We start from the raw sequence: 57671 nt of genomic DNA on the forward strand, positions 1-57671 counted from the left end.
CCATGCTGAATGAGGGACCTATTCCCAAGCGTATGGATTTTTTATGGCATGCCGATGAGATTATGGATATGAGCCAGCAACCGCCAGAACGGAAATACAACCGGATCATTTGTGTAGATTGTGCGGATTACCGTCGTGTTGGTTTGACAGAGCAGTTTTTTACGGAAGATGCCATTATCCTGAATATTGATCATCATCCAACGAATGATGCGTATGGTACAGTTAATGTGATTAAGTCGGATGCTGCGGCAACAGCAGAAATTCTTTTTGACCTACTGAAAAAGTTTGCAGTAACCTGGGATGTCGAAATAGCTACGGCTTTATATACAGGGTTGCTAACGGATACAGGAGGTTTCCGTTACTCCAACACTTCACCGAAAGTGATGTCTACTGTGTCACAGCTACTTGCTTACGGTGTAGATGGTCCATCTTTATCCGAGAAATTGCTCGAGGAAATGACTTTTCCACAAATGAAGGTGCTGACAAAAGCATTGCAAACGCTCACGATGTCGGAGGATGGAAAAGTTGCTTGGGTCGTAGTATCACCTGACGACATGACGGAATGTGGCGCTGTAAATGAGGACTTGGAAGGCATTGTGAATTATCCAAGAAATATTCGTGGAGTTGAGGTAGGCATTTTCTTTAAGGTTATTAATGATCAAGCGGTCAAGGCCAGCTTGAGGTCGGCAGGGAATGTTGATGTAGCTGCGCTGGCTCAATCATTTGGGGGCGGTGGACATGTACGTGCAGCTGGCTGCCGGCTAGAGGGTAAGTTGGGAGATATCATTGAGACAGTTGTAGGGCGGGTGAAGTCTGAGCTATGAACCCGATAAAGAAGGAACAGGCAACTTGGGAAGGCGTTCTACCTGTCTATAAACCTGCTGGATTTACCTCTCATGATGTGGTGGCCAAGGCTCGCCGTTTATTAGGTATGAAGCGAATCGGACACACTGGAACGCTTGATCCGCAAGTAACCGGTGTTTTGCCCTTGTGTCTGGGACGTGCCACCCGTGTGGTGGAATACATGCAAGAGCGGCCCAAGGAATATCGGGCTACACTGCGATTAGGAATTGCCACGGATACCGAAGACCTGACTGGGAAAATCACGGAAGAGAGTGAATGTCCAGTAGAGGTGACGGAAGTGGAAGTCAAAGCGGTTTTGAAACGTTTTGTTGGTACGATTTCCCAAGTGCCTCCAATGTACTCCGCGCTAAAAGTGGATGGCAAACGTCTATATGAACTGGCTCGAGAAGGCAAAACCGTGGAACGCAAAAGTCGTGAAGTGAGCATTTACGAGTTGGAAATGACGGGATTCGCGGAGACGGGGGCGTATGTGGATATTTCTTTTCGTGCCTTATGCTCCAAAGGTACTTATATCCGTACACTATGTGTTGATATTGGCCGTGAATTAGGATATCCTTCAACGATGGTTAAGCTGGAGCGAACCATGTCTGCGGGAATTCCTGCGGAACGTTGTCTGACTTTCGAAGAGATAGAGCGTTTCGTAGCGGATGGTAGTCTTGGAGAGCGACTTATTACAACTGATCAGGCGATTGACTATATGCCTGAGCATATAGTGGCTGAAGCCAAGGTAACTGCGGCTCTGCAAGGCCAACGTCTGTCGCTGAATATGATTTCACCACCTGTGACGGACCACCAGCCCTTCCGTTTGTATAAAGAGGATAAAACGTTTTTAGGCATATATGGTCGGGATGAATCAGACGCGATCGCTCCCATTAAAGTTTTTTTACCTTGAATTGTGCTATAATTTTGACGAAGTTAGTCAAATGATGTGAAATGCAGGTGAATTAATAATGATTACCGTATCGTTATCTTATCCATTGAGTGATGAGCTTTTGCAGCAATGGGGACGTCCACAGGTCACGGCGATCGGTCAGTTTGATGGTCTTCATCTGGGACACGCAAGCGTGATACGTAAGGCCGTTGCGCTGGCTCGTGAACAGCAAGTGCCGGTATCTGTCATGACATTTCATCCTCACCCAAAGGAAGTCATGAAAAAAGGCGATTATGAAGGTTATTTAACACCGCTTGCGGACAAGCAGACTATTCTGGCTGATATGGGTGTGGACGTACTTTATATTTTGAGTTTTAACGAAGAATTTTCTAAGGTCAGCCCTGAGGCGTTTATAAGCGATGTGCTGCTTCCATTGCAAATTCGAACAGCGGTAGTAGGCTTTGATTTTCGGTTTGGCCACCGGGGAGCCGGGCATGAGGATACCCTCCGTAAGCTGGGAGGAGAGCTGATGTCTGTACACACCGTATCACCGTTCGAGCTGGATGGGGACAAGGTGAGCAGTTCTGGCATTCGCCGTGCTTTACAGAACGGGGATATAGCACATGCCTCTCGCTGGTTGGGACGTCCTTATCGTATCCAAGGTACTGTAATGGATGGAGAGAAGCGCGGACGTACGATCGGTTTTCCGACCGCTAATCTCAAACTGGATGATACCTACGTGATTCCGATCAAGGGTGTATACGCTGTACGGGCGCTTGTAGGCGATCGTTGGATAAATGGTGTAATGAATGTAGGGGTTAAGCCTACTTTTCATGAAGGTGTGCTGAATCCGTCGTTTGAGGTACACCTATTTGATTTTAATCAGCAAATTTATGGAGAGTCTGTGCTTGTCGAGCTTCACCATTACATCCGCCCTGAACGCAAATTTTCTTCGGTGGATGAGCTGATCAGCCAAATTGGCAATGACGCACAAACGGCTAAAAAGCTGTTAGGCTAATTTATTTACATAAGACAGGCGCTGTGTTATACTGACTTATGTTGTGTAAACAACGATGAACCTTAGCTTGGTTGTCCGCTTTCACCGGCGGCTACGAGGCTAATGGCGATTATAATGAAGGAGGTGAACAGGATGGCATTGACTCAAGAGCGTAAACAGCAATTGATCGAGGAGTACAAAACTCATGAATCCGATACAGGATCACCAGAGGTACAAATCGCTATCCTTACTGAAAACATCGTCAACTTGCAAAGTCACTTTCGTTCGCACAAGAAAGACCATCACTCCCGCCGCGGGTTGTTGAAAATGGTCGGTCAGCGTCGTAAACTTTTGGCTTACCTGAAGAAGACTGATGTTAAACGTTACAGTGCGTTGATCGAGCGTCTCGGACTGCGTCGTTAATTTTCAGACATGTAATGAGAAAAGAAGCCTGGTTGTTCACCGCTTGTCCCTGCTAAGGCGACGGCGGACAGCAGCCGGGTTCTTTTTTGAAATGAGGAATCTTTTTTTGAATTACATATCCTGATTTGTCTGCTAGCTTCTTATGAATAAGCCCTGCGCAGGAAATACTGGATATGTATAGAACTTTTACAATGAAATGAAATGGAGGGATACCATGGAGCAACGCGTAGAAATGCAGCTCGGCGGAAGAAAGCTGGTGCTGGAAACAGGACGTCTTGCGAAACAAGCCAATGCGGCAGTTAAAGTGAGCTACGGAGAAACAGTTGTGCTTTGTACCGTGACCGCTTCCCGTGAACCGAAAGATTTGGACTTTTTTCCCTTGACCGTAAACTATGAGGAAAGATTGTATGCTGTAGGGAAAATTCCTGGCGGATTTATTAAACGTGAAGGACGTCCGAGTCAAAAAGCGATTTTGTCCAGCCGTTTGACAGACCGTCCAATTCGCCCATTGTTCCCGGAAGGTTTCCGGAATGATGTACAGGTGTTGAACCTGGTTATGAGTGTCGATCAGGATTGCGAACCTGAAATTGCAGCAATGATCGGAACCTCGGCAGCACTTAGCATTTCGGATGTACCTTTTAATGGGCCAATCGGTGGAGTCGCTGTAGGACGTGTAGACGGGCAATTTGTGATTAACCCGGATATTGCACAGCAGAATGCAAGCGATCTGTACCTGGTTGTAGCCGGAACGAAAGATGCTATCATGATGGTAGAAGCCGAGGGCAATGAGATTCCAGAGGAAGTTATGCTGGAAGCTATTATGTTCGGTCATGATGAGATTAAGAACATTGTGGCAGTCATTGAACAATTGGTGCAAGTAGCAGGTAAAGAGAAAATGCAGGTTAAACTGCATGCTGTTGATGAAAAAGTGAACAGTGAAGTACGTGCTTATGCAGCTGAACGTTTAATGGAAGCTGTTAAAATTGCAGAAAAACACGCCCGTCAAGAGGCGATTGATGCAGTCAACGAAGAGACAGTTGCTCATTTTGAATCACAATACATAGAGACACCTGAGCTTTTGAGCGACGTGAGCGAAGTTCTCTATGATATCGTCAAGGAAGAAGTACGTCGTCTGATCACGCATGATAAAGTGCGTCCTGATGGTCGTAAGCTTGACGAAATTCGTCCGATTGAAAGCGACACTAGTATTTTGCCGCGTACTCATGGTTCGGGCTTATTTACACGCGGTCAAACGCAAGCGCTTAGCATTTGTACACTTGGTGCATTGGGTGATGTACAAATTTTGGACGGTATTGATTTGGAAGAAACAAAACGCTTCATGCATCATTACAATTTCCCGCCATTCAGCGTAGGTGAGGCTCGTCCTTTGCGTGCGCCAGGCCGTCGTGAAATCGGACATGGTGCTCTTGGTGAACGTGCACTTTCCAAAGTGATTCCTTCCGAAACTGAATTTCCATACACCATCCGTTTGGTTTCCGAGGTACTGGAATCGAATGGTTCGACTTCACAAGCTAGTATTTGTGCAAGTACACTGGCTATGATGGATGCAGGTGTACCGATTAAAGCTCCGGTTGCAGGTGTAGCGATGGGATTGATCAAGGATGGAGACCATGTTTCCGTATTGACTGATATCCAAGGGATGGAAGACCACCTGGGCGATATGGACTTTAAAGTTGCTGGTACCGCGGAAGGCGTAACTGCCATTCAAATGGATATTAAAATTAACGGTATTGACCGCCAGATTTTACAGGATGCGCTCAAGCAAGCTAAAGAAGGACGCTTGTTCATTCTTAGCAAAATGATGGAAGCGATCCAGAAGCCACGTGAGCAGTTGTCTCAGTATGCTCCAAAAATTATGACGATGCACATTAACCCGGACAAAATCCGTGATGTTATTGGAGCTGGTGGTAAAATCATCAACAAAATCATCGAAGAAACCGGCGTGAAAATCGATATTGAACAAGATGGTCGTGTGTTCATCGCTTCCACAAATCAAGAGATGAATGAAAAAGCACGTTCCATTATTGAGGGTATCGTAAAGGAAGTCGTGGTCGGTGAGATTTACATCGGTACAGTAAAACGGATTGAGAAATTCGGTGCATTTGTTGAAATTTTACCGGGCAAAGATGGTCTGGTTCATATTTCTCAACTGTCTACTGAACGTGTAGCCAAGGTTGAAGATGTAATTGCTATTGGGGATACAATTACGGTGAAAGTAACCGAAATTGATCAACAAGGTCGTGTCAATCTGTCCCGTAAGGCTGTTCTGACTGCAGAAGCACCTGCAAAATCCTAGGTACCTGCATGTTGCAGACTAGAAAGGCAGGAGTAGCAACAGTACAAGGGATTTGAATAGCATTGTTTAAGCTTTTGGAAAGAGGCAGAGCTACGTTTCTGGCTCTTTTTTCATACATATGCACAAGCTGCGCCAAAGTAGGCTTCTAGAGGCTACTGCGTCATAGTTCTTGTCCTCCCCGCATACAATGTGGACAAACGGGCGGGAGGATGAAGGAATCATGAGTAGGGCGAAAAGAGCAGTGTGGGTGGTAGCCAGTTTAGCCATCACACTGGTAATCGGACAGTTTAGCGGGGTTCGTGACTTCGCTAATCAATTACGCAATGGAGACGCTACAGGAGTTGGGGAGCCTAAAGCTGAAACAACGATGGCGATGGCGGCTTTACCCGATAATGCGCTTATGCAGCGACTAAGAACAGAAGCAGCCCGTCAGCGGCGGGAACCAGTTGATGCCAAGATCGACAGGGTATGGAAGGCTATTCCAGGCTATAACGGACTGGAGGTGGATTTGGATGCTACCTATCGCAAAGCGATTGCATCTCCGGATCGACCCATTCAATATGTATATCGGCAATTGGCACCTAAAATACATTTAAATCAGCTTGGTAATGTTCCAATTTACAGGGGGAATCCCGAAAAGCCAATGGTATCCTTCATGATCAATGTAGCATGGGGGAATGAATTTATCCTGCCGATACTGAACACGCTGGATCAGGAAAAGGTCAAGGCCACATTTTTTCTTGATGGAAGTTGGCTGAAAAAAAATCCTGAACTCGCCAAGGAGATTCAAAAAAGAGGACATGAGCTTTCGAATCATGCTTACTCTCATCCGAATATGAGCCGTCTGAGTCGGGCCAGAGCCACACAAGAAATTGAAAAGACACAAGAGCTTCTTCAAGAAACTTTGGGCGTCAAAAATAACTGGTTTGCCCCTCCATCGGGCGATTTTAATCAGCAAACGGTGGATATAGCAGCAGAACGTGGGCTCAAAACAGTGTTGTGGACATTGGACACTGTAGATTGGAAACATCCGTCACCGGAATCGGTGATTAACAAAATCAGTAGTAAGGTTGAATCAGGCACACTGATATTAATGCACCCAACAGATTCCTCAGCGGCTGCTCTCAAAGGCATGATCCATGCCATTCGTAGTAAGGGACTTGTGCTCGGAACTGTCAGTCAGACACTTTCCCCTGATCGACAGCTACCTGCTCCGGTTGAGTGAACGTCTTTTTTCTGTTAGGATTGAACATTATGGCTAAGTATGCAATTCAGTTTAGGAGGGCCAATCGTGGAAAGAATTCAACTCAAAAACGGCCTAAGAGTGGTCATTGAAAAAATTCCAACCGTGCGTTCTGTTTCTTTCGGTATCTGGGTTAAAACCGGCTCCCGAAATGAAACGCCGGACAATAGCGGTATTTCTCATTTTATCGAACACATGCTTTTCAAAGGAACAGAGCGTTTTAACGCTAAGGAAATCGCTGAGCAATTCGATGCCATCGGAGGAAATGTTAATGCTTTCACTTCGAAGGAATATACATGCTATTATGCCAAGGTGTTGGATGAGCATCTACCGATCGCAGTTGATGTGCTGTCTGATATGTTTTTTAATTCCAAACTAGATCAGGAAGAATTGGCAAAAGAGAAGAATGTGATTTTGGAGGAAATCTCCATGTACGAGGATACACCGGATGATATGGTGCATGATCTTGTATCTCGCGCGGCCTATGGTGAACATCCTTTGGCTTATCCGATTCTCGGAACCGAAGATCACCTGCTTGCTATGGATAGCTCACATCTCAGCCATTATATGAGGGAGCATTATACAATCGACAATACAGTTATCAGTGTGGCTGGTAATGTTGATGATCGCTTGGTAGAATTGTTGGAGCGACATTTTGGACATTTTGATAATCATGGAACCGTTTCGCCGCTGACAGTACCTGCGTTTAACGGTGAGCTGTTGTATCATGAGAAAGCAACGGAGCAAAATCATATTTGTTTATCCCTGCCTGGATTTGCAACGGGTGACGAACTCCAGTATGCTATGGTTTTGCTGAATAACGCGATCGGCGGCGGCATGAGTTCACGTTTGTTTCAAGAAATTCGGGAAAAGCGTGGACTGGCTTATTCGGTCTATTCCTATCATAGCTCCCATGCGGACAGTGGTATGTTCACGATCTATGCAGGTACGGCTCCTAAGCAAACAAAGGACGTGCTGGATTTGACGCTGGAGCTTTTACGAGATGTGGCTGTCAACGGTTTGGACGCTAATGAGCTTCGTAAAGGTAAGGAGCAATTAAAAGGAAGTTTGATTTTAAGCCTTGAAAGTACAGGTAGCCGGATGAATCGGCTTGGAAAAAATGAATTGATGCTTGGTCAGCATTATACGCTGGATCAAATGATCGAGCATATCGAGCAAGTGACGGCAAATGATGTGAATAAAGTGCTGGATCGGATGTTCTCGGAGCCGTTTGCCCTGTCGATGGTGGGAGCGAGTGATTCAGCGGTAAAGGATATGAGGAGGGACTATTTTGTTAACTTACGTGGAAATTAACAGACTCGCGGGCAATGAAGATATTGAGCTGCCCCGCAAAATGTCAGAGCTTGCATCAGGGTTTGACTTGTATGCAGCAGTACAGGAAAATCTGGTACTGGAACCCGGCAAACGTTGCCTCGTTCCAACTGGATTTGCAATAGCTATGCCAGCGGGATTGGAGGCACAGATCCGTCCGCGAAGTGGACTGGCTCTTAAGCATGGTATTACTTGTCTCAATACACCGGGAACGATTGATGCGGATTATCGTGGGGAGATTAAGGTACTTCTTATTAATTTGGGCGAGGAATCGTTCACGATTACGCGCAATGAGCGAATTGCACAAATGGTATTTCAGGTTGTACCTGAGGTAGAGCTGAAACAAGTAGACCAATTATCTGAAACAGTGCGTGGTGCTGGAGGCTTTGGCCATACAGGACGCTGAGGTTATGGTTGGTTTGCGATGTACGAATGTCTATTTTGTAAAATCTTCAAATTTCTTGCTTAAGAGTAAGCATGCAAATAAAGGTCGCCTCATAAAGGGGCGGCTTTTTTTTGTGTTTTTTCACCCCTCTCCGGGCACTCGCATAGACTAAAAGCATATCGTGTCTCGGAAAGGAGTGATCCGGATGCTAACAGGAATACGCGTCGTTGTTTTGGGTGGCGATGCGAGGCAGCTTGAGGTAATCCGCAAATGTGTGGACATGGATGCTACCGTCAGTGTGGTCGGTTTTGACAAGCTTGAAGTACCACTCAAAGGAGTGACACTAGAACCAATGTCTGTCAAGCTGCTGGAATCGTCAGACGCACTGATTTTGCCGGTGGTGGGATGCGATGAGGAAGGCAACGTAAATGCACTTTTTGGAGCACAGAAGCTCCAGTTTCTGAATGAGCATGCTGCTGCTCTTCCACCGCATTGTGTTGTATATACAGGGATGGCGCGGACGTACTTAAAAGAAATTTGTACCAGACATGAGTTAAAGCTGGTAGAGCTGCTGGAGAGAGATGATGTGGCCATATACAACTCTATACCTACGGCCGAAGGCGCACTGATGATGGCCATTCAGCATACCGATTTTACGATTCACGGTGCAGATTGTATGGTTCTAGGCATGGGACGGACTGGATTTACCATGGCAAGGGCACTACAGGGGTTGGGAGCCAGAGTGAAGGTTGGAGTACGGCGGGCAGAGGATGCAGCGAGAGCCGTGGAAATGGGTTGGAAGCCTTTTATGACAAGGGATTTAGCGCAAGAGACAAAGGGAGTTGACTTGATTTTTAATACGATACCCTCTATGATTATCACAGCGCAAATCCTGTCTAAATTGCCATTGAGCACCGTGATTATAGATCTTGCTTCCGCCCCGGGCGGATGTGATTTCCGTTATGCGGAAAAGCGTGGAATCAAGGCTATGCTTGCCCCTGGTCTTCCCGGTATTGTTGCTCCCAAAACTGCTGGTGCCATTATAGCGAATACGCTGGTGCAGTTGTTAATGGAAGATAATCCTGATCGGGGGGATGCACAATGAGTTGGCAAGGGAAAACAGTAGGTTATGCAATTACAGGCTCACATTGCACATTTGAAGAGGTAATGCCTGTTATACAGTGCTTTGTTGATGAGGGTGCGAAGGTCATTCCTATTATATCCAATACAGTACTAACAACGGATACTCGCTTTGGTACTTCGCAAAGTTGGCAAAAACAGTTGAAAGATATAACAGGGAATGATATCATTTCTACAATTGTGGAGGCTGAGCCACTGGGTCCCTCCCAAATACTCGATGTGCTGGTGATTGCACCTTTGACGGGGAATTCAATGAGTAAGTTAGCGAATGCGATGACAGACAGTCCGGTTTTGATGGCTGCCAAGGCGCAATTGCGCAACGGTCGTCCACTTCTTTTAGCCATATCTACTAATGATGGACTGGGTCTAAATGCTGCCAATATCGCCAAATTACTCGTAGCCAAAAATATCTTTTTTGTGCCGTTCGGACAGGACAATCCAGTTAAAAAGCCGAACTCGCTTGTAGCTAACATGGAGTTGATTCCCGAGGCTGCTTATGAAGCATTGCAAGGTAAACAGCTTCAGCCGATGATTGTGGAACGCAAGACCCCATGAAGTACTATAGTTAACTGCTGAGCATCCCTCGCCTAGAAGATGATTCGATATTGTATCGAGTCTAATTTCTTGTTGGCGGTGGATGCTTTCAGAATAAAAAATGGTTTTTTAGTCGAGAAGGGGAGATACACCAGATGAGCAATAGAAAGTTTAATGTAGCTGTCGTTGGAGCAACAGGCGCTGTAGGAGAACAGATCGTAAATCTGCTGGAAAAACGGGATTTTCCTGTGGACAAAATCAAATTTCTTTCTTCGCCTCGTTCTGCCGGCACGTTAATTAGCTTTAAAGGTCAGCAAATTCCAGTAGAGATTGCTACCCCCGACAGCTTTGAAGGAATCGACATTGCTTTGTTTAGTGCAGGTGGAGACGTAAGTAAGGAATTGGCGCCGCATGCTGTTCGTCATGGGGCGGTTTGCATTGACAACACCAATGCATTCCGAATGGATCCGACAGCTCCTCTTGTAGTGCCTGAGGTGAATAGCGACAAAATTGCCGAGCATCAAGGAATTATTGCGAACCCGAACTGCTCCACCATTCAGATGGTAGCTGCTTTGAAACCATTATATGATCAGTATGGCATTTCTCGTATCATAGTATCCACATACCAGGCCGTTTCCGGGGCTGGAAGCCGAGCTATTGATGAATTGAATCGTCAAAGCGCAGCGATTCTTAACGGTGATGAAGTTCAGCCTGATCTGTTGCCAGTAGGCTCGTTGCCAGTAAAGCATCAGATTGCTTTCAATGCTATCCCGCAAATCGATAAATTCCAGGACAATGGTTATACACTGGAAGAAATGAAAATGGTACGTGAAACGAAAAAAATACTGGGTGACGAATCTGTGGACGTAACAGCAACGTGTGTACGTATTCCTGTTGTATACGGTCACTCGGAATCTGTATATGTAGAACTTAAAAAAGATTATGATTTAGAAGAAATCCGCAATCTGCTGGCTTCGGCACCGGGAGTAACGCTAGTGGACGATCCTGCTGCTCAGCTTTATCCACTGGCATCCGAAGCTGCTGGAAAACCTGACGTATTTGTGGGGCGTGTACGCCGTGATTTGGGCAATAGCCGTGGATTGAATTTGTGGGTTGTATCCGATAATCTGCTCAAAGGAGCGGCATGGAACGCGGTGCAAATCGCGGAAATTATTGCTGCAAACGCGGAGTAACGTTCCGATATGGGGGAAGAATAATGGGTATTTTGGTGCAAAAATTTGGGGGAACCTCGCTGTCCACACCTGAAGCACGTCAACTTGTGCTGGCACATGTGAAGCGGGAGCTGGAACAAAATCTTCAATTGGTTGTTGTTGTGTCGGCCATGGGGAGAAAAGGAGAGCCTTATGCCACCGACACGCTGCTGGATTGGGCGGCGTCTAACGGCGACAGTCTTCCGAAGCGCGAGCGGGATTTACTGCTGTGCTGTGGTGAAATCATTTCTGCTGCTACATTATGCAGCCTGATGGAGAAGGAAGGTATTCCTGCTACGGTGCTAACTGGGGCACAGGCGGGCTTTATTACGGATGATCAATACGGCAATGCTCGTATTTTGGATATAAAGCCAGACCGTGTTGTTGAAGAGTTGAACCAAGGCAGAGTTGTCATTGTGACAGGTTTTCAGGGACAAACAGCAGACGGTGATATGACCACCTTGGGTCGGGGCGGCAGCGATACGTCAGCTACTGCTCTGGGTGCTGCTCTACATGCGGATATGGTCGATATTTATACGGATGTGAATGGTATATTAACCGCCGATCCGCGCATTGTGGAAAATGCAAAGCCACTTACACATGTTAGCTATACGGAGATTTGCAATATGGCTCATCAGGGAGCAAAGGTTATCCATCCTCGTGCTGTTGAAATCGCCATGCAGGCTAATATCCCGGTCCGTGTTCGCTCTACCTTCTCCGAAGGAGAAGGTACGTTAGTTACCCACCCGGAAGGCTTTAAAGACGTGCAGGCAGACATCGTAGACCGTTTCGTGACCGGTATTGCGTATGTCGGCAATGTCACTCAGATTAATGTTGAATTAAAGCCGGGTTTGGAGCACTTGCAATTACAAGTATTCAAATCTATGGCTGAACATGGAATCAGCGTTGACTTTATTAACGTAACTCCATCGGGGGCAGTTTATACTGTGTTCGATCATGATGGAAGCAAAGCGGTTGAAGTATTGAACGGTTTGGGTCTAGAACCTAAGATACTGGCCGGGTGTGCTAAAGTTTCTGTCATAGGCGGTGGTATCAACGGGGTACCGGGCATTATGGCGACGATTGTGGAGGCATTGGCAGAATCAGACGTACAGATCCTTCAATCCGCAGATTCCAACACGACGATCTGGGTACTTGTTAAAAAAGAAGATATGGTGCAGGCTGTACGCGCATTGCATAATAAATTTGAACTCCATCAATAGGTGCATTGTCCGTGCTCGGACTTGCAAAAAGGAGGCAGCATGGTGAACTTCGGCAGATTGATTACCGCAATGGTGACACCTTTTGATCAGCAAGGAGAGATTGACTGGACTGCATTGTCCTCGTTGATTGATTACTTAATAGAAGAACAGCACTCAGAGTCACTTGTTGTATCTGGAACAACAGGGGAGTCTCCTACCCTGAGCGATGATGAAAAAATCAAGTTGTTTGCATTTGTTGTAGAAAAAGCAGCTGGAAGATGTAAAATTATTGCCGGGACTGGAAGCAACAATACGCGTCACTCTATTCATCTAACCCGTGCCGCGGAGCAGGCAGGAGCAGATGGTGTTCTACTCGTAGTACCATATTATAATAAACCGAATCAGGAAGGGATGTATCAGCATTTCGAAAGTATTGCAAACTCCACATCCCTTCCAGCTATACTGTATAATGTTCCAAGCCGTACTGGAGCGAGTCTAACAGCTGAAACAACGCTGCGTCTTGCACAAATTCCGAACATTGTGGGAACCAAAGAATGTGCATCACTTGCGCAGGTCACACAGATTGCAGCGGCAGCGCCAGAAGGCTTTCTGGTTTATTCCGGGGATGATGCTTCTGGGTTGCCTGCTATGGCTGTAGGTGCTTATGGTATTATCAGCGTAGCGAGTCATGTGGTAGGTGCTGAAATGAAGCAGATGATCGATTCACTTGTAGGAGGACACTCGCAGGAGGCAGCCAAGTTGCATCAGCAGTTGTTCCCGATTTTCAAGGGTTTGTTTGGCTGTCCTCATCCTCTGCCTAATCCGGTGGCAGTAAAATATGCATTGGAATTACGGGGGATTAAGGTAGGTTCGGTTCGGTTGCCACTCATTCCTCCAACTGAGGATGAAGCGGAATTTATTAAGAAATTATTTACCCGCTAAAGAGAAATAGGAATGTAAGCTGTTAATTAATACTAAGGAGTATCCTTGTTAAGGGCAGTCGGTAGGTACAAAACCGATAGAGTTTATTGTCTGACAAGGTTCTCCAGCGTGAAGGGCGTTCTTATAGGACGTCCTTTTTGCTGTGCTTTTAACCATGCATGTAGATAAAATGACAGATACTAATGGTTTCAGACGGCAATGGGAAACCTAGCGTAACGAACAGGATGACTTGTTTTTTCTTATTTTAATCATGTATAATGGGGTCAAGTGACTGGGTGCGGTATTTTTTTGAAAATTAAATAAACAAATCAAGGTACGACGTCCAACTACCATAGGAGGTTTAGATTCATTTGTCTAAAAAAACAAACAACGATAAATTGATGATTTTCGCTTTGGGCGGCGTCGGTGAAATCGGGAAAAATATGTATGTCGTTCAATACGGCAATGACATTGTCGTGGTGGATTCCGGTCTGAAATTCCCGGAAGAGGACATGCTGGGCATTGATATCGTTATTCCTGATATTTCCTACCTTACAGAGAACCGCGACAAAGTAAGAGGCATTGTGCTGACTCATGGTCACGAGGACCATATCGGCGGTTTGCCTTACGTGTTGAAACATTTGAATGTACCAGTATATGGTACCAAATTGACGCTGGGATTGGTGGAAAACAAGCTGAAGGAAGCGAATCTGCTTGGTGAAACCAAACGTATTTTGATCAATGCTGATTCCGAAATCAAGCTGGGTTCCACACTAAAAGCAACTTTCTTCAGAACCAACCATAGTATTCCGGATTCTGTAGGTGTATGTATTGATACTCCTGAAGGCGCTGTTGTTCATACAGGTGACTTCAAATTTGACCATACTCCGGTGAACGGACAATATGCAGATTTGCAGCGTATGGCTGAAATTGGCACACGTGGTGTACTGGCTCTTTTGTCAGACAGTACAAATGCCGAGAAACCGGGCTTTACACCTTCGGAAAAGAGCGTTGGTATTGTCCTGGAAGACATTTTCCGCAAGTCGAGACAGCGTGTGGTCGTAGCCACTTTTGCTTCTAACGTACATCGTATTCAGCAGGTAATTAATGCTGCTGAAGCTACGGGACGTAAAGTAACAGTTATTGGTCGAAGCATGGTTAATGTCGTAGGTATTGCTTCGGACTTGGGCTATTTGGAAATTCCAGATGGAATGCTGATTGAGCCTGAAGAAGTTGGCAAAATGTCAGCGGATCGTGTGGTTATTCTCTGCACAGGCAGTCAGGGTGAACCGATGTCCGCTTTGACAAGAATGGCTCGTTCCACACATCGAAAGGTTGACATTCTTCCAGGGGATTCAGTCATCATCGCAGCTACTCCGGTACCGGGTAATGAAAAATACGTTGGACGCACAATTGATGAACTGTTCCGTCTGGGTGCCAATGTATATTACAGCGCAGCTAATCCAGGTATCCACGTTTCTGGACACGGAAGCCAGGAAGAACTCAAGCTGATGCTGAATCTGATGAAACCAAAGTTCTTCTTACCAATTCATGGTGAGTTTAGAATGCAACGTCGTCACGCTCTTCTTGCTGAAGGTGTAGGTATAGAGCCTGAAAATATCTTCATCACGGATATCGGTGAAGTCATTGAAATTCAGAATGGCGGAGCACGCAGAGCTGGTAAAGTTACAGCAGGTAACGTACTGATCGATGGACTAGGCGTAGGGGATGTAGGAAATATCGTATTGCGCGACCGCAAATTGCTGTCACAGGACGGTATTTTGGTGGTGGTTGTCACGCTGAGCAAGCAAGACGGAACGATTAAATCAGGCCCAGATATCATTTCCCGCGGTTTCGTATATGTCCGTGAATCGGAAGGTCTACTGGATGAAGCAAATCGTATTGTCTCAAGTACACTGCATAAGCTCATGAGTGAAAATGTAAATGAATGGGCTTCCCTCAAGACAAATGTCAAGGATGCACTAGGTCGCTTCTTGTATGAGCAAACTCGTCGCAGACCGATGATCCTGCCAATTATAATGGAAGTGTGATTCAATTGAAATTTGTTCAAAAACCTGAATTAAAAACTTAAGTCACAGGCACACAGTCGCCTCTCTTCCCGCAGGAAATATTGGACGGTTTCCGCGGGAGGAGAGGCTTTTTTGATTTTGCGGGACAAGGAAAAGCATGGAGTCGGGTATAAAATATTCCATTTCCATCCCATACTATAGGGTGAATACGGGTCATATAGATGCGTAAAGCGAAAGGAAGATCACCCATATGGAACAATACAGCAATCTAACATCTGGCAACGAGGAAACGGAAGCGCCAGATCAACCTGAAATTGGGCAAAGACCCTCTTTACCTGCTATGGAGGCTTTGCAGCAACTGGGTCAAACCTCCATGCCTGGAGGCGAGTCCAATATTTTTTGCATGACGATTATCGGTCAGATTGAAGGGCATCTCATTTTACCGCCTCAAAACAAAACGACAAAATATGAGCACATTATTCCCCAGTTGGTAGCGGCAGAACAAAATCCTCGTATCGAAGGATTAATGATTTTGCTGAATACAGTTGGTGGTGATGTAGAGGCAGGACTGGCTATTGCTGAAATGATCGCATCGATGAGTAAACCAACGGTGACTATTGTCATAGGTGGGGGGCATAGCATCGGGGTGCCCATTGCTGTGTCTTCCACTTATTCCTACATTGCGGAGAGTGCGACGATGACCATTCATCCCATTCGTATGAACGGTCTGGTCATTGGAGTACCACAAACTTTTGAATACATGGAAAAAATGCAGGAACGTGTTGTACGCTTCGTCGTTTCTCATTCTCGTATTACAGAAGAGCAGTTTAAGGAACTGATGTTTAAAACCGGTGAGTTAAACCGCGATATTGGTACAGCGGTTGGGGGAGCGGATGCAGTGAAGTATGGATTGATGGACGCGGTTGGAGGCATCGGAGAGGCTTTACAACAGCTGAACACCATTATTGAAACGCGGCGTCAGCAAAACGGGATCGCTGGGATCCAACAGCAGGCTCCGTATGCTCCTTTTTCTCCCAGTGCCACAGGAACTCCTACAGAGACACTGTCAGGGGAGCATAGCGGGGAGCTACCTCAATGACACTATATACTGTAATGCCAATGGAAATGGTATGGCAAGGGATGTGGAAAGAGGCTGAGGAGCTTGCAGAGGTTCGGGTAGATGGTCTACTTATGCAGGTACAGCCGCTTGAAAGTCGTCGGGGGATCATTGTACGGTTGTTGGACTGTCCGCTGGAAGCCTACCTGAATCCGCGTTATGGACCAGGTCAAGTTATCGAGTGGTCGTAGAAGGTGTCGAATAGTATAGAAATAGGTCATTTACTGCTGAAAAAGAACATATGTGCGGATACCGGGTGACGTGGTATAATATTCTTCTGGGGGGTGACCTTGTATGTCCAGAAGAAGAAAAAGAAAAAAGAAAGCCGCATTTGGCGGAGTTCTAAAATTTGAAATTTACGGCATTGTGCTGATTACATTAGCGGTCATTGCGTTGTCGGGTGAAGCGGCAGTTGGTCGGTCGCTATCCAAGATGTTTGGGCTCGTACTGGGGAAATTCTATTTTGTTATCCCTCTCATTGGCATTTATTATGGTCTAATGGTGATGATTCACCGCAAGTGGCCGAACCAGTGGAACTCGCGTAAAACGGGTTTGCTCCTGTTGGTATTTGCCTTTACACTTATGAGTTCTATTTCATCTATGGAGCAGCGTTTGGGGCCGATCAACGCGCTTCAGCCGGGCGGAGTGATGACCCAGATACATATAGATATGCGTGAGCAGTTGCTGTCGCCTGACCAGCAGGGCCATACCTCAATGCTGAACAAGGATATCAGCGGGGGGTACGTAGGCGCATTGCAGCTTACTGTTCTGTTGTGGCTGTTTGGTCTCACAGGAGCTAAACTGATCATGATTGTTATGTTCGTCATTTGTTTCATGCTGATGACCCAACTGTCCTATGTGGATTTGGTACGGATTGTAAAGACCAAGCTGCTGACAGTCGGGGGAAGCGTGCGCAAAAAATGGACTGGTAAAGCTACTCCGCTTTCGGCATCTAGCAAAGGTAGTGGGAATAGAAAAATCAAGTCTGAGCCGATTCCTGCCTATGAGGAAGACATGGATGATGACTTTGACGAAATGCAGCCTCCTGCACGCAAACAACCGATTTTCTTTCAGTTGTTTGGTCTCAAAAATTCAGATAAAGCGGACAAGGAGAAGCATTCCGTCGATACGGATGAGGATGATCATGATCTTCCATATGAAGCTGAGGACGCGCAGGCCCAGTGGAGAAACGATAACCAGAGTGAAGAGCTGTCTGACGTAGTCGAACACGCTGAGGAGGAAGCTGCAACTCCGGTAAAAAGGTCGCCGATTATTAGGGATTTCTTCGAACAAGTAAAGCATGAGGAAAGAAGACCGGAAGCTGAATTTGGAGAGTCCCTGACAGGGGCAGAGCAGACAACTTCCATTATTGATGAATCCCTGGATGATGACTTTGTGGATGCCCATGCGAATACGGATATGGATGATTCGACAACGATCCAGGGGACATTAGAAGGTGCTCAGGGACAAGCTCAGACGATTGCAACTGGGGTTGCAGGCGAAGAGGCTGAAGGTACCCATACAGCTATTCCGGCTCCGCCGCCGCCTAAACCTTACAAGCTCCCATCGTTTCGTTTGCTTGCTAAACCACAAAACGTAGGCAAAGGTATGGGACAAAAGGATTACATGCAAACGGCACGCAAGCTGGAAGCAACGCTGGAAAGCTTCGGTGTGCGGGCGAAGGTGCTGGAGGTTGTCCGTGGCCCTGCCGTAACGCGTTATGAAATTCAGCCGGACATTGGAGTAAAGGTCAGCCGCATTGTGAGTCTGACGGATGACATTGCGCTTGCGCTTGCTGCCAAAGATATCCGTATGGAGGCTCCGATTCCTGGCAAATCTGCTATCGGAATTGAGGTTCCGAATAATGAAGTTTCCATTGTCACGATGCGTGAGGTAATGGAGACAACCGTTTTCCAGGAGTCAACTTCCAATTTATCCATTGCATTCGGACGTGATATTGCAGGACAGACGATTGTTGGTAATTTGGCCAAGATGCCCCATCTGCTTGTAGCTGGGGCAACAGGTTCGGGTAAATCAGTGTGTATCAATGGGATCATCACGAGTATTTTGTACAAAGCAAAGCCGGATGAGGTCAAATTTTTGATGGTCGATCCTAAAATGGTGGAGTTGAACGTGTACAACGGAATCCCGCATTTGTTGGCTCCGGTCGTGACTGATCCAAAGCGTGCCTCACTTGCATTGAAGAAAATTGTAGTTGAAATGGAAAAAAGATATGAGTTATTTTCCAAATCAGGAACCCGTAATATTGAGGGCTATAATAATCTGATGAAAGATAACCCGGATGCATTTCTGCCTTACATCGTCGTTATTGTGGACGAGTTGGCAGATTTAATGATGGTAGCTGCGGGAGATGTGGAGGATGCGATTGCACGACTTGCCCAAATGGCGCGTGCAGCAGGCATCCACCTTATCATTGCAACCCAGAGACCTTCGGTTGACGTAATTACCGGGGTGATTAAAGCCAATATTCCTTCACGTATTGCCTTCGGCGTTTCCTCGCAGGTAGACTCCCGTACCATATTGGACATGGGCGGAGCCGAGAAGCTACTCGGACGTGGTGATATGCTATTCATGCCGATGGGTGCTTCCAAACCAGTCCGCGTTCAGGGAGCGTTCATGAGCGATCAAGAAGTCGAAAATATTGTTAACTATGTACGTGAACAGGGTGAAGCGCAGTATGATGAAACGCTAGTGCCGGAGGTGGAAGAGGTATCGGCTGATGCAGATGAAATGCTGGATGAGCTGTACGATCAGGCTGTCAACATCATTTTAGAGGCTAAACAAGCTTCCGTTTCGCTCCTTCAGCGCCGTATGCGGATCGGTTATACACGTGCTGCTCGACTGATTGACTCCATGGAAGCTCGCGGAGTCATCGGCCCTTACGAGGGCAGCAAGCCCCGTGAGGTCCTTATCTCAATGGAGCAATATCAGCAAAATAAAGTTAGTTCCTAAGCATTATCTCTATCCAGCACTACATTAAAACGCTGTTTGTTCGCATGGTGGTTGTTCTATTATGGCAACTCTAAGTGAACAAACAGCGTTTTTTTGTGATGTTTTTTTGAGGTGTGGCGACTACCTGCTGAAAGAAGATTAAAAGGGTGAATAGCTTTAAGCGGAGCTTGTCATAATAAACGTAGCCATCCTGTTAATCCCACAAAAGAAAGGTAGAGCGCAGCATATGAAAAAGACAATGGTCTGGATTTGCACGGGTATCCTCGCAGCCTCGGCTATTACGTACACAGGACTTTTTAAAAATGACTCTGCACAGCAGCAAGCAGAGCCGCTGAGCACACAGCAGAAAGTACAAGCAGCGCAACCTTCCCAGCCGACATTCAGCTCGGGAGCGGTTGATTTTGGATCTTACGGTCAGGATGTATATGAGTTGCAATCACGTTTGAAGTTGCTGGGCTTTTTTGGCGGGAAAGTGGACAGCCATTTTGGCAGCAGTACACTAAAAGCTGTCAAGGGTTTTCAAAAGGAATTTGGCATCCGTCCCGATGGAGTGGTCGGAGCAAAGACGAAATTAAAGCTGGTGAATGCTACTCCTAACTGGAAGCCAACGGAAACTCCTATGCATCGTAACAATCAAGGTTCCGCTCAGGGACAGACAGCGGACAATAACGATAAAGCGGATCAAAATGATGAAACGATGGGATCGGCCAACACCATGGGACTATCTGAAAATGATCTTAAAATTATGGCCAACGCGGTCTACGGTGAATCCCGCGGCGAGCCATTTGAAGGACAAGTTGCCGTCGCGGCTGTTATTTTGAACAGGGTTAAGTCACCCAGCTTTCCCAACTCACCATCTGGAGTGATCTTTCAGCCAGGAGCTTTCACAGCTGTAGCAGACGGCCAAATCTGGCTCACACCGAATGAGACGGCACAAAAGGCGGTACGCCAAGCACTGAACGGCTGGGACCCAAGCGGAGGATGTCTTTATTATTTTAACCCAAAAACAGCCACCTCCAAATGGATTTGGTCCCGTCCGCAGGTGAAAACCATTGGGGAGCATATTTTCTGCATGTAAAACGCCGAAGCAGCCGGGAGCTTGTCTCCGGTTGCTTCTTGGCTTTTGCATGGTTAGAATAAAGATTGGTACACTTTACCTCTTTACAGGAGGATGATTTACAGCAGCTAATGCTAATCAAAGGCTAGACGCAAATTGACGTCACAAAGGAGTTTTGGACTTGAACAAAACAGGTTTCGAGCGTGGCACACGCAGACAACTGAGGATTCATGTACTGCCGACCAAGCGCTTTAAGACGTTTGCCATATCGTTGTATGTAGGTACTCCGCTACGTGAGGAAACCGTAACCCGAGTGGGGCTGGTACCTTTCGTTCTGCGACGGGGTACAGAATCGTATCCGCAGACTACACAATTCAGAGAACAGTTAGAACAATTGTATGGCGCGGGTTTCGGATTCGATGTATACAAACGTGGAGATTATCAGATCGTGCAATTTCGCATGGATACGATTAATGACAGCTTTGTAAACAGTCCGGATAGTTTGCTGGATCGTTCGTTTGCTTTTCTCGGAGAAGTGCTGACGAAGCCTGCATTGGAAAATGGTGCATTTCAAACGGGATACGTCCAGCAGGAACGAGAAAATGTGCGTAAAAAGCTGGAATCTATAGTTAACGATAAAATACGTTATGCTGGTGAGCGCTGTATGGAGGAAATGTGCAAAGATGAGCCTTATCGTCTGCACCCTCTGGGTCAACGATCTGATCTGGACAGCATAGATGCACAGAGTTTGTATCAGGCTTATGGAGAATGGCTGAATCATGCCAGCATGGATTTATACGTTGTGGGAGATACGACGCTGGAAGAAGTTGAGAAGTTTGTTGATCGCTATTTTCAATTGAACCGTTCAGCGGAAACAGGGTATGTTCCTGAACAGCCCAAATCGGTAGAGCGTGAGGTTCAAACCGTTGTAGAGCGTCTTGATGTGAACCAGGGCAAGCTCAACATGGGGTTGCGCACCCCTATTACGTATGGAGACGATCGCTATGCTTCTGCTCTGATGTACAATGGCATTTTGGGCGGGTATCCGCATTCAAAGTTGTTCGTTAATGTAAGGGAAAAGGAAAGTTTAGCGTATTACGCTTCATCGCGGTATGACGGGCATAAAGGGATTGGTACGATTCAATCTGGTATCGAAATTCCTAATTATGAAAAAGCCGTTACTATTATCCGCAAGCAACTGGAAGATACGCAAAATGGAGCGATTACCGAGCTGGAAATGACCCAAACACAGGCGATGATTCGCAACTTGCTGAAAGAGATGCAGGATTCCGCTTTTGAAATGATCGCCTATGATTTTAACAGACAGCTTTCCGGTAAAGAGCGGACGGTAGATGAGCTGCTGAGTCAGGTGGAGGCAGTCAAGGTGCAGGATGTTCAGGATGCCGCCCGGACGTTCCGACTGGACACTATTTATTTCTTGAGAGACCAGAAGGGGGAATAGCGGTGGAGCATATACCTTATGAGCATTTGCAGGAAACGCTGTACTATGAAGTAATGGATAACGGCTTACACGTTTATGTGTTGCCCAAACCGGGTTTTCAGAAGACGTACGCCACATTTGCGACTAAATACGGCTCGGTTGATAATCATTTCCGCGTAGAAGGTCAACAGCCCGTAAAGGTGCCGGATGGCATAGCCCATTTTTTGGAGCATAAAATGTTTGAAGAGCCTGAAGGCGATATTTTTGCTACCTTTTCCTCTAATGGGGCATCGGCGAACGCATTTACGAGCTTTGATCAAACAGTATATCTGTTTTCGGCAACCGAGCGTATTCAAGAAAATTTGACCACGCTGGTCAATTTTGTGCAGCATCCTTACTTTACAGATGAAAATGTAGAGAAGGAAAAAGGCATTATCGGCCAGGAAATCAATATGTATGAAGATAATCCCGATTGGCGGAGTTACTTTGGTCTGATCGAGGCGTTGTACAAGGTCCATCCGGTGCATATTGATATCGCAGGTACTGTTCAATCCATCAGTACGATTACAAAGGAAACGCTGTACAGTTGCTATGAAGCTTTCTACCATCCAAGCAATATGATTCTTTTTGTAGTGGGCGGAGTGGATCCAGCTGAAGTAATAGAGCTGGTACGTAACAATCAGGCTAAAAAGGACTATAAGCCGCAGGGAGAGATCGAGCGGATTTTCGACGATGAACCCACTACAGTTGCAGAACCACGTCGTGAGGTAAAGCTGGCCGTTTCTCTGCCAAAGCTACTGTTTGGATTCAAGGAGGCTGAAGTAGGCCTAACGGGTGAAGAATTGCTCCGTCATGATCTGGAAACCAAGCTGATGCTAGATCTCCTGTTTGGCTCCAGTACACAACTGTATCAAAAGCTCTACGATGAGGATCTGATTTCGGACAGTTTTGGTCATGAGTACAATAGTACGCAGCAATATGCATTCTCTGCAATCGGTGGGGATACCAAAGACCCGGATCGGCTGTTGGCGAGAATACGTGAAGAGGTGGAGTCCATTCAGAAGCAGGGCTTTGCAGCAGAACATTTTGAACGGGCGCGCAAAAAGAAAATCGGTGGTTATCTGCGTACACTCAATTCACCAGAAAATATTGCGCATGAATTTACAAGACATCGCTTCCGGGGCAGCGATTTTTTCCAACTGCTTCCGATTTATGAAAGTATCACGCTTGAGGATGTAAATCGCCGTCTGAAAGACCATATCCAGTGGGATCAACTCGCAATATCACTAGTGGTGAGTCCGTAATGTCCAGGGAGAGGGAAACGATGACCACCGAGGGCGGAGAACTAAAAGCGATTGGCGATACAACCGTGCTGATTACAGGGGCAAGTGGCGGAATTGGTGCGGCTATTGCTGAGCGTTTTGCAGCTGTAGGGATGAATGTGGTCATTCACTACATGAAGTCCCATGAAAAAGCAAATGAAGTTGCCCGTCGTTGCATGGCTTATTCAGGCAAGGTAATGACCGTGTCAGCGGATCTGCGGAGCAAGGAGCAGATTGAACGCATGCGTGAAAAGCTGGATAATCACGGGATGAAGCCGGATATTCTTGTGAACAACGCCGGATTATCTCATTATGGGCTGTTGACAGATGTTTCGGAAGAGGAATGGGACGAAGTGATGGCTGTCAATGTTAAGGGAACCTTTCTGTGCACGCAGGTTTTTATGCCGCATATGATATCCCAACGCTATGGCCGCATTGTGAATGTTTCATCCGTGTGGGGGATATGTGGCGCTTCGTGCGAGGTGTTGTATTCCACCACCAAGGGAGGCATTAACGCTTTTACTAAAGCGTTGGCTCAAGAGGTAGCACCTTCCGGGGTGACAGTGAATGCTGTAGCTCCAGGTGCAGTGGATACGTCGATGCTGGATCATTTGGATGAAGGCGAAATTACCAGTTTGGAAGAAGAAATTCCTGCTGGACGATTGGCTCGACCTGATGAAATATCGTCCCTAGTTTATTTTCTTGCGCTTCCTGAGTCAGGTTATATTAATGGCCAGGTCATAAGTCCTAACGGAGGATGGGTGACTTAAGGGAAATAGCGCTTGGAGGAATCCACCAGTATAGTAAGCGTCTGAGAAGAGCATATTACAACTGTTGATTTTAAATCTGAATCATCTAAGGAGGATTTAAGTATGTCAACAGTTGTTCAGAATTTTGATGTTTGGAAAAAGTTCCTCGGTCAGCGTGTAGAGCAAGCGGAGAAGCTGGGAATCAGCCAAGATACCATTTCTGAGCTTGCTTATGAAATTGGTGATTTTCTGGATGAGAAGGTCGATCCAGCTAACCACTCCAACCGCGCACTGAAAGAACTGTGGGGAGTTGCCGATGAGGACGAGCGTCACACCATCGCCCGGCTAATGGTTAAATTGGCCAAGAGCAACGCATAAGTAGGAACCAACATGAAAAGCTCCCTTTTGGGGGCTTTTCTGTAATGGTTACAGAGCTGTTCTTGTAATTCCATTGTAATTTATATATCATAAACGTGATTGAGGCTTACAACACAATGCAGCCTATCAAATTTCAATAATTGGTTTTGTCGAAAGATGTTATTTTATGATACAATAATGCTTTGATTTGGAGTTGTTGACGGTTTGAATGTGAATGAGGTGCTAACGTGACGGAAGAAACGAAACAGTGGTACATGGAGTACAAGATACATAAAAATCGACCCGGACTGCTGGGAGACATTGCTTCCATGCTTGGTATTCTGGGGGTTAATATACTGACGATCAACGGTGTTGAAGGCGAAAGACGGGGGATGTTGCTTGAAACGGACGATGACGAGAAGATACGCATTCTCGGAGACACGTTAAAAAAAGCGAGCAACATTACAGTCACGGCCTTACGTGCTCCGAGACTGGTTGATATATTGGCAGTAAGACACGGCCGTTACATCGATCGGGATTCGGATGATCGTAAAACATTTCGCTTTACACGCGATGAGCTTGGGTTGCTGGTCGATTTTTTGGGTGAAGTATTAAAGAGGGACGGCAATCAGGTGATCGGTCTTCGCGGGATGCCGCGTGTGGGCAAAACGGAATCCATTATTGCCAGTAGTGTATGCGCAATGAAGCGTTGGACTTTTGTGTCTTCAACGTTACTACGACAGACGGTGCGCAGTCAGCTCTCTGAAGAAGAAATGAACCCAAACAATGTGTTTATTATTGATGGTATTGTGAGTACAATTCGGTCAAATGAAAGACATTATCATCTGCTTCAGGAAATCATGAGTATGCCAAGTACTAAAGTGATTGAGCATCCTGATGTATTTGTACGTGAATCAGGATACAGCTTTGACGATTTCAATATCATTATTGAGCTTCGCAATAATCCGGCTGAGGAAATTATTTATGATACCTTTACAGCCAGTTATACAGAAGATCTTTAAATAAGCGTAATTACACAAGGAGATGATGACATGTCAGAACTGGGTCAGCAATTAAAGGAGGCCCGGCTGCAAAAAGGATTGAGCCTTGACGATGTTCAGGAAATGACGAAGATACGCAAACGTTATCTGGAAGCCATTGAGACGGGCGATTACAAAGTGCTGCCGGGAAGCTTTTATGTCAGAGCTTTTATTAAAACATACGCTGAAACGGTCGGGTTGAACCCCGATGAGATTCTGGAAGGGCATCAAAGCAATGTGCCTGAACCTGAGCCGGAAGCAGTCATGGAGCCTGTTACACAGAAACGCTCCAGCCGTCCCGCCACGATTGGTAATCTTAAATGGTTGCCTACAGCGTTAATGTGGCTTTTTCTAGTTCTCATTGTTGGGGTTATTTATGCTTATTGGGTGAGCAACAACCATTCAACTCCAAAAACAGCAGAAAACACAACGCCGATTACAACACCAAGTACAACACCAAGTACAACACCAAGTACAACACCAAGCACGTCTACTCCTGATACCACTACGACACAGCCGAACAATGGTCAAACGACGGCTCCAAATGGTGCTGGTGGGCAGACTCCTGATGCGGGGCAAACCGGCCAAACTCAGCCAGGTGGTACGGGGAGTACGGGTGCTACTACTCCAGATACTGGACAGCAGCCGGATACGACTACGCCACAACAAGGTGTAACTGTGGCACAGGACGGCAAGCAAGGCAAGACGACGATTTTTAAAGTTTCCAGTTCAACGGGAGCCGCGGTCAAGGTTGATATTAAAGCGACGGGCGAAAGCTGGCTTGAAGTGTACAAGGGAGAAAATTCCCGTGGAGAAAAGCTGAGTTATGGTATGACTAAAAGTGGAGATGCCATGTCATTCGATATTGGTCCAGAAGGTTTATATATCAAATCAGGACGGTCTTCTGCCACAGATATTTCCGTAGCAGGTCAACCGATAACAGATAATAAATCGACTACTCGTGTACTGATCCAGCAAGGAGAAGCTTCTTCGACCGGAACGAGTGCAGGGGTGACGGGTTCACCTGCAGATTCTACGACAGGTAGCAGTACGGATTCAGCACAAAGTAGTACAGATTCTACAACTACTGATGGTGAATAAACGCCTTGGTGCGAGGAAATACTAATGACTGTAATTCCTGGAAAGGCAGTCATTTCATTTTCCGCAAAGTGAGGTGTATACGTTATGACCGTCAGCTGGATTGTGACTGGGCTCGGTATAATTGTCAGTTTACTGGGCTATTATCTGACACCGAATGCATGGGGCTATGGCATACTGGGCTTTGGTCTTGCTCACATTGTGCTTGGACTTTTGGATATGTTCCGAACTCCAACACGAAGCCATAATTAGATATTTTGACCGTAAATGAAATAAAGGCGTTTTTGTCAGGAAAACTGGCAAGAACGCCTTTTTAGTCAACGGATTATTGGATTTTTGTAAATGACTAGCCTATAATTAGATATTGAACTTTGTTGTGGAAAGGAAAGTGAAACGATGGCTTCAGAAAATTCATTTGATATCGTCTCCAAAATGGATATGCAGGAGTTAACAAATGCGGTTCATCAGACGGAGCGTGAAATTGAAACTCGATTTGATTTCAAGGGTAGCAAAAGTAGCCTTAAGCTTGAGAAAGAAGCTCTTACGATTGCATCGGAAGACGAATACAAGCTGAATGCGGTGATTGATATTTTGCAATCTAAAATGGCCAAACGAGGTCTGTCCCTTAAAAATGTGGAGTATGGCAAATTGGAACCCGCCTCTTTAGGTTCAGTGCGTCAGCGTCTTTCGCTTAAGCAGGGAATTGATCAGGATAATGCCAAGAAAATTAACATTCTTATTCGGGACTCCAAGCTAAAAGTTAAAAGTCAGATTCAAGGTGATCAAATCCGAGTGACCGGAAAAAACAGGGATGATTTACAGGCGATCATTCAATTGCTGCGTAAAGCTGATTTGCCATTGGAGCTTCAATTTACAAACATGAAATAAAGCCGTTTTCCCTCATACATTTTGTAGGAAAAAACGTTGCTTGATGTGCGGCAGGTTATTTTGACATGCGTTTTGCGCCATATTATACTTGTAACGAAAATGCAGACAATTTAGGTGTATAGCGCTCGTTGATAGCGATTTACATAGGATTGAATTTAATCCGAAAACTGCCATTTGTAATCAAGTACGATAATCAGGGGAGAGTGTGTTGTGAATTTACCCAACAGAATTACAATAACGCGGATTTGCCTTATTCCGGTGATGATGCTGGCTTTGCTGGTGGACTTTGATTTTTATCCGCCGCCGATTGAGATCGGAGCTTTCAAGCTGCCGTATAATCAGCTGATTGCGGCTATCATTTTCCTTGTAGCAGCCAGCACGGATGGTCTTGACGGATATTTGGCACGTAAAAATAATATGGTCACCAATTTGGGCAAGCTGTTGGACCCCCTTGCTGATAAGCTTTTGGTAACCGCCATTTTGGTTTCCTTGGTAGAAATGGGGAAAATTGATTCGTGGATTGTCGTTGTGATTGTTAGCCGTGAGTTTGCGGTTACGGGTCTGCGTCAGATTGCCTTACTGGATGGTTCTGTGGTTGCTGCAAGCAATTGGGGCAAATTGAAGACGATCATCCAGATCGTTGCTATTGTAGCGTTGCTCATTAATAATTTCCCGTTTGTTTTTCTTGGTATCCCGTTTGATTTAATAGCGATATGGGCAGCGGTGTTGATCACCATTTATTCGGGTATTGATTATTTTGTGAAAAATATCCACTTGCTGAGCTCCTCCAAAGTTTAACAGGATAAATTTTATGGAAACAGCAATAGGGACTAAACTTATTGCTGTTTCTTTACATAATTCCCATAATATTCGCAGTACAGGAGGAAGAATTGATGAAAGCTGAAATAATTGCAGTAGGTACAGAGTTATTGCTCGGACAAATAGTGAATACAAATGCTCAATATTTGTCACAGGAGTTGGCTACAATCGGAATCGATGTATATTTTCAGACTGTAGTTGGCGATAACATAGATCGGCTTCAGGAAGCGATAAGAATTGCTCAGAAGCGTGCGGATATTATTTTGTTTTCCGGTGGTCTGGGACCGACTCAGGATGATTTGACGAAAGATGCGATAGCGTCTGTATTGGGGCGAAAATTGCACATAGATCGTCTTGCAATGGACAAGCTAGATCAGTTTTTCCGTAACCGTGGGGTAGAAATGACCGAGAATAACCGCCGGCAGGCGCTTTCTATTGAAGGCGCTACTCCGCTTGAAAATGAGACAGGGCTAGCTGTGGGCGACGCAATTGCACAGGACGGTAAATTTTATGTAGTTTTGCCTGGACCGCCTAAGGAACTCAAACCCATGTTTGCAAACCAAGCGAAACCTTGGTTGCTTCAGCAGGCATTGAGCGGTGAGGAAATGCCAATTTATTCAAAAATGCTAAAATTTGCAGGGATCGGTGAGTCAGCTCTTGAAACCCATTTGTTAGATCTGATCCAATCCCAGACAGACCCCACGATTGCTCCTTATGCCAAGGAAGGGGAAGTCACGATCCGTATATCCACCAAGGCGGCCAGCGAAAGTGAAGCACTAATTAAGCTGACGGCTACGGAAGTAGAAATTCAGCAGCGTCTTTCGGAATATATGTATGCAAGTGAAGATGTTACGCTGGAGAAGGTTATCGTAGATCTAATGGCCAAACGCGGGCTCACTGTGAGTGCGGCAGAAAGCTGTACAGGTGGAATGCTGATGGAACACATCACTTCTATACCTGGCAGTGCTGTTATGTTTCAAGGTGGCATCGTGTGCTATTCCAATGAAATGAAGATGAAATTACTCAACGTGCCTTATGATTATTTGGAAGGGGATCAAGCGCCAGGTGCAGTGAGTAAGGAAGTAGCCCTTGTGCTTGCAGAGCAGGCGAGAATGATCATGGACAGCGATTTTGGACTTTCAGTTACTGGTGTTGCCGGGCCTGGGTATTCCGAACGGAAGCCAGTCGGTTTGGTGTATATTGGCATTGCTGAACGCGACAAGGAAACGGAAGTACATGAACTGAGAATGAGTGGTAACCGTGAAACAATCCGACTGCGATCAGTCAAAGCAATCCTGTACAGATTGTGGCGCAGGCTGGTAGAGAACGAGAAACTCTCTTAAACATCTATGTACAGTGTGGGTCGTAGAGTTGTTTTAGATAGATATTCATGATATAATTATCTTATCGGAAGAACCGTTGCAAAGCCTTTTGCCAGCGGTTCTTTTTTTGTTTTAAGAGACAGGTGTAATTGTAGAAGAGAGCTGTGTGAACAAAAAAAACGAATGTATGTTCGAAAAAATGCTTGGCAAGCGTGTCAAAACAAGGTATTATTAAAGTACAAACAATGAAGGATGTGAGTTTATTGTCAGATCGTCGTGCTGCGCTGGATATGGCGCTCCGTCAAATAGAAAAGCAATTTGGTAAAGGTTCCATTATGAAGTTGGGTGAGTCTACCCACATGCAAGTGGAAACGATCCCCAGTGGTTCGATTGCTTTGGATATTGCGTTAGGAACGGGCGGCTTTCCAAGAGGCCGGGTTATTGAAATATACGGACCGGAATCATCCGGTAAAACGACAGTAGCTCTTCACGCTATCGCAGAGGTGCAAAAAACAGGCGGACAAGCCGCCTTTATCGACGCCGAGCATGCGCTTGATCCGTCGTATGCAAGCAAGCTGGGTGTCAATATTGATGAGTTGTTACTATCGCAACCAGATACAGGAGAGCAGGCGCTTGAGATTGCCGAAGCTCTTGTACGTAGTGGAGCAGTAGACATTGTAGTTGTTGACTCCGTAGCGGCACTTGTGCCCAAGGCAGAGATTGAAGGCGAAATGGGAGATTCCCACGTTGGTCTTCAAGCACGTTTGATGTCTCAGGCATTGCGTAAGCTTTCTGGAGCCATTAATAAGTCGAAAACCATTGCTATTTTTATTAACCAGCTACGTGAAAAAGTAGGTGTTATGTTCGGTAACCCTGAAACAACACCAGGTGGACGTGCCTTGAAGTTTTACTCTACGGTACGTTTGGATGTTCGTCGTATTGAAAGTTTGAAAATGGGTAACGACATTGTGGGTAACCGCACACGTATTAAAGTCGTGAAGAACAAAGTTGCCCCTCCTTTCCGTCAGGCTGAGGTAGATATTATGTACGGTGAGGGCATTTCCAAAGAAGGTAGCCTGATCGATATCGGTACGGAGCATGACATTGTCGACAAGAGCGGAGCCTGGTATTCCTACGAAGGTGAGCGCCTTGGTCAGGGACGTGAGAATGCTAAGCAATTTTTGAAGGAAAATCCGAATATTGCTAGTACGATCGAACAAAAAATTCGGGTGGCCAGCAATCTGATTACGACGGTTGCTCCGCCTACAGAAGAAGAGTTGGCACAGCAAGCGAAGGAAGAACAGGAATTGTTGGAGCTTGAATAAAGCTCGGTGAATCCTGGTTTGTGAACTGGGGCCAGGGTTATGGCACCGTCCGTTTGAATAGCATGATTCTGATGCCCTGCACAGTTGTGCAGGGCATTTTTGCATCAACTAGAGTCTGCTTTGTCAGTGGAATCTAACTTTTGCGTAGCAGGTGTTCAAAGGCTGCTTTCGTGAATTTCAAAGTGAGGGAAGTATATTGCAGTTGGACGATGAAGATGAATACACTTCGGAAGCAAATAAGCAACAAGGGATTTCTCTTTTTCCGGATCATGAGGAATTGATGATTACTAGGGTAGAGCAGGGACAGGGACGCAAACGTGGAAGATATATCATACATTTTGGTCCTTATTCACTGTCTGTATTAGAAGATGTAATGATCAAGTACAATATGTTCAAAGGAACGTCATTTGATAAAAAAGAACTGGAAGATATCGTTCTGGCAGATGAAAAGCAACAGGCTTATGTACTTGCGCTACGCTATTTGGGGCGAAAGCCTCGCACACGTCAGGAAATTGCCCAGCGTTTGGCGCAAAAAGAACTGGATCAGTCTGTTATTGACGAAGTAATGGCCCGACTGCATAGGGAACAACTCGTAGATGATGATTTATACGCCCGTCAATGGGCAAGGCAGCGCATAACAAGCCAACGTAAGGGGAAGATGTGGGTTAGGCAAGAACTTCGTCAGAAGGGCATCTCTAAAGCCTCTATTGGCGAAGCGCTAGGTGAGATCACCGATAATGAGGAGTGGGAGAGCGCTTTGACGGTCGGACGTAAGAAATGGAATCAGGTACGTGGTGATATAATGGAGAAAAAAAGAAAAACCTACCCTTTTCTCATGAGACGCGGATATTCGGGGGATATGACACGCCGGGTAGTCAATCATCTCACTGCGACCGAGCATGACGCTGCTTCAGATGACGAGGAGTTGTTGCAGTGGGAGGAATAGTTGCCAAACGGCTGCTGAACCTTTGGCTAGTATGAACGGATAGGATGAGCTAGTTATTACATGGAAAGCTGCATGGTAGTCTACTAATGTTTGCATTCCCTTGACAATGCCATTTGTCAAATAATAAAATATATATGAAACGATACTTGTGGAACGCCCTTTTTCCTTCCAAAAAAGCGGAATCCACGGTGAGTTCTCATCGCCAAATAACAAGTGATGCCGCTATGCCAGGCGGAATTGTACATGTGAAAGCATGTGCATATGAAATGAAACGACCTTGTGTCGTTGTCTTAGTTTGACGATCAAAGTAAATGTGACAATTGCAAAAAGTCCCAAGGAATGCCTTGGAGGAACCAACGGGGAGGTGAACAGTATGATGACTGCGATCTGGTTCGTTCTCGTTGCTGTAGCCGCGTTATTCTTTGGGTTCGGGATTGGTTATTTTATTCGCAAATCTATTGCAGAAGCTAAGATCTCCAGTGCGGAAGAAGCTGCCGCGCAAATCGTGGAGAACGCGAAAAAAGAGGCAGAAGCGCTGAAGAAGGAAACGGTATTGGAAGCGAAAGATGAAATCCACCGCATCCGTGCCGAAGCTGAAAAAGAAACTCGTGAACGTCGCAATGAAATTCAACGACAGGAACGAAGATTGCTGCAAAAAGAAGAATCGCTGGATAAAAAATTGGAATCGCTGGAACGCAAAGAAGAACAAGTGGCCAACAAAGAGAAACGAATCGATGAAACCCAGCAGCAAATTGATTTGATTTACAAGAGTCAGGTAACTGAGTTGGAACGTATTTCCAATCTGACGATGGAGGATGCAAGAAGTATTATTCTGACCAACGTAGAGCAGGAAGTTCGTCATGAAACAGCTCAGATGATTAAAGAAATTGAACAGCAGGCCAAAGAAGAAGCGGACAAAAAGTCTCGTGAAATCATCACACTGGCCATCCAACGCTGTGCGGCAGATCATGTAGCAGAAACGACGGTTTCTGTTGTCACATTGCCGAACGAAGAAATGAAAGGCCGGATCATCGGGCGCGAAGGCCGTAATATCCGTGCACTTGAAACCCTTACAGGAATTGACCTCATTATTGATGATACGCCGGAAGCTGTTATTTTGTCTGGATTTGATCCGATTCGTAGAGAGATTGCGCGTACTGCGCTTGAAAAGCTCGTAGCGGACGGACGGATACATCCGGCTCGTATTGAAGAGATGGTGGAAAAATCCCGTAAAGAGGTGGACGAACGAATCCGTGAGTATGGTGAACAGGCCACCTTTGAGGTGGGCGTGCATAGCTTGCATCCAGATTTGATCAAGATCTTGGGACGTCTCAAGTTCCGTACAAGTTACGGACAGAACGTATTGAAGCACTCGATGGAAGTTGCATACTTGACAGGTCTGATGGCCGGGGAACTGGGCGAAGACGTTGTACTGGCAAGACGGGCAGGATTGCTGCATGACATCGGGAAGGCGCTGGATCATGAAGTGGAAGGATCGCACGTTGAAATTGGCGTGGAGCTGGCGAAGAAGTACAAGGAACACCCGGTCGTCATCAACAGCATTGCTTCACATCACGGCGACTGCGAAGCGACTTCAGTGATCGCCATGCTGGTTGGGGCGGCAGATGCCCTGTCAGCAGCAAGACCGGGAGCGCGGCGTGAAACGCTAGAGACGTACATCCGTCGTCTTGAGAAGCTGGAACGCATCTCCGAATCTTTTGAAGGCGTTGAAAAATCATACGCGATTCAAGCCGGACGCGAAGTTCGTGTCATGGTACAGCCAGAGAAAATTGATGATGCGGAAGCATTCCGACTGGCCCGCGATATTACGAAAACGATTGAGAATGAACTGGACTATCCAGGACATATCAAGGTCACCGTCATACGCGAGACCCGTGCGGTAGAATACGCAAAATAAAAGCATTTCAATGAAAAGTGGCCGCTGCTTGTAGGGCCACTTTTCATTATGTAAGGCAGACTAGGGAGGGCTTTCTATCAACGTATTATTTATTGGAGACATCGTCGGCAGTGTAGGCAGAAAGGCACTGAGGGAGAATCTCCCTTCGCTAAAATCAAAATACAACCCGCATGTTATTATTGTGAATGGAGAAAATGCGGCTTCGGGAAGAGGAATTACCCCAGCCATCGCCAGAGAGTTTTTTGATTGGGGCGTTCATGGGATTACGATGGGAAATCATACTTGGGACAATAAGGAAATATTTGATTTTATAGATGATGAGCCGCGGATCATCCGCCCGGCTAACTTTCCACCAGGAACACCAGGACGGGGTTATACCGTTGTAAAAGGTGGAGGTAAGGAGCTGGCTATTGTTAATCTGCAAGGTAGAACTTTTTTGCCAGCTATTGACGATCCATTCCGTGCAGCAGATGAAATTGTCGATGAGCTGCGCAAAAAACATAAACATATCCTAGTTGATTTCCACGCCGAAGCAACCTCGGAAAAAATCGCAATGGGTTGGCATTTGGATGGACGTGCTTCAATCGTGGTAGGTACGCACACACATGTACAGAGCAATGACGATACGATTTTGCCACAAGGAACTGCGTATCAGACAGATGCGGGAATGGTAGGTCCTTATGAGGGAGTGCTTGGGATGCAGAAAGAGGCTGTGTTACAGAAATTCCAGACCCAGCTTCCAGTACGTTTTCAAGTGGACATGGGCAAATGGCATTTTCATGCCATCAGCGTAGAGCTGAATGATAACGATGGAAAAGCCCGCAAAATTCAGAAAATCAGACTCAAAGAAGATGAATGGCGGATGGATTAACCTTTTTGTGAGCTACTTAAGGAAAGAATAAGGAAAACTGTCACCAAAAAGCAGGAATTTTTTGCTGACCCTCGAATAACATCTAATAGTGGAATCAAACCATCATCATTCCCAGGGGAGGTACTTACTATGGATGTATTAAAAGTATCAGCAAAATCCAATCCCAATTCAGTTGCAGGCGCACTCGCAGGAGTACTGCGTGAACGCGGAAATGCAGAATTACAGGCGATTGGAGCGGGTGCACTAAACCAAGCCATTAAAGCGGTAGCCATTGCCCGGGGATTTGTCGCACCAAGCGGAGTGGATTTGATTTGTATTCCTGCTTTTACAGACATTGTTATTGATGGAGAAGATCGGACTGCGATCAAATTGATTGTAGAGCCAAGATAATAAATGTAAGTTGCCTGAGCCTGTTTACGATTTGTAAACGGGCTTTTTTGCTTTGTGAGTCTGTTACTATGATTTTTAAAATAAATTTGTGATGCTTCAATCTCTAAATGGAGGTAAGATGCATGAATGATAAGCTAAAAGTGAATTGGCCAGTTGTTGACTTTCATTGTGATGTGTTATGTAAAATGCAGCTCGATGCGCAGATCGATTTCAGTCATCCATCGCTTGATGTCACAAAAGAACGTTTGCTAGAAGGTAACGTGCGGTTGCAAACATTTGCTATATATATTTCTCAGGTATTGGGCACGCCAAGATTTGAGCATGTGATTCGTCAAATTGAGCTGTTCAGGCAGCATGTTACCTCTATCTCAGGTGGGTTGAGACCATTGCTGTGGAAGGAAGACTTGGTAATGTGTAAAAATACGTCCGCAGTGCATCAGGAGGAGCAAGTAAAGCAGGCAGGAAAAGAGAAGCGCATGGAAAAGATAACGTATGTGGATGGTAATGGGACGGATCATACATGGGCACCTTGGGCTTTGCTCTCACTGGAGGGGGTAGATGCGCTGGAAGGGAACCCGTTTTATGCAGAATTGTGCTATGCCATGGGAATACGATTGATTGGACTGACATGGAATTATGCGAACTGGGCAGCTGACGGCATTATGGAACATAGAGGTGGCGGGCTGAGTAGCAAGGGGCGCGATTTGGTCAATCGCTGTAATGACCTGGGACTGCTGCTAGATGTATCGCATTTGTCCGTACAGGGCTTCTGGGAGGTGCTAGAGGAGGCCACTCTACCGCCCATTGCTTCGCATTCGAATGCCTTTGCGAAGTGTGCTCACCCCCGTAATCTACGGGATGAACAGATTCGTGCACTGATCGCTCGTAACGGACGGATTGGTTTGACCTTCGTCACAATGTTTCTCAAAGAGCAGGGTACGATAACCGCTGAGGATCTGCTACCACACATTGAGCATATTTGTTCATTAGGCGGCGAAAGGCATTTGATGTTTGGCTCTGATTTTGACGGTATCGAGCACCATGTGCAAGGGCTGGAGCATTCGGGGAAATATCCGATTTTTGCAGAACTGCTGCTGAAGCATTACCCTGAGGAGCTGGTCAAGGGATGGCTGGGAGGACATGCGCTGGAATACTTGCAAACGAATCTGCCTTCCAAAATTTCTTCTTAAATAGCTATTTATAGAGGGAATTTTTAGCTGCGAACACTCTTGACAAAGCGAGAAGGATTACGAAATAATTGGAGCATCTTAGAATTGCATGGTGCTAAAATAACATTTGCAGAAATACGGCAGACGTTGGAGCGAGACTGACGGGTCACCATGCTGCACCGCCATATCAGAGGGGGCTCCATTACATAATGTTGATAAAAAAGGTTACCTGGCTTGAGCTCTTTTATGACTTGTTGTTCGTAGCTGCTGTCTCCAAGGCCACTCATGTTTTGCTACATGTTGAGCATGGTAGTATCTCATGGGAACATATGGAAAAGTTTATTATGATTTTTATCCCAATATGGTGGGCTTGGGTGGGGCAAACGGTCTACAACAATCGTTTTGGGCAAGACAGTATAACACATCGAATTTTTATGATCCTGCAATTGTTTTTCGTGTTGATCATGACCGCCAGCCTGAATATAGATTTTGATGCGTATTATGTATCTTTTTTTGTTGGCTATATTGGGTTAAGAGGTTTGACTGTCGTTCAATATTTACTTTCGGCACCCAAAGAAACGGCTCATAAACAGGAAACAGCTCGTTTTTTCGGAATTTATTTTTGGATTGGAATAGTCATCTCTAGTTTCTCCCTCTTCTTTGATTCTTGGGTTCGATATTTGATTTTATATACAGGTATAGCTATTGATATCCTCGTTCCTTTGATTGGCCGTAAAAAGTTGGTGATCACACCTATCCATACGGAGCATCTTTTAGAACGCTTTGCACAGTTCACCTTAATTTTGCTTGGCGAATCTGTGATAAGTATGCTTTCTGTTTTGCAATCCGATCATTTTACGGTTTCTTCTATTGTATTTGCTGCTTTGGCTTTTGTATTAGTCATCGCAATCTGGTGGCAATATTTTGAGAATATGGAGAAGCGCGTAGATAAATCAAAACAATCAGCAGGACAGACTATTATTTATGGTCATTTGTTTATTTATCTTTCCCTTAGCATGCTAGCTGCTTCGATTCAGCTCTTGTTTTTGGGACAAGTAGACTATATCTTTGTGCTTTGCTTTACCTTTGCTTCTGTTTTTATTTACTTTTTGTCGGTTTTGCTGGTATTTCATCAGTACCGATTAAGTCATCTGAAACCTCGTCTCAGAGTCATTTTTTTCTTAACTGGAATACTCTGTGTCCTGTTTATTCTTAATATATTTGTTGTCGTTCCCCCTCATCTCATCGTAGCTGAAATCATGCTTTTCTTTCTCTTGTTCGCTAAAACGACGGTTTGATCCGATTTCTATGGACGATATTTAACGCCGATTAGGGCGAAAAAGGGAACTTTATACGCTCTCCTTTTCTTTCTTGGCAAAATAGGAGTATAATAGCATAGATGTGTAAAGTATTGTATAGAGAAAAAGGAGTGACCACACGATGAGTAAAATCGTACCTGTCGGCGTTTCAGCCCGTCATATTCACCTGACTCAAGAGCATATTGAAATTTTGTTCGGAGCAGGCTATCAATTAACTGAATTTAAACCTTTGTCCCAAACAGGACAATTTGCCGCAAATGAAACGGTAGCTGTAATTGGTTCTAAGGGTCAATTTGATAAGGTTCGCATTTTGGGACCTGCTCGTCCCGCTTCCCAATTGGAAATCTCTCGCACTGATTCCTTTGCTATTGGTGTAAAAGCACCTGTACGCGAATCTGGTAGCATTGATGGTACACCAGGAATCACGGTAAAAGGACCCGCTGGTGAAGTGGAACTGCAAGAAGGTGTGATTGTAGCAGCCCGCCATATTCATTTCCATACATCTGATGCAGCTAAATGGGACATTAAGGACAAGCAGTTGCTGAAAGTACGTGTCGGCGGCGAACGTGGCCTTGTATTTGAAAATGTTCTTGCACGTGTGTCCGATTCTTTTGCTTTGGATATGCACATTGATACAGATGAAGCGAACGGAGCCGGTGTGAAAAACGGTGACAACGCTGAAATCGTAGACTAATATACACGTATTTAAATGCCGGAAGCCTTAAAGAGTCCGATTCTTGCAAAAGAATCGGGCTTTTTACATACTATATAATTCACAAATACTTCACTAATGTACAAAAAGAACATGAGTTCACATTGCACTCAATGGTATCTGCGGCTGATCTATGGCGATGGCCTATAAATCATGCTATAATTTAGTGTAATGCCTTTTTTAAAGGTTTTTTAGAACTAAAATAACTTTACCCATGCCTAAAGATACAGTAAAATCACAAATTAGCTCGTGAAATAGATGGTGTAAGGAGTGACTAAGGAATGGAAAAGAAAACAAAAGATTACTCCAAATATTTTGATTTCTCGGATGCGAAGATTATTTCTGAAGATGAGCATAGCAAAAAGATCCGTATTCGCGGACGTGAAATCAACATTATGGCGGAGCCGAACCATAGAAAAGAAAAGCAACGCGGTAAAGAGGATGTACAGGTATTATATGATAACGCAGTCCCGGATGAGCTAAAGCATATCGGTGAGGGAAAGCATTATATCGTATACACATTCGGTTGCCAAATGAACGAGCATGATTCCGAAACCATAAAAGGCTTGCTGGAGCAAATGGGCTACCAGGCAACCGAGGATCGGAAGGAAGCAGACATCATTTTACTGAACACTTGTGCTATCCGTGAAAATGCGGAGGATAAAGTGTTTGGCGAGCTGGGTCACCTCAAGCATCTCAAAACAGAAAAGCCAGGACTGCTGCTCGGCGTGTGTGGCTGCATGTCACAAGAAGAGAATGTCGTTAACCGGATTATGCAAAAACACGGTTTTGTCGATATGATTTTTGGTACCCATAATATTCATCGTCTGCCTCAGCTCGTCAAGGAAGCACTCTTTAGCAAAGAAATGGTGGTCGAAGTGTGGTCTAAGGAAGGCGACATTATCGAAAACCTGCCGAAGAAGCGCGAGGGTATGCGGGCTTGGGTGAACATTATGTACGGTTGTGATAAATTTTGCACCTATTGCATTGTTCCCTTTACACGTGGTAAGGAAAGAAGCCGCCGTCCAGAGGATGTTATCGCTGAGGTACGGGATTTGGCACGTCAAGGCTTTAAAGAAATCACCTTACTGGGGCAGAATGTTAACGCTTATGGCAAGGATTTGAAAGATTTGAATTACAGATTCGGGGATCTGATGGATGATATGCGCAAAATTAATATCCCGCGTGTACGTTTTACGACATCACATCCACGTGATTTTGATGACCATTTGGTTGAAGTGCTTGGTAAGGGTGGCAATTTGGTGGAGCATATCCATCTGCCTGTTCAATCCGGTAATACGGATATATTGAAGAAAATGAACCGAAAATATACCCGTGAGCGTGTTCTGGAACTGGCTGCGAAGATTAAAACAGCTGTTCCGCATGTTTCTCTGACAACAGATATCATCGTAGGTTTCCCGGGCGAAACAGACGAGCAGTTTGAAGATACTCTATCCCTGGTGCGCGAGGTCGGCTATGACTTTGCCTACACATTTATTTATTCACCACGTGAAGGTACGCCAGCTGCTTCGATGGAAGATAATGTGCCTATGTCGGTTAAAAAAGAGCGTCTCCGGCGTCTGAACATTGCTGTGAACCAAAACAGCCTTCGCTTTAATAGTCGATTGCGTGGCGAAGTGGTTGAAGTGCTGGTGGAAGGCGAGAGCAAAAATGACAGCAAAGTGCTTGCCGGACGGACCCGTTCCAATAAGCTTGTACATTTTGAGGGTTCTAAGGACCTGATTGGTTCCTTTGTTCAAGTGAAAATTACGGAACCTATGACCTTTTACATCAAAGGTGATCTGGTTGAAACGGCTGTAGCAGTTAACGGATAAAAGAATATTCTAGCGGGTTGCATGCGGTCTGAGTAAAGGGCTGTGTGCAAGGCCGTCTAAGTGAGAAAAGGAGCGATGGACAATGACAGAGGAGCGGTTGCAACAAACAGAACTTCAATCGGCGGCGCGCCAGCATGATCATTTGGTCAATCGCGAAATGATATTGGCAAAAGCCAAAGAATTGGCAGGTATTTTGGGTAGCAGTGAGGAAGTACAGGTATTCCGAAAAGCAGAAGAAAAGATTCAGGATCATGGGCGCATCCAGCAACTGATTGCAACGATGAAAAAGAAGCAAAAGGAAATTGTAGCATTTGAATCCTTGAAGAATCAAAAAATGATTGCCAAAATAGAGGCCGAACTTCAGGAGCTACAGGAAGAGCTTGACGGTATTCCAATTGTAACGGAGTTTCAGCAGAGTCAGGTGGAAATTAATGAGCTACTGCAAATGGTGATTATGGCGATCCGTGATACCGTTGCTGAGAAGGTAAACGTAGAAGAGGGAAAAAGCACTTCCTCGTCGAATTGCAGTGATTAGAATGAAATCTATGGTGTGGAGGCGTAGCTTCCACGCCTTTTTTTCGAAAGCATTTTGCCAACGTATATGGTTATAGGACTTCAAGAGAAATGGGACAACATAGAAGGGATGGAAGCAAGGGAATGGATAAGTTGGGTAAGATGCTAGAGGGAGAGAATAATACTTTTTGGGAGTATTTAGGGTGTGAACTGATTGCAGCTGATGCAAACGAGGTACAGATCGCTTTGGAGGCCAAACAAGAGCATACCAATGTGATGGGTATTGTCCATGGGGGTGTACTTACTTCATTGATGGATCAGGCGATGGGGATGGTCAGTATGGCTTCACGAAATATGGATCCATGTGTAACGACGAACCTGAATGTTCATTTCTTGTCAGCCATGAGGCAAGGACGACTGGAGGTTAGGGCGCGAATTCTTCATCAAGGAGGTCGCACGATAACCACTGAGGCGGAAGTAAGAGATAGTGAAGGCACACTCGGTTCTACATCTACAGCAACCTTCCGAGTATTACGTACACAAGCAAGTGATTCAGGTAAGGCCTGACACTTGACAAAAATTTTTATTATGTCATAATGAATTTATCAAAACGATATAATATGGTGATGCCAATGGATAGCAATCGTATAAACGAAGAGGCGCAAAAGGCGTCGTACAACATTAAGAAATACCGTACCCCGGATGGAGCTCCGGCGGATATCGTTATGTTTACCTTAACGAAGCGGGAGCGCAAGACGGTAACAAAGACATTGCCGATTCGTGAGCTGAAAGTGATGCTCATTAAGCGCCGCAGTTGGCCTTTTGCAGGACGCTGGGCGTTGCCTGGAGGGTTTTGTCAGGAAGATGAATCCATGTATGGAGCTGCCAAGCGGGAGCTGTTAGAGGAAACGGGTGTGGACGGCGGGCATCTGGAGTATTTGGGTGTATATAGTGGACCGGGACGTGATCCGCGCGGGTGGATCATATCGCATGCGTTTTTTGCGCTGGTAGAAGAATGGATGTTGGAACAGCGTCAGGCGGCCGATGATGCTTCCGAGGTTGGGCTATTCACGATCCGCGAAGCGTTGGAGGAATTGGAGCTGGCATTCGATCACCGGGATATCATTGTAGATGCTTATCGCAAAATTCAGTTGCAGATGCTTCAGACGACGATAGCCAAGCAGTTTTTACCGCTACATTTTACACTGGGTGAATTATATCAGGTGATTCAGAGTGTCGTACCGGATTTCGAAGAGCCAAACTTTATTCGCAAAATAACATCGACTCGTAGCAGGCAGGGAATACTGGAAGAGGTGCGTGATGAGAATGGCAAACCGCTCAGTTCCAACCAGTATTCACAAAGACCGGCACAGTTGTACCGTTTTAGTGACAGAGTACCGCGTTTATCTATCTACACGTAACGCCTAATGTAATAGGTTACGCATAGAACGTACAATATCACTTTGAGGATAAGGAGCTGACCGTACGATGCAGGCACTAATTGTTATTGATTACACAAAAGATTTTGTGGACGGTAGTTTGCCTGTAGGACAACCTGCGATTGAGTTGGATGAACGGATCGCAGCAATTACTCAGGCATATGTGGATCAAGGGGACTTTGTTGTCATGGCTGTGGATTTGCATGAGGAGAACGACCTTTATCATCCGGAGAGCAAGCTGTTTCCTCCACATAATATACGTGGAACCAACGGACGACATTTGTATGGCAAGCTACGTAGCCTTTATGAGCAACAAAGTGATCTTATCTACTGGTTGGATAAAACACGGTACAGTGCTTTTGCGGGCACAGATCTGGAGCTCAGGCTGCGTGAACGTGGTGTTCTGGAAGTTCATCTAATTGGTGTGTGTACAGATATATGTGTGCTGCATACGGCTGTAGATGCTTATAACAAAGGTTTTGCTATTACTGTATACAAGGACGCTGTGGCGAGCTTTAATCAAGCTGGACATGATTGGGCTTTGGGTCATTTTGAGGGAAGTCTTGGAGCTGCGGTACGGTCGGCTGAGGATACGGTTTTACGTCAGAAGAAGTAAAATAACTTAACGATTGTGCACCAATGTCCGATAACAAAATGGAGCCGGATATTGCTGAATCTGGGCAGATGAGGCGGTACGCTGCCACAAACCTGGGGACAGTCAGAGAGGATGATTACGATGCAGTCAACGAGCCTCGCATTACATACAGATAAATATCAGATTAATATGATGTACGCCCATTGGGTGAACGGAAGTCATCAGCGTAAAGCTGTGTTCGAGGCGTATTTCCGTAAACTCCCTTTTGGTAATGGATACGCCGTGTTCGCTGGTCTGGAACGCATTGTGAATTATATTGCAAATTTGCGGTTTACAGAAGAGGACATTCGCTACCTTTCTGAGCAGGAAGAGAAGTATGATCCCATGTTCATGGAGGCGCTTCGCCAGTTTAAGTTTGGTGGAACTGTCCATTCAATGAAAGAAGGGGCACTTGTTTTTCCAAATGAGCCTCTGGTGCGTGTTGAAGGAACGATTATGGAAACGCAGCTTGTCGAGACGGCATTGCTGAATTTTATGAACTATCAGACACTCATTGCGACAAAGGCATCGCGTATCAAGCAGGTGGCAAGTGACGATACACTGCTCGAATTTGGGACACGGCGTGCGCAGGAAGCTGATGCGGCGATTTGGGGAGCACGAGCAGCTTATGTGGCAGGTTTTGACGCGACTTCTAATATGCTGGCAGGCGAGCACTTTGGAATCCCGACGAAGGGGACACATGCCCATTCATGGGTGCAGACCTTTATGACGGAGCAGGAGGCGTTTGACGTATACGCGAAGGTTTTACCAGACCAGGTTACACTGTTGGTAGACACCTTTGACACGCTGGAAAGTGGTGTTCCTCATGCGATTCGGACAGCAAAAATGCTGGAGAGTCAGGGCAAGCGTATGAATGCAATCCGTCTGGATAGCGGTGACTTGGCTTATCTATCCATTCAGGCGCGGGAAATGCTCGATGCTGAAGGCTTAGATTACGTACAAATTGTAGCTTCCAATGATTTGGACGAAAATACGATTTTTAACCTGAAAGCCCAAGGGGCACGTATTGATGTATGGGGTGTAGGAACACAGCTTATTACGGCTTCAGATCAACCTTCGCTTGGCGGGGTGTACAAGCTGGTTGAGCGTGAAGTGGATGGCGAAATGTTGCCGACGATTAAGATCTCGGGTAATCCAGAAAAAGTATCCACACCAGGCAAGAAGGATGTATATCGCATTGTGGATAAGAAAAAAGGGAGAGCTGTGGCCGATTATATTTCTTTCCCGGATGAAGAGCGTCCGCGTAATGGTAAGCGCCTGAAGCTGTTTAACCCTTTGCATCCGTATATGAAGAAGTATGTAGAAAATTATGAAGCCGTACCAATGCTTGAGCCTATTTTTATAAATGGACAGAAGGTATATGAGCTTCCTGAGCTGGATGAAATTCGTGCCTACCATACTTCACAGTTGAAACTGTTTTGGCCAGAATATTTGCGGAAGCTGAACCCTGAAATTTATCGTGTAAATCTGAGCGAGAAGGTATGGGAGCTGAAGCAAAAGCTGATCGATAGCTATATGCAGCCCGAAGTTGAAGAAAAAGAATAGTTGGAAGAGGCACCTCATGAATGTATGGGGTGCCTTTTTGTGTCGCGGCATGTAGGAAATAGGAGCTTATTTATAAATTTCTCTCATCACATGTCGTAGCTCAGGGACAATAATGCGTTCCATTGCCAAACGAACGGCTCCACGTGAGCCAGGCATAGAAAATACAGCTGTCTGGCCCACAGTGCCAGCTACAGCCCGGCTTAAGATAGCTGCTGAACCAATGTCCTCAGCAAAGCTTAAATAACGGAAGATTTCTCCAAAGCCAGGTAGTTCCTTATCCAGTAGAGAGGAGACGGCTTCATATGTAGTATCACGTGGAGAAATACCGGTACCGCCTGTCAAAAGTACAGCCTCGATTTCATCCTGTGCCGCTGCTTCGGATACTAACTGCTGAATACCTTCGTAGTCATCTTTGACGATGACATATCGAACAACCTTATATCCATTGGTTTCTAGTAGATCCATGAGCAGTCGTCCCCCAGTATCTGTTTCCACGGTGCGGGTGTCCGAGACAGTCACGACCATGCAATTAACCTGTTGCGGGGATTCCTGTCGATGCTCCTCTACAGAAGACATATTCATTGAAATGCTCACTCCTTGATCGGTGGTTAGACATACACTTTTTACAATAGAGCAATGACTGAATGTATGCAAGTCAGAAACAGGGGCTAAAAATCCATGTGATTAATATCCTTGCACTTGCACACTGGAATATAGTACACTTCCTTACATAAGTCGGGATTACTTTGTTTTTATTTTATTGAAAGCGCGCACATCAAATGATTAATCTCAAGGGTCAGCGGGTAATAGTACAGCAGGGTCAACAACTGGGAGGTAATGTAATATGAATCATTCATACCAACAATGCGTGGATGCTTGCCTGGAATGTATGAACGCTTGCAATGTATGTTACGTAGCGAGTTTGAAGGAATATGATTTAGCTATGCTGCGTGAATGTATTCGAGTGAGTAGGGAATGTGCAGAAATATGCGGATTTGCTGCTCAAATGCTGCAGCGTGGAACGGATTTTGCCGAGCAAATCTGTGAGCTGTGCGCCAAGGCCTGTGAGGTATGTGCTGCTGAATGCAGCAAGCATTCCCATGATCATTGCAAACATTGTGCCGAAGCCTGCCGTCGTTGCGTTCAGGCGTGCCGCCAATTGGTGGCAGTGTAATTACATATATGGAACTAGTGCCTGAAGAGGAAATAATAGGTTGCTTTCTACTGAATAGGTTTGTATAATGATTGGAATTAACGTCATGGAACGGGAGAGTAGCAGCGGAGCCGTATCATTACAGCGAGCCGGAAGAGGTGTAAGCCGGTATGAGGTCCGATGTGAAGCGCACCCGGGAGACGGTTGATCCAACGAGCAGAACTTCTAGTAGATCAGCCCGGCAGACACCGTTATTAGTCATTGGAGTGAAATCGCGATTTGTGTAAGTTAGCTGTAACTACACAACCGATTTACGAAGAGTGGTACCGCGGGGATATTAAAGTTCTCGTCTCTTGAATTATTTCAAGAGGCGGGGGCTTTTTTTGTTAGATTCTATAAAAAGAGGAGAGAGATCATGTTGATGAGGATTGCTGCTCAAGCGATATTGGCCCATACGGGCTTGGAGGAGAAAGAAATTGTATCTTTATTTGAGGTGCCTCCGCAGCCCGAATGGGGAGATGTGGCGTTTCCCTGTTTTGTGCTGGCCAAAAAGTTTCGAAAGTCTCCACAGCACATTGCACTGGAATTGGCGGAGCTAGTGAATCATGAAGAAGGTTTAACTGCTTCAGCATCGGGTGCCTATGTAAATATAACATTGGATCGATCTGTTCATATTCCACTTATGCTTGCTGAATTGAGCAAGGCCGATTTCCTCAGGCCCAATATCGGGCACGGACAGCGGGTAGTTATTGATATGTCCTCGCCCAATATTGCCAAACCGTTTGGTATCGGTCATCTTCGCTCTACTGTTATCGGTGCTGCCTTGTATCGTATTCTTGGTGAAACCGGATATGTTCCAGTTAGTGTGAATCATCTTGGGGATTGGGGAACACAGTTTGGCAAGCAAATTGCGGCCTATAAAAGATGGGGAAATGAGGAGCAGCTACAACATGATCCGATTGGTGAATCGCTGAAGCTATATGTTCGTTTTCATCAGGAGGCCGAGCATGATCCGACTTTGGAGGATGAAGGCCGCGAGTGGTTCCGACGTTTGGAGCATGGGGATGCTGAGGCTCAACAACTATGGGAGTTTTTTGTTGAAGTTAGTCTGGGTGAATTTGATCGTATGTACCAGCGTCTAAACATTACATTTGACCATGTGCTGGGAGAAAGTTTTTACAATGATAAGATGCAGGCAGTTGTTGCTCAATTAAGAGCAAAAGGATTGCTGGAGGAAAGTGATGGCGCGCTCGTGGTTCGTCTGGAAGATGAAGAACTGCCTCCGTGTCTTATTCTAAAAAAGGATGGGACTACCATTTATCCGACACGTGATCTGGCAACAGCGATTTATCGTCATGAAGTGATGAAGGCTGATCGGTTGCTGTACGTCGTTGGTGGAGAACAGAAGTTGCATTTCCAGCAGGTGTTTGCGGTGCTGAAGCATGCAGGGGAGGCTTGGGCGGAGCAATGTGAGCATGTGCCGTTTGGATTAATGCGGTTTGCGGGTAAGAAAATGTCCACAAGACGCGGAAAAGTTGTCAAACTGGAGGAGGTGCTGGATGAAGCTATAGCGCGTGCTCAAGCCATCATTACTCAGAAGAACCCCGATTTGCAGGAACAACAGGCAGTAGCTGAGGACGTTGGTATCGGGGCGATTATTTTTGGTGATTTAAAAAACAACCGGCTGAATGAAGTGGATTTTTCGTTGGAGGAGGCGCTGACCTTTGAAGGCGAGACCGGGCCTTATGTGCAGTATACTCATGCGCGCATACGCAGCCTTCTGGAGAAAGCTCACGCTCGCGCCGATGTTGATAATACCAATTCTAGCGACAACGCCCTTGTCCAAGATAGCCATTCTCGTGATTTGAATGACGTATCGGATGGAATGTTGGGTGACACAGGTTGGGCGCTGCTTAAGCAGTTGGATCGCTATCACGGACAACTGATACGTGCGGTTCGCCAACTGGAGCCTTCGGTAATTGCGAGATTTGCATTGGATACGGCCCAGGCGTTTAACCGTTTTTACGCCAAGGAAAGGATTGTCGATGGTGGACAGTGGCGTATTCAGTTGGCAGAACAAACTGCCGATATTCTGGCATGCGCGCTGCAACTTCTTGGTCTGAAAGCACCGAATCGGATGTAAGCAAAGCGAACAAAGGGGAGCGAGTTTTTGCTGGCGGGATGACTGCTACCCAGACCTGGCTCTTCCAAAGGAATACTGTAAAAAAATAAATCGGTTACAGGCACTTTTGGGTATGTATAAAGATTGTGAGCAGAAAAGAGTTAGACGGGTACACTAATCGCAGGTATTCCACTGTTTTGCAACCAATTTGTGCATATTTGAAACATTTGATGCTTTTATTGCGTCGGTAAGTGTAGAAGCAAAGTAAACATGGAGGTGTATCTCATGAAAAAGAACAAAAGCGTGACAGCTGCCCTGCTTGTCATCTGCTCATTGGCAGTAGCTACGTCGGCCTCTGCTTTTCGTGATATAAAGGGAGCTGAACAGGAGAAGATCGTAAACTCACTTCAGGACAAAGGAATTATTCAAGGAATAACCAAGGATAAATTTGCACCGGATCAAACGCTCACGTATGCACAAGGAGTACACTTGGTTGTTCGTGCAATGGATCTTCAGGTAATGCCTGATTTCACAACGGGTTCCTTTGCAAACATTCCGGCTTCTGCATGGTATGCCCAGTCCTATCGGATTGCAGCCCAACACCAAATCCCTTTGTCACCAGATATTGATCCAAGCACCCGTATGACAAGAGAACAATTTGCGAATATTCTGTATAAAGCAGTGAGTGCAACGGGTGAATATCCAACTGTCCGTATGTTAATTAATGTAGCGGATGGCAAAAAACTAGACCAGGAATCAAATGCAGCCGTTCAATTCCTGCTATTGACCAAAATTGCAAAATTGGACGAACAGAGCAACTTTAACCCGGATCGTAAAGTAACGCGGATGGAGGCAGCAGAAATGGTCTATAACGCATCCGAATTTGTACAAAGTCATAAAACGGTTGAAGCTACTCCTGAAAATCCGGCTGAGCCTGTAGATCCGGTTCAACAAAATAACATTAGTATGAGTATAGAGAAGGCAAATGACGAGCAGAACAAAGTGACAATCACCCGTCTGCAGGCACCTAATCCAGGTTACGGCATTGAAGTGGATCACATCGACTACGTAGATGATACGAATGCAGTAATTTACTACAAGCTGACTAGTCCAAAGCCAGGGGAAATGAATATTCAGGTCATTACGGATACCCACACAAGCACATTGGTAGACAGCAAGTATAAGGTTACGCTTAAAGCAGTAGATGGAACAGTGCTTCCGCCCACAGGAACAGGCACGTCTGTAGCTAAATAAAATTACGAGCCCTATGTTATAGATATAAATAAAACCAGCGAGCCTCTAATTTGTAGGGGAGACTTGCTGGTTTTTTTCATACCAAATGTTAATCGTTAGCCCTAAGCAATAGGGCTATTCAAGCTTTAAATGCTGACTTTGCCTGCAAGCAGGTCATCTTGCGCAGAAGGCGTAGCAGAGGATGAAGCCGAATCTGTTGCAACTGTTCCCGACTGGAGCTGATACATTTGGAAGTAACGACCGCCTTGAGCCATAAGTTCGTCATGGCTACCCCGTTCAACAATTTCACCCCGATGAAGCACCAAAATTTGGTCCGCACTGCGAATGGTGGACAAACGGTGAGCAATGATAAAGGTCGTACGTCCCTTCTTGAGTACCTCAAGAGCGGATTGGATGAGCGCTTCCGTTTCGGTGTCAATATTGGCAGTAGCTTCATCCAGAATTAAAATTGCGGGATCAAAGGCTAGTGCACGAGCGAAGGAAATTAGCTGGCGTTGCCCGGCTGATAAGGTGCTACCTTTTTCAATAACAGGCTCATCGAATCCTTGCGGCAAATGGGCCAGCAATTTGTCGGCTCCAACGTCATGCAGCGCTTTATTCACCTGTTCTCTCGTGATTCGGCTGTCTTCGAGACTGACATTAGAGGCTACCGTACCTGTAAACAAATATGGATCTTGAAGAACAATACCCATATGATGGCGAAGCCATTGCTTAGGGATGTCTTTGACAGACGTTCCGTCAATGGTGATCGTTCCTTTTTGCGGATCATAGAACCGGAATAGCAGGTTAATAATCGAACTTTTGCCTGATCCGGTATGTCCGACAAGGGCAACTGTTTGCCCGGGCTGTGCAGTAAAGGAAATATGTTTAAGTACATCATCCTTTTTGTAGGCAAAGGAAACGTCGTTAAACTCTACCTGGCCTTTGTAGCGCGGCATCGTGCCGTCCGTCACCGGCTCTCCAGTTTCGTACATCAACTCAAATACGCGTCCTGAGGATACGATGGAAGTATCCAGTACGGCGAGTTGGTTGACCATACCCGTCATAGGTTGGAACAGTCGACCCAGCACATCGACGAAGGCATACAATACGCCTAGTGAAACAGCACTACCTGTAGTTCCGAGCGCCTCAGATCCGAAATACCACAACACGACGGCAAAGGCGAGATTTCTCAACACGTTGACTAAATTGTGCGAGGTGAAGGCGTTCAAATTCAGCATTTTATTCTGATGCTTCATATAATCATCATTCAGTTCTTCAAACTCTTGCTGCGTTTGTTTCTGGTGGCGGAATACGCGAATGATGGACATCCCTTGAATCGATTCATTGATAATCGCATTAATTTCACTGAGTCTGGACCGAATGATCGTATTATAGCGGGTGGCGACCTTGCGATACAATACAATCCACAAGATCAGTAACGGTACAATAAACAGAGAGATAAGACCCAGTCTGAAGTCCAGTAAAAAGAGTGCAACATATACTCCTGCCATCGTTACAATCCCTGAAGTGAAATTTGAGAGCACAGCCACAAACAAATCTTTGACTGCCTCAGTGTCATTCGTAACACGGGATACGACTTTGCCTGCGGGCAAGTTATCAAAAAAGTAAACTGGCAACCGCTGGATGTGCGCGTAGAGATCAAGCCGAAGCCTTTGAATGACCTTGTTCGCCGAGGATTGCAGCCAGTATGTTTTGCCGAATTCAGCAAAAATGGAAATAATCAGGAAGAAGCAATACCAGCCAATCAGCTGAAAGATACCGGGCATTTCCGGTTTGTAAAAGCTATACAGTTCATCAGCTGTCAGAGCCTTAGCTTCATAGCGAAAGGTGTCGGAGCCGCGTGTCACAGTCAGCGTTCCGTTCGTAAAGGAGCGGTTACCGTCAGCCACTTTAACCGAGCCATCGATAAATACGAAAGATTTCCCAACTTGTAAAATCCTCGCTTCGCGACCTTTGGTCTCCCCGGACTCAAAGCGATCTTCACGCTTAAAGTGGGTTCCAGCATAGCTTACAGTTCCGTCCACACTAGTTGTTTCATAAAATGGTTTTTCAATAGCGAGCATATGGTCGTCAATCATCGTTTTGGCGATGAAGGGACCAGCGAGCTCGGCGGCTACTCCGATAGCCAAAGCGATGAGAGCGGCAATAAAGCCTGCTTTGCTCGTCAGCGCGTACTGGAATAGCCTTTTGCCGATATTAGGTTTCATTAGGATACCTCCCCTGAGGTCAGATCAGATTCCACTTGTTGCCGTTCATACTGTTGTCGGTACCATCCGTCAGCCTGAAGCAGCTCGCTGTGGGTCCCTTCCTCAATAATGCGTCCTTGCTCCAGCACGACGATCCGGTCTGCATGTTCTACAGCAGAGAGGCGGTGGGTGGAGATCAAGGTTGTTTTACCCGAGCGCTTACGTCGGATATTGTCAATAATCCTTGCTTCCGTCCGGGCATCTACTGCAGATAGTGCATCGTCGAGCAATAGAATATCCGGATCACCGATAAAGGCGCGTGCCAGCGAAACACGCTGCTTCTGGCCGCCGGACAGGGCGATACCTTTTTCTCCGACCAGTGTATCCAGCCCATCAGACAAGGTACCTAAATCCTGGTCGAAGGCAGCTGTACGGATAGCTTCCATAATGTCGTCATCATCTGCACGAGGTTTCCCGAACTGAATGTTCTCGCGCACCGATTTAGAAAACAAAATTTGCTCTTGCGGCACGTAGCCGATCCAGCTGTGTAGTTGTTCTACTGCAATGTCCTCCAAACGTATGCCGGAGATTAAAATATCACCGCTACCCGTCGGATATTCATGCAGTAGCTGTTTGAGCAGAGTGGATTTCCCGCTGCCGGTTCTACCAACGACGCCTAGCGTTTCTCCGCGTTTGAGCTCCAGACTCACATGTGACAGATTGTCAATAGTAGAAGTAGGGTAACGGAAGGTAACGTCTTTCATCCTGATGGATTCGAGGCGGTCCACTGGAACAGGTTGAGCTGCATCCTGAACGTCTGGCTGGACATCGAGAGTTTCATTGACCCGGTCCAGGGAAGCGCTACCGCGCTGCATAATGTTAATCAGCTCTCCAATGGCAAACATCGGCCAAATCATCATTCCTAGATACATATTAAAGGAGACCAATTCGCCTAGCGTGATATCGTTATGAAATACCAGATAAATACCATAACCGAGTCCAATGACATAGCTAAGTCCTACACATAAACGAATCGTTGGTTCAAAGAGAGCATCCATCCGAGCGACAGCCAGATTTTTACGAAATACATCGTCGGTAATATCAGCGAAACGCTTTTCGTCCATTCGCTCTTGCACATAGGCGCGAATGACTCGGATGCCTGCTACGGATTCCAACACCTGATCGTTCATATCACCAAATGCATCTTGTGCCAGTGTGTAACGCTCGTGAACGGCTTTACCGTAAATGCTCATAGCCAGTGCAATAAAAGGTAGGGGCAGGATAGCTGCCAGTGTCAACTTCCAACTGATTAGGGTACCCATGGCAACTAATACAACGCTTAGATAGACCGTAGAGTCTGTCAGTGTCAGCATGCCGAAGCCCGCTGTACTTGCTACGGAGCGAAGGTCGTTCGTAGCACGAGCCATCAGATCACCAGTACGATTACGTTCAAAAAATGGAGGGGTCATCCGCAGTAGATGATTCATAAAGCGTGTGCGCAGTAAGCGCTCCACCAGATTGGCACCACCAAACAGCTTGTGCATCCATATGTACGTAATGTAGTAGATGACGGCTAGAATGCCTATGATGTACAAAATATAGCGCCAAAGTGAGGACCAGGAAATCGAACCGCGCACAATCTCATCAATGGCACTACCTAGTAGCCGAGGTGGAGCAAGCTCCAGCACACCAACGGCTATCAGCAAAAACAATCCAATGGAGTATCGGCTTCGTTCTCTTTTAAAAAACCAGCTTAAATTTTTAAGTACCGAAAACAAGAGGAATCCCATCCTTTCATGACAAGTTCTTTCGAGAGTTGTGTACCATTTTGAAGAAACAACAGCGGCTTGCTACCACAAATATGATCCGGCAACAGGCGCAAAAAAGGCATACCGTCCGCAGACGATATGCCTTAAATCTCAATATCATATGGCGCGCAGGTATTTTCAGCACACTCACCACTGAAAAACTGCTCAAACGCAGGCAGCCACTCGTATTAAACCATACAACGTGAATGGCCCAATTCTGAAGGATGCGACAGGGGAGATGCTCCGGTATGAAGTTGTTGTGTTTGTAGATGTGGGTAAAATGCAATAGGAAATTTTAGCACCGGTAACACTCCTTTCTTCCTCAAAATGGGTTCATTCTAACATGAGTAATCGTTCAAATTGGTAATAAATTTCAAAATGGATCTCGTATGGTTGAATCTTAACACCCTTTTTTGCGAATTGTCAAACCTTTTTCAAAAAAATGTATATGACTTGTCCAAGAAGCTCGCTGGGTTGGGACGGTTGGTGGTCATTCTAAAAGATGCTATGATATAGTTGGCAGACGTCATTGTACAAGGAGATGAGCATAACGTATGAGCATACAGGTAACTGAACCTGCGGCACAGTGGTACATTAAGGAGCTTAGTTTGAATCGTGGAGATTCGATCCGTTTTTTTGTTCGCTATAGCTCTGGCGGCGGGTTGCATCCAGGCTTTTCTCTGGGAATTGCCGTAGAGCCTCCGCAGCACCCCGTATTACAGCATGAAGCGGCTGGCATTACGTTTTATATGGAGGACCAGGATTACTGGTATCTGAAGGGCCATCATCTGGAAGTTAAGTATTTGGAGGAACATGATGACATTATTTACACCTATGTTGAGGATGGACAAGCTTAGCGCTCTACTGTCAATCATAGCGTGCAAATAGTTGTTCTTGGACAAGAAAAGCGGTGGAGTATCGTGTTACAGGAGATGAACCTGTACATGATGCTCCACCGCTTTTTTGTGGTTAAGGCGGGTATGTCGTATGTTAAGGGTTGTTAAGTATCGGGCCATCGAGTGCAAAATCAAAATCATCAATGTCGTACACATGTACAGGTACGGAAGCTTCGATAATGCGGTGGATCCAGTCCAATTGATCCGTCAGAATAGGTAATGATTCACGTTGAGCTGTCAACACTAGTTCAGTCTCAATTGGATCAAAATATTCTCCGTAATGCGCAGTATCAACAGCATTAATGATAATGAGTGATGTATTGGCATCGAATAGAATAGGCAAGCTCTTGGCCCAAGGCATCTGAAGGGCACGCCGAATTTTTTTCTGATTCAACGGTTCCTCAAAATAACTGATCAACTCGCTTACCTTCCGCTTCACATGTTGATCGTCCATAGGATTATCCATGAGCGGCTCTGTGCTATCCTGGAATTCGTATAGCTCTAGCAGTGATGTGTAAGGCACTATATATTCCACAGGGGCGGGAGATGTAAGTAGTTGGCCGTATATAGCCACCATTACAGCTTCCGTTACAAATTGTCGAGACATCGGTCAAGCCTCCTGCATTTACCAAATTATGCGATATGAGTATACCACAAAGCGGGACTGAATTCAGCCCGACATGCAGATTGCTATCATTTATTCCTATATTTGTTGTACGAATTTAGCTGCGGCCGATTAACAAGGAAAGCAATCCGGCAGCAATCAGAGGTCCAACAGGAACTCCTTTAAAGAAGGCAACGCCAATGACGGTCCCGATCAGTAAACCTGTCACAATAATGGGCTGTCCAGACATCAAAGTTACTCCGCGGCCGCCAAGATAGGCTACCAAAATTCCGATACCAATCGCGAGCAGTGATTTCCAGTGCAGGAAAGACTCCATCACCTGATTGATACTGATTTTACCGCTGGCTAGCGGGGTCATGACCCCAATCGTCAAAATAATAATTCCGATTGTCAGGCCATACCTTTCAAGCCAGGGGAAAGCAGAATGAAAGCTGGTTACCCGCACCAGCAGTAATACAACCATGGCAATAGTCACGGTAGAGTTGCCACTAACAATCCCAAGACCAGCCAATACCAGTAAGATAAGTGAGCTGTAATCCATACAGATGTTCTCCTTCGTTTATTTAGCTTTGGATATGTTCGGCGATTTGTCGCCCGTGCCAGCGGCCTGTTTCAATAAACACTTCATTGGCATTGCTGCCTGAAGCGATGACCCCAGCGACATATATACCTGGGATGTTCGTTTCCATCGTGGCAGGGTTAAATTCTGGTTTGTCCAGATCCTCAGCCATGTGGACGCCAACAGACTCCAGCAGTTTTCGCTCCGGGTGAAATCCAGTCAGTGCCAGTACAAAATCATTTTCGAGTCGGAATGCTTCAGTGTCCAGCGGAGTGACTACGACATGGTCTGGATGAATTTCGGTAATGCGTGCGCCTAAGTGCAGCGTGATTTTCCCTTTTTGTACCATACTGTCAAACAGTGGACGAACCCACGGCTTGATGTATTGGGACAACTCGCTTCGACGATATACCATATCAATCGTAGCTCCGACCCGCACCAATTCCATTGCAGCATCTACCGCAGAGTTACTGCCACCGATGACTGCGACCCGGGTTCCTGTATAGGGATGGGCTTCGCTGAAATAGTGCGTGACTTTATCCAATTGTTCCCCGGGAATGCCCAAATAGTTCGGATGATCAAAATATCCTGTAGCCACAACGACATAGCGTGACGAATACGTTTTGGTTATTTCCCCTTTGCTCAGGGTATGTACGGTAAATGTACCGTCATCCTGGCGATGAATGGACTGGGCCTCCTCATAATGCTGAATGTTCAAGTTATAATGAGTGGCTACCTTACGATAGTACGCCAGTGCTTCATGACGAAAAGGTTTATCATTAGGGGTGCTGAATGGAACATCACCGATTTCCAGTAGTTCGGCGGTGCTAAAAAACTGCATGTTGGTCGGATACAGAAAAATGGAGTGAACGATGTTGCTTTTTTCAATAATGACAGTTTGCAAACCTCTGCGGCTGCATTCGATTGCAGCGGATAGTCCGCAGGGTCCGCCACCGATAATGATTACGTCGTACATTTGGATGAACCTCCAGTTGTATTGGTTTATTACGCCAGTTTTGTAGGGTTAACATTATTTTGACGATTAAAAACGGATCTCAGGATTGAAGCAAATAGCTCAGTATGTGAGAAGTTTTCAAATAATAATCCTACCGCAATGCGAACACAATATCCAGCCGTTTTCAGAAAGTGATGATGGAAGGTGAAGATTGACAGCTACTTTTAGTAAACATATAATTAGATATATATCTATTTTATGTGATTGAATTCGCTTGCATAGCAAGTATGTACTAGTGAAAAGAGGTGCAATAACGATGCAACTGGATAAAATGGTCAATTATCATAAAGCACTTGCTGATCCAACGCGTATGCGAATATTACTTCTTTTGTCCCGTGGGGAGATGCATGGCCAAGCTTTGGCGAAAAAGCTGAATTTGTCTCAGCCGACTGTTACACATCATGCTTCCAAACTCCGTGAGGCTGGGCTGATTAAGGAACGACGTGATAAAAACATGGTGTATTTTACACTGAATCCAGAGCTGATCCGGCAGCATGCCGAGGCGACGGTGCGATTTATTTTCGAAAAAGGAGAGGGGGAGGAAGAGATGTCAGAGTTGAATGAAACGCTGGAGGCGTCGGTTTTACGCAATTTTTTTTCCAAGGACGGCAAGTTGCGCCAAATCCCTGCGCAGTATAAGAAAAAATTAATCGTCCTTCAGATGCTGGCAGAAAAGCTGGAGCCAGGCCGCATGTATCCTGAACGTGAATTAAACGAGTGGATCAAGCAATACCATGAGGATTTTGCAACGATTCGGCGTGAGCTGATTATGCATCAGTTTATGTACAGGGAACGGGAAATGTACGAATTGAACCCGCGTGAGATGTGGACGCGCTGGGATCAAGTACACTAAACGAAACTTGACAAAGATTTCAAAAAAGTTTCGTGGGCAGCCTTGACAGACAATTGATGGACTTGTATGATAAAGGAAATTTTAGGAGGAGGCGATGTTATATGCGTACGAACATGAATGGATGGGTTCAGCAGCAGAATGACTTGTCTCCCGCACGGACGATGCACGGTTAAAGACTGTATAGATCTATAGTCTTGGCTTAGCAGTTGGTTGGCAGTAGAACCAACGAAATCCGCAGGGAGTGATTCCCTGCGGATTTTTTATGGTTAGGCATCTTGTTATCCAGTTGCTGGTTCTGGGGAGTGGTCTGTGAAGACTGCTTGCTTAAGTGAACGAACGGATCACATCGGCCTGAATCGTATACCCTCCGCAGGGAAACCCCTGCGGATTTTTTGCGTTGTTTGCATGCGGGGAGAAAAATGTATACCGATCGATCGAATAACACTACGATCAAAAAAATAATAATGATTTCAGGAGGAAAACAATGAGTATACATGAATACGGTTGGTCTGATTACTGGAACGGTTTTTGGGACCAATGGAAGCAAAGTTTTGAGGAACGCGTAGGAAATACACAGATACGTCCTGCCCGCTTGATTGCCGATTATGGACAAAAGGTGAAGCTTATCACAATGGATGGAGAACGCTGGGGAGCGGCTTCAGGTAAGCTACGACATGCTATTGTCGATCCGGCGGAAATGCCTGCCGTAGGGGACTGGCTAGCAATCACTACGCCAGATGAAGTGTCGGATGCAGTCATCCATGCCGTCTTGCCACGGAAAAGTCGAATATCTAGACAGGCCGCGGGCTTTGAGACGAAGGAGCAGCTGATCGCTACCAATGTGGATACGTTGTTCCTTGTTAATGCGCTGAATCATGATTTTAATATGCGCAGACTGGAACGGTAT

General features: G+C 45.8%; 55 protein-coding genes and 1 other annotated feature (2 of these 56 cut by a window edge). Of the genes, 49 read left to right on the forward strand and 6 right to left on the reverse strand.

Annotation, left to right across the window (positions count from 1 at the left end; translation table 11 throughout):
• The 42 genes from JOE49_RS15600 to JOE49_RS15805 form a co-directional block, all read left to right on the forward strand.
• Positions 1-824 carry the 3' portion of a DHH family phosphoesterase gene (locus JOE49_RS15600; protein WP_209941789.1) on the forward strand. Its footprint begins 154 nt before the window's first position, so only the last 824 of its 978 coding nucleotides appear in the window; the start codon falls outside the window, past its left edge; it ends in the stop codon at positions 822-824.
• Complete coding sequence (gene truB / locus JOE49_RS15605; protein WP_068940660.1) at positions 821-1756, forward strand: tRNA pseudouridine(55) synthase TruB; 936 nt, start codon at positions 821-823, stop codon at positions 1754-1756. Before JOE49_RS15600 ends, truB begins: the two co-directional genes overlap by 4 nt.
• Positions 1757-1814: 58 nt before the next feature.
• Positions 1815-2753: a bifunctional riboflavin kinase/FAD synthetase gene (locus JOE49_RS15610; protein WP_209941791.1), complete on the forward strand. Its 939-nt coding sequence runs from the start codon at positions 1815-1817 to the stop codon at positions 2751-2753.
• A gap of 132 nt (positions 2754-2885) precedes the next feature.
• On the forward strand, positions 2886-3155 hold the full coding sequence (gene rpsO / locus JOE49_RS15615) for a 30S ribosomal protein S15 (protein WP_007430074.1): 270 nt from the start codon (positions 2886-2888) through the stop codon (positions 3153-3155).
• Positions 3156-3369: 214 nt separating this feature from the next.
• Positions 3370-5472, forward strand: a complete 2103-nt coding sequence (gene pnp / locus JOE49_RS15620; protein WP_023988221.1) for a polyribonucleotide nucleotidyltransferase — start codon at positions 3370-3372, stop codon at positions 5470-5472.
• Between the two features lie 220 nt (positions 5473-5692).
• A complete protein-coding gene (locus tag JOE49_RS15625) occupies positions 5693-6697 on the forward strand; it encodes a polysaccharide deacetylase family protein (protein WP_177235812.1) in 1005 nt (334 codons plus the stop codon).
• 66 nt (positions 6698-6763) lie between these two features.
• Entirely contained in the window at positions 6764-8029 is a 1266-nt protein-coding gene (locus tag JOE49_RS15630) for a M16 family metallopeptidase (protein WP_023988223.1), read from the forward strand.
• Positions 8007-8453 carry a dUTP diphosphatase gene (gene dut / locus JOE49_RS15635; RefSeq protein ID WP_013309936.1) on the forward strand — a complete coding sequence of 149 codons (447 nt, stop codon included), beginning with the start codon at positions 8007-8009 and terminating at the stop codon, positions 8451-8453. The genes JOE49_RS15630 and dut overlap by 23 nt, the downstream gene beginning before the upstream one ends.
• 184 nt (positions 8454-8637) lie before the next feature.
• A complete protein-coding gene (dpsA, locus tag JOE49_RS15640) occupies positions 8638-9537 on the forward strand; it encodes a dipicolinate synthase subunit DpsA (RefSeq protein WP_028542709.1) in 900 nt (299 codons plus the stop codon).
• Positions 9534-10127, forward strand: a complete 594-nt coding sequence (locus tag JOE49_RS15645) for a dipicolinate synthase subunit B (RefSeq protein ID WP_209941793.1) — start codon at positions 9534-9536, stop codon at positions 10125-10127. Before dpsA ends, JOE49_RS15645 begins: the two co-directional genes overlap by 4 nt.
• A gap of 134 nt (positions 10128-10261) precedes the next feature.
• On the forward strand, positions 10262-11299 hold the full coding sequence (locus JOE49_RS15650; RefSeq protein ID WP_013309939.1) for an aspartate-semialdehyde dehydrogenase: 1038 nt from the start codon (positions 10262-10264) through the stop codon (positions 11297-11299).
• A gap of 23 nt (positions 11300-11322) precedes the next feature.
• Positions 11323-12540, forward strand: coding sequence for an aspartate kinase (gene dapG, locus JOE49_RS15655; protein ID WP_013309940.1), 1218 nt, complete (start codon positions 11323-11325; stop codon positions 12538-12540).
• Between the two features lie 39 nt (positions 12541-12579).
• The gene (gene dapA / locus JOE49_RS15660) at positions 12580-13461 is read left to right on the forward strand and encodes a 4-hydroxy-tetrahydrodipicolinate synthase (protein ID WP_069080939.1); all 882 of its coding nucleotides are present in this window, start codon (positions 12580-12582) and stop codon (positions 13459-13461) included.
• Positions 13462-13811: 350 nt separating this feature from the next.
• Positions 13812-15491: a ribonuclease J gene (locus tag JOE49_RS15665; RefSeq protein ID WP_013309942.1), complete on the forward strand. Its 1680-nt coding sequence runs from the start codon at positions 13812-13814 to the stop codon at positions 15489-15491.
• Positions 15492-15720: 229 nt separating this feature from the next.
• Complete coding sequence (locus tag JOE49_RS15670; protein WP_209941795.1) at positions 15721-16569, forward strand: ClpP family protease; 849 nt, start codon at positions 15721-15723, stop codon at positions 16567-16569.
• Positions 16566-16778, forward strand: coding sequence for a YlzJ-like family protein (locus JOE49_RS15675; protein ID WP_023988229.1), 213 nt, complete (start codon positions 16566-16568; stop codon positions 16776-16778). The genes JOE49_RS15670 and JOE49_RS15675 overlap by 4 nt, the downstream gene beginning before the upstream one ends.
• Before the next feature lie 103 nt (positions 16779-16881).
• Complete coding sequence (locus JOE49_RS15680) at positions 16882-19560, forward strand: FtsK/SpoIIIE family DNA translocase (RefSeq protein ID WP_023988230.1); 2679 nt, start codon at positions 16882-16884, stop codon at positions 19558-19560.
• Positions 19561-19786: 226 nt separating this feature from the next.
• Positions 19787-20638, forward strand: coding sequence for a spore cortex-lytic enzyme (gene sleB, locus JOE49_RS15685; RefSeq protein WP_023988231.1), 852 nt, complete (start codon positions 19787-19789; stop codon positions 20636-20638).
• Between the two features lie 160 nt (positions 20639-20798).
• The gene (gene yfmF, locus JOE49_RS15690) at positions 20799-22079 is read left to right on the forward strand and encodes an EF-P 5-aminopentanol modification-associated protein YfmF (RefSeq protein WP_209941797.1); all 1281 of its coding nucleotides are present in this window, start codon (positions 20799-20801) and stop codon (positions 22077-22079) included.
• A gap of 2 nt (positions 22080-22081) precedes the next feature.
• Entirely contained in the window at positions 22082-23362 is a 1281-nt protein-coding gene (gene yfmH, locus JOE49_RS15695; protein ID WP_023988233.1) for an EF-P 5-aminopentanol modification-associated protein YfmH, read from the forward strand.
• A 20-nt stretch (positions 23363-23382) separates the two neighbouring features.
• Positions 23383-24150: an elongation factor P 5-aminopentanone reductase gene (gene ymfI / locus JOE49_RS15700; protein WP_023988234.1), complete on the forward strand. Its 768-nt coding sequence runs from the start codon at positions 23383-23385 to the stop codon at positions 24148-24150.
• Between the two features lie 102 nt (positions 24151-24252).
• Entirely contained in the window at positions 24253-24507 is a 255-nt protein-coding gene (locus JOE49_RS15705) for a DUF3243 domain-containing protein (RefSeq protein ID WP_013309950.1), read from the forward strand.
• A 227-nt stretch (positions 24508-24734) separates the two neighbouring features.
• On the forward strand, positions 24735-25508 hold the full coding sequence (locus JOE49_RS15710) for a DUF3388 domain-containing protein (protein ID WP_013370747.1): 774 nt from the start codon (positions 24735-24737) through the stop codon (positions 25506-25508).
• A 30-nt stretch (positions 25509-25538) separates the two neighbouring features.
• Positions 25539-26627 carry a helix-turn-helix domain-containing protein gene (locus JOE49_RS15715; RefSeq protein ID WP_075154080.1) on the forward strand — a complete coding sequence of 363 codons (1089 nt, stop codon included), beginning with the start codon at positions 25539-25541 and terminating at the stop codon, positions 26625-26627.
• An 84-nt stretch (positions 26628-26711) separates the two neighbouring features.
• The gene (locus tag JOE49_RS15720) at positions 26712-26876 is read left to right on the forward strand and encodes a hypothetical protein (RefSeq protein ID WP_023988236.1); all 165 of its coding nucleotides are present in this window, start codon (positions 26712-26714) and stop codon (positions 26874-26876) included.
• Between the two features lie 144 nt (positions 26877-27020).
• Entirely contained in the window at positions 27021-27512 is a 492-nt protein-coding gene (locus tag JOE49_RS15725) for a YajQ family cyclic di-GMP-binding protein (RefSeq protein WP_023988237.1), read from the forward strand.
• A 210-nt stretch (positions 27513-27722) separates the two neighbouring features.
• A complete protein-coding gene (gene pgsA, locus JOE49_RS15730; protein ID WP_013309954.1) occupies positions 27723-28310 on the forward strand; it encodes a CDP-diacylglycerol--glycerol-3-phosphate 3-phosphatidyltransferase in 588 nt (195 codons plus the stop codon).
• 95 nt (positions 28311-28405) lie between these two features.
• On the forward strand, positions 28406-29674 hold the full coding sequence (locus JOE49_RS15735; protein ID WP_209941799.1) for a competence/damage-inducible protein A: 1269 nt from the start codon (positions 28406-28408) through the stop codon (positions 29672-29674).
• A 242-nt stretch (positions 29675-29916) separates the two neighbouring features.
• A complete protein-coding gene (gene recA, locus JOE49_RS15740) occupies positions 29917-30978 on the forward strand; it encodes a recombinase RecA (protein WP_023988239.1) in 1062 nt (353 codons plus the stop codon).
• 196 nt (positions 30979-31174) lie between these two features.
• Positions 31175-31924: a regulatory protein RecX gene (locus JOE49_RS15745; RefSeq protein WP_160790405.1), complete on the forward strand. Its 750-nt coding sequence runs from the start codon at positions 31175-31177 to the stop codon at positions 31922-31924.
• Between the two features lie 373 nt (positions 31925-32297).
• On the forward strand, positions 32298-33842 hold the full coding sequence (gene rny / locus JOE49_RS15750) for a ribonuclease Y (protein ID WP_013309958.1): 1545 nt from the start codon (positions 32298-32300) through the stop codon (positions 33840-33842).
• 76 nt (positions 33843-33918) lie between these two features.
• Positions 33919-34713: a TIGR00282 family metallophosphoesterase gene (locus JOE49_RS15755; protein ID WP_013309959.1), complete on the forward strand. Its 795-nt coding sequence runs from the start codon at positions 33919-33921 to the stop codon at positions 34711-34713.
• 129 nt (positions 34714-34842) lie between these two features.
• The gene (locus tag JOE49_RS15760; RefSeq protein WP_007430104.1) at positions 34843-35103 is read left to right on the forward strand and encodes a stage V sporulation protein S; all 261 of its coding nucleotides are present in this window, start codon (positions 34843-34845) and stop codon (positions 35101-35103) included.
• Between the two features lie 122 nt (positions 35104-35225).
• Positions 35226-36293: a dipeptidase gene (locus tag JOE49_RS15765; RefSeq protein WP_209941801.1), complete on the forward strand. Its 1068-nt coding sequence runs from the start codon at positions 35226-35228 to the stop codon at positions 36291-36293.
• A gap of 188 nt (positions 36294-36481) precedes the next feature.
• On the forward strand, positions 36482-37570 hold the full coding sequence (locus JOE49_RS15770; protein WP_028542700.1) for a low temperature requirement protein A: 1089 nt from the start codon (positions 36482-36484) through the stop codon (positions 37568-37570).
• 142 nt (positions 37571-37712) lie between these two features.
• Positions 37713-38285 (forward strand): phosphate propanoyltransferase, encoded by a 573-nt coding sequence (gene pduL / locus JOE49_RS15775; RefSeq protein ID WP_023988243.1) that lies wholly within the window; start codon positions 37713-37715, stop codon positions 38283-38285.
• Positions 38286-38584: 299 nt separating this feature from the next.
• The gene (gene miaB, locus JOE49_RS15780; RefSeq protein WP_023988244.1) at positions 38585-40138 is read left to right on the forward strand and encodes a tRNA (N6-isopentenyl adenosine(37)-C2)-methylthiotransferase MiaB; all 1554 of its coding nucleotides are present in this window, start codon (positions 38585-38587) and stop codon (positions 40136-40138) included.
• Between the two features lie 82 nt (positions 40139-40220).
• Positions 40221-40673, forward strand: a complete 453-nt coding sequence (locus JOE49_RS15785; protein WP_023988245.1) for a YlbF/YmcA family competence regulator — start codon at positions 40221-40223, stop codon at positions 40671-40673.
• A 122-nt stretch (positions 40674-40795) separates the two neighbouring features.
• Positions 40796-41218 carry a PaaI family thioesterase gene (locus JOE49_RS15790; protein ID WP_025719091.1) on the forward strand — a complete coding sequence of 141 codons (423 nt, stop codon included), beginning with the start codon at positions 40796-40798 and terminating at the stop codon, positions 41216-41218.
• A 65-nt stretch (positions 41219-41283) separates the two neighbouring features.
• The gene (locus JOE49_RS15795) at positions 41284-42072 is read left to right on the forward strand and encodes an NUDIX domain-containing protein (protein WP_023988247.1); all 789 of its coding nucleotides are present in this window, start codon (positions 41284-41286) and stop codon (positions 42070-42072) included.
• A 67-nt stretch (positions 42073-42139) separates the two neighbouring features.
• Positions 42140-42706, forward strand: coding sequence for a cysteine hydrolase family protein (locus JOE49_RS15800; RefSeq protein WP_023988248.1), 567 nt, complete (start codon positions 42140-42142; stop codon positions 42704-42706).
• A gap of 120 nt (positions 42707-42826) precedes the next feature.
• Positions 42827-44290: a nicotinate phosphoribosyltransferase gene (locus JOE49_RS15805; protein WP_023988249.1), complete on the forward strand. Its 1464-nt coding sequence runs from the start codon at positions 42827-42829 to the stop codon at positions 44288-44290.
• Positions 44291-44356: 66 nt separating this feature from the next.
• Here the strand turns inward: JOE49_RS15805 and JOE49_RS15810 are convergent, their stop codons facing one another.
• The gene (locus tag JOE49_RS15810) at positions 44357-44872 is read right to left on the reverse strand and encodes a MogA/MoaB family molybdenum cofactor biosynthesis protein (protein WP_023988250.1); all 516 of its coding nucleotides are present in this window, start codon (positions 44870-44872) and stop codon (positions 44357-44359) included.
• 262 nt (positions 44873-45134) lie between these two features.
• Between JOE49_RS15810 and JOE49_RS15815 the strand changes: the two genes are divergently transcribed.
• The 3 genes from JOE49_RS15815 (at position 45135) to JOE49_RS15825 (ending at position 48819) form a co-directional block, all read left to right on the forward strand.
• A complete protein-coding gene (locus JOE49_RS15815) occupies positions 45135-45464 on the forward strand; it encodes a four-helix bundle copper-binding protein (RefSeq protein ID WP_023988251.1) in 330 nt (109 codons plus the stop codon).
• 77 nt (positions 45465-45541) lie between these two features.
• Positions 45542-45800 (forward strand) — a binding site (T-box leader).
• A 58-nt stretch (positions 45801-45858) separates the two neighbouring features.
• Positions 45859-47586: an arginine--tRNA ligase gene (argS, locus tag JOE49_RS15820; protein ID WP_209941803.1), complete on the forward strand. Its 1728-nt coding sequence runs from the start codon at positions 45859-45861 to the stop codon at positions 47584-47586.
• A gap of 264 nt (positions 47587-47850) precedes the next feature.
• Positions 47851-48819: an S-layer homology domain-containing protein gene (locus tag JOE49_RS15825; protein ID WP_053325275.1), complete on the forward strand. Its 969-nt coding sequence runs from the start codon at positions 47851-47853 to the stop codon at positions 48817-48819.
• A gap of 125 nt (positions 48820-48944) precedes the next feature.
• On the opposite strand, the gene JOE49_RS15830 is transcribed toward JOE49_RS15825, so the two are convergent.
• Together JOE49_RS15830 and JOE49_RS15835 are read right to left on the reverse strand one after the other, a co-directional pair.
• Complete coding sequence (locus JOE49_RS15830; RefSeq protein WP_209941805.1) at positions 48945-51029, reverse strand: ABC transporter ATP-binding protein; 2085 nt, start codon at positions 51027-51029, stop codon at positions 48945-48947.
• A complete protein-coding gene (locus JOE49_RS15835; RefSeq protein ID WP_023988255.1) occupies positions 51029-52786 on the reverse strand; it encodes an ABC transporter ATP-binding protein in 1758 nt (585 codons plus the stop codon). The genes JOE49_RS15830 and JOE49_RS15835 overlap by 1 nt, the downstream gene beginning before the upstream one ends.
• A 50-nt stretch (positions 52787-52836) precedes the next feature.
• Here JOE49_RS15835 and JOE49_RS15840 point away from each other — a divergent pair, with 50 nt between their 5' ends.
• A complete protein-coding gene (locus JOE49_RS15840; protein WP_226887697.1) occupies positions 52837-53022 on the forward strand; it encodes a hypothetical protein in 186 nt (61 codons plus the stop codon).
• A gap of 348 nt (positions 53023-53370) precedes the next feature.
• Entirely contained in the window at positions 53371-53673 is a 303-nt protein-coding gene (locus JOE49_RS15845; protein WP_013309976.1) for a HesB/YadR/YfhF family protein, read from the forward strand.
• 133 nt (positions 53674-53806) lie between these two features.
• On the opposite strand, the gene JOE49_RS15850 is transcribed toward JOE49_RS15845, so the two are convergent.
• The 3 genes from JOE49_RS15850 to JOE49_RS15860 form a co-directional block, all read right to left on the reverse strand.
• Entirely contained in the window at positions 53807-54319 is a 513-nt protein-coding gene (locus tag JOE49_RS15850; protein ID WP_023988256.1) for a hypothetical protein, read from the reverse strand.
• A 115-nt stretch (positions 54320-54434) separates the two neighbouring features.
• Positions 54435-54878 carry a DUF441 domain-containing protein gene (locus tag JOE49_RS15855; protein WP_209941807.1) on the reverse strand — a complete coding sequence of 148 codons (444 nt, stop codon included), beginning with the start codon at positions 54876-54878 and terminating at the stop codon, positions 54435-54437.
• Positions 54879-54900: 22 nt separating this feature from the next.
• Positions 54901-55872, reverse strand: a complete 972-nt coding sequence (locus JOE49_RS15860; RefSeq protein WP_023988257.1) for a YpdA family putative bacillithiol disulfide reductase — start codon at positions 55870-55872, stop codon at positions 54901-54903.
• Between the two features lie 295 nt (positions 55873-56167).
• Between JOE49_RS15860 and JOE49_RS15865 the strand changes: the two genes are divergently transcribed.
• Positions 56168-56764 carry a DUF2087 domain-containing protein gene (locus JOE49_RS15865; RefSeq protein WP_023988258.1) on the forward strand — a complete coding sequence of 199 codons (597 nt, stop codon included), beginning with the start codon at positions 56168-56170 and terminating at the stop codon, positions 56762-56764.
• Between the two features lie 484 nt (positions 56765-57248).
• Positions 57249-57671 carry the 5' end (the start) of a ribosome small subunit-dependent GTPase A gene (rsgA, locus tag JOE49_RS15870; protein WP_209941809.1) on the forward strand. The gene runs 675 nt beyond the window's last position, so only the first 423 of its 1098 coding nucleotides appear in the window; the start codon lies at positions 57249-57251; its stop codon lies off the right edge, out of view.

The sequence above is a fragment of the Paenibacillus sp. PvR133 genome, from assembly GCF_017833155.1.
GTDB classification, from domain to species: domain Bacteria; phylum Bacillota; class Bacilli; order Paenibacillales; family Paenibacillaceae; genus Paenibacillus; species Paenibacillus polymyxa_B.

Bases quoted from the DNA above. Each gene is read 5' to 3' on its own strand.
- pduL (WP_023988243.1), top strand. From the start codon at position 37,713: ATGAGTAAAATCGTACCTGTCGGCGTTTCAGCCCGTCATATTCACCTG.
- dapG (WP_013309940.1), top strand. From the start codon at position 11,323: ATGGGTATTTTGGTGCAAAAATTTGGGGGAACCTCGCTGTCCACACCT.
- rpsO (WP_007430074.1), top strand. From the start codon at position 2,886: ATGGCATTGACTCAAGAGCGTAAACAGCAATTGATCGAGGAGTACAAA.
- JOE49_RS15815 (WP_023988251.1), top strand. From the start codon at position 45,135: ATGAATCATTCATACCAACAATGCGTGGATGCTTGCCTGGAATGTATG.
- JOE49_RS15810 (WP_023988250.1), bottom strand. From the start codon at position 44,872: ATGAATATGTCTTCTGTAGAGGAGCATCGACAGGAATCCCCGCAACAG.
- argS (WP_209941803.1), top strand. From the start codon at position 45,859: ATGTTGATGAGGATTGCTGCTCAAGCGATATTGGCCCATACGGGCTTG.
- JOE49_RS15735 (WP_209941799.1), top strand. From the start codon at position 28,406: ATGAAAGCTGAAATAATTGCAGTAGGTACAGAGTTATTGCTCGGACAA.
- rny (WP_013309958.1), top strand. From the start codon at position 32,298: ATGATGACTGCGATCTGGTTCGTTCTCGTTGCTGTAGCCGCGTTATTC.
- JOE49_RS15845 (WP_013309976.1), top strand. From the start codon at position 53,371: ATGAGCATACAGGTAACTGAACCTGCGGCACAGTGGTACATTAAGGAG.
- JOE49_RS15765 (WP_209941801.1), top strand. From the start codon at position 35,226: ATGAATGATAAGCTAAAAGTGAATTGGCCAGTTGTTGACTTTCATTGT.
- JOE49_RS15715 (WP_075154080.1), top strand. From the start codon at position 25,539: ATGTCAGAACTGGGTCAGCAATTAAAGGAGGCCCGGCTGCAAAAAGGA.
- JOE49_RS15625 (WP_177235812.1), top strand. From the start codon at position 5,693: ATGAGTAGGGCGAAAAGAGCAGTGTGGGTGGTAGCCAGTTTAGCCATC.
- JOE49_RS15790 (WP_025719091.1), top strand. From the start codon at position 40,796: ATGGATAAGTTGGGTAAGATGCTAGAGGGAGAGAATAATACTTTTTGG.
- JOE49_RS15705 (WP_013309950.1), top strand. From the start codon at position 24,253: ATGTCAACAGTTGTTCAGAATTTTGATGTTTGGAAAAAGTTCCTCGGT.
- JOE49_RS15760 (WP_007430104.1), top strand. From the start codon at position 34,843: ATGGATGTATTAAAAGTATCAGCAAAATCCAATCCCAATTCAGTTGCA.
- truB (WP_068940660.1), top strand. From the start codon at position 821: ATGAACCCGATAAAGAAGGAACAGGCAACTTGGGAAGGCGTTCTACCT.
- dapA (WP_069080939.1), top strand. From the start codon at position 12,580: ATGGTGAACTTCGGCAGATTGATTACCGCAATGGTGACACCTTTTGAT.
- JOE49_RS15825 (WP_053325275.1), top strand. From the start codon at position 47,851: ATGAAAAAGAACAAAAGCGTGACAGCTGCCCTGCTTGTCATCTGCTCA.
- ymfI (WP_023988234.1), top strand. From the start codon at position 23,383: ATGACCACCGAGGGCGGAGAACTAAAAGCGATTGGCGATACAACCGTG.
- JOE49_RS15725 (WP_023988237.1), top strand. From the start codon at position 27,021: ATGGCTTCAGAAAATTCATTTGATATCGTCTCCAAAATGGATATGCAG.
- JOE49_RS15680 (WP_023988230.1), top strand. From the start codon at position 16,882: ATGTCCAGAAGAAGAAAAAGAAAAAAGAAAGCCGCATTTGGCGGAGTT.
- dpsA (WP_028542709.1), top strand. From the start codon at position 8,638: ATGCTAACAGGAATACGCGTCGTTGTTTTGGGTGGCGATGCGAGGCAG.
- JOE49_RS15860 (WP_023988257.1), bottom strand. From the start codon at position 55,872: ATGTACGACGTAATCATTATCGGTGGCGGACCCTGCGGACTATCCGCT.
- JOE49_RS15830 (WP_209941805.1), bottom strand. From the start codon at position 51,029: ATGAAACCTAATATCGGCAAAAGGCTATTCCAGTACGCGCTGACGAGC.
- miaB (WP_023988244.1), top strand. From the start codon at position 38,585: ATGGAAAAGAAAACAAAAGATTACTCCAAATATTTTGATTTCTCGGAT.
- JOE49_RS15670 (WP_209941795.1), top strand. From the start codon at position 15,721: ATGGAACAATACAGCAATCTAACATCTGGCAACGAGGAAACGGAAGCG.
- JOE49_RS15855 (WP_209941807.1), bottom strand. From the start codon at position 54,878: ATGGATTACAGCTCACTTATCTTACTGGTATTGGCTGGTCTTGGGATT.
- JOE49_RS15800 (WP_023988248.1), top strand. From the start codon at position 42,140: ATGCAGGCACTAATTGTTATTGATTACACAAAAGATTTTGTGGACGGT.
- JOE49_RS15720 (WP_023988236.1), top strand. From the start codon at position 26,712: ATGACCGTCAGCTGGATTGTGACTGGGCTCGGTATAATTGTCAGTTTA.
- JOE49_RS15675 (WP_023988229.1), top strand. From the start codon at position 16,566: ATGACACTATATACTGTAATGCCAATGGAAATGGTATGGCAAGGGATG.
- JOE49_RS15850 (WP_023988256.1), bottom strand. From the start codon at position 54,319: ATGTCTCGACAATTTGTAACGGAAGCTGTAATGGTGGCTATATACGGC.
- JOE49_RS15645 (WP_209941793.1), top strand. From the start codon at position 9,534: ATGAGTTGGCAAGGGAAAACAGTAGGTTATGCAATTACAGGCTCACAT.
- pnp (WP_023988221.1), top strand. From the start codon at position 3,370: ATGGAGCAACGCGTAGAAATGCAGCTCGGCGGAAGAAAGCTGGTGCTG.
- sleB (WP_023988231.1), top strand. From the start codon at position 19,787: ATGAAAAAGACAATGGTCTGGATTTGCACGGGTATCCTCGCAGCCTCG.
- JOE49_RS15770 (WP_028542700.1), top strand. From the start codon at position 36,482: ATGTTGATAAAAAAGGTTACCTGGCTTGAGCTCTTTTATGACTTGTTG.
- JOE49_RS15795 (WP_023988247.1), top strand. From the start codon at position 41,284: ATGGATAGCAATCGTATAAACGAAGAGGCGCAAAAGGCGTCGTACAAC.
- JOE49_RS15805 (WP_023988249.1), top strand. From the start codon at position 42,827: ATGCAGTCAACGAGCCTCGCATTACATACAGATAAATATCAGATTAAT.
- JOE49_RS15865 (WP_023988258.1), top strand. From the start codon at position 56,168: ATGCAACTGGATAAAATGGTCAATTATCATAAAGCACTTGCTGATCCA.
- JOE49_RS15650 (WP_013309939.1), top strand. From the start codon at position 10,262: ATGAGCAATAGAAAGTTTAATGTAGCTGTCGTTGGAGCAACAGGCGCT.
- JOE49_RS15785 (WP_023988245.1), top strand. From the start codon at position 40,221: ATGACAGAGGAGCGGTTGCAACAAACAGAACTTCAATCGGCGGCGCGC.
- JOE49_RS15610 (WP_209941791.1), top strand. From the start codon at position 1,815: ATGATTACCGTATCGTTATCTTATCCATTGAGTGATGAGCTTTTGCAG.